General features: G+C 36.5%; 55 protein-coding genes (1 of these 55 running past the window's edge). 26 read left to right on the forward strand and 29 right to left on the reverse strand.

Going from position 1 to position 57,671, the window contains the following annotated elements; translation table 11 throughout:
• On the reverse strand, positions 1-2,964 hold a 2,964-nt coding region (locus tag LBD46_00675), incomplete at its 3' end, for a hypothetical protein (protein ID MDR2425692.1).
• Entirely contained in the window at positions 2,961-3,581 is a 621-nt protein-coding gene (locus LBD46_00680) for a hypothetical protein (protein ID MDR2425693.1), read from the reverse strand. The genes LBD46_00680 and LBD46_00675, both read right to left, overlap by 4 nt.
• Before the next feature lie 676 nt (positions 3,582-4,257).
• On the opposite strand from LBD46_00680, the gene LBD46_00685 reads away from it, so the two are divergent.
• Together LBD46_00685 and LBD46_00690 are read left to right on the forward strand one after the other, a co-directional pair.
• Positions 4,258-4,806 carry a hypothetical protein gene (locus tag LBD46_00685; GenBank protein MDR2425694.1) on the forward strand — a complete coding sequence of 183 codons (549 nt, stop codon included), beginning with the start codon at positions 4,258-4,260 and terminating at the stop codon, positions 4,804-4,806.
• Positions 4,807-4,815: 9 nt separating this feature from the next.
• Entirely contained in the window at positions 4,816-5,079 is a 264-nt protein-coding gene (locus tag LBD46_00690) for an STAS-like domain-containing protein (protein MDR2425695.1), read from the forward strand.
• Positions 5,080-5,188: 109 nt separating this feature from the next.
• Here the strand turns inward: LBD46_00690 and pgeF are convergent, their stop codons facing one another.
• Genes pgeF through queF form a run of 8 tightly spaced genes read right to left on the reverse strand, consistent with a single transcriptional unit; the run spans position 5,189 to position 12,601 of the window.
• Positions 5,189-5,863, reverse strand: coding sequence for a peptidoglycan editing factor PgeF (gene pgeF, locus LBD46_00695; protein ID MDR2425696.1), 675 nt, complete (start codon positions 5,861-5,863; stop codon positions 5,189-5,191).
• A gap of 6 nt (positions 5,864-5,869) precedes the next feature.
• Entirely contained in the window at positions 5,870-6,961 is a 1,092-nt protein-coding gene (gene ftsZ / locus LBD46_00700) for a cell division protein FtsZ (GenBank protein MDR2425697.1), read from the reverse strand.
• Positions 6,962-8,203, reverse strand: a complete 1,242-nt coding sequence (gene ftsA, locus LBD46_00705; protein MDR2425698.1) for a cell division protein FtsA — start codon at positions 8,201-8,203, stop codon at positions 6,962-6,964.
• Positions 8,204-8,215: 12 nt separating this feature from the next.
• Positions 8,216-9,055, reverse strand: coding sequence for an FtsQ-type POTRA domain-containing protein (locus LBD46_00710; protein MDR2425699.1), 840 nt, complete (start codon positions 9,053-9,055; stop codon positions 8,216-8,218).
• Between the two features lies 1 nt (position 9,056).
• Positions 9,057-9,968, reverse strand: a complete 912-nt coding sequence (locus tag LBD46_00715) for a D-alanine--D-alanine ligase (GenBank protein ID MDR2425700.1) — start codon at positions 9,966-9,968, stop codon at positions 9,057-9,059.
• A 9-nt stretch (positions 9,969-9,977) separates the two neighbouring features.
• Positions 9,978-10,895: a UDP-N-acetylmuramate dehydrogenase gene (gene murB / locus LBD46_00720; GenBank protein MDR2425701.1), complete on the reverse strand. Its 918-nt coding sequence runs from the start codon at positions 10,893-10,895 to the stop codon at positions 9,978-9,980.
• The gene (gene murC, locus LBD46_00725; protein MDR2425702.1) at positions 10,859-12,211 is read right to left on the reverse strand and encodes a UDP-N-acetylmuramate--L-alanine ligase; all 1,353 of its coding nucleotides are present in this window, start codon (positions 12,209-12,211) and stop codon (positions 10,859-10,861) included. Before murC ends, murB begins: the two co-directional genes overlap by 37 nt.
• Positions 12,212-12,601: a preQ(1) synthase gene (gene queF, locus LBD46_00730; protein ID MDR2425703.1), complete on the reverse strand. Its 390-nt coding sequence runs from the start codon at positions 12,599-12,601 to the stop codon at positions 12,212-12,214.
• 243 nt (positions 12,602-12,844) lie between these two features.
• On the opposite strand from queF, the gene LBD46_00735 reads away from it, so the two are divergent.
• Positions 12,845-14,116 carry a hypothetical protein gene (locus LBD46_00735; protein ID MDR2425704.1) on the forward strand — a complete coding sequence of 424 codons (1,272 nt, stop codon included), beginning with the start codon at positions 12,845-12,847 and terminating at the stop codon, positions 14,114-14,116.
• A 164-nt stretch (positions 14,117-14,280) separates the two neighbouring features.
• Here the strand turns inward: LBD46_00735 and LBD46_00740 are convergent, their stop codons facing one another.
• The 11 genes from LBD46_00740 to LBD46_00790 all read right to left on the reverse strand — a co-directional run bounded on the left by LBD46_00740 (position 14,281) and on the right by LBD46_00790 (position 27,153).
• Complete coding sequence (locus tag LBD46_00740) at positions 14,281-15,531, reverse strand: serine hydroxymethyltransferase (protein ID MDR2425705.1); 1,251 nt, start codon at positions 15,529-15,531, stop codon at positions 14,281-14,283.
• 13 nt (positions 15,532-15,544) lie between these two features.
• On the reverse strand, positions 15,545-17,176 hold the full coding sequence (locus tag LBD46_00745) for an ATP-binding protein (GenBank protein MDR2425706.1): 1,632 nt from the start codon (positions 17,174-17,176) through the stop codon (positions 15,545-15,547).
• 3 nt (positions 17,177-17,179) lie between these two features.
• Positions 17,180-18,160: a restriction endonuclease subunit S gene (locus LBD46_00750; GenBank protein ID MDR2425707.1), complete on the reverse strand. Its 981-nt coding sequence runs from the start codon at positions 18,158-18,160 to the stop codon at positions 17,180-17,182.
• Positions 18,157-20,121: an SAM-dependent methyltransferase gene (locus LBD46_00755; GenBank protein ID MDR2425708.1), complete on the reverse strand. Its 1,965-nt coding sequence runs from the start codon at positions 20,119-20,121 to the stop codon at positions 18,157-18,159. The genes LBD46_00750 and LBD46_00755 overlap by 4 nt, the downstream gene beginning before the upstream one ends.
• An 88-nt stretch (positions 20,122-20,209) precedes the next feature.
• Positions 20,210-20,830 (reverse strand): threonylcarbamoyl-AMP synthase, encoded by a 621-nt coding sequence (locus tag LBD46_00760; GenBank protein ID MDR2425709.1) that lies wholly within the window; start codon positions 20,828-20,830, stop codon positions 20,210-20,212.
• Positions 20,831-20,848: 18 nt separating this feature from the next.
• Positions 20,849-22,045, reverse strand: coding sequence for a bifunctional glutamate N-acetyltransferase/amino-acid acetyltransferase ArgJ (argJ, locus tag LBD46_00765; protein MDR2425710.1), 1,197 nt, complete (start codon positions 22,043-22,045; stop codon positions 20,849-20,851).
• Between the two features lie 43 nt (positions 22,046-22,088).
• Complete coding sequence (locus LBD46_00770) at positions 22,089-22,775, reverse strand: hypothetical protein (GenBank protein ID MDR2425711.1); 687 nt, start codon at positions 22,773-22,775, stop codon at positions 22,089-22,091.
• Between the two features lie 82 nt (positions 22,776-22,857).
• Positions 22,858-23,880 (reverse strand): N-acetyl-gamma-glutamyl-phosphate reductase, encoded by a 1,023-nt coding sequence (gene argC / locus LBD46_00775; protein ID MDR2425712.1) that lies wholly within the window; start codon positions 23,878-23,880, stop codon positions 22,858-22,860.
• Positions 23,873-24,592 (reverse strand): 16S rRNA (cytidine(1402)-2'-O)-methyltransferase, encoded by a 720-nt coding sequence (rsmI, locus tag LBD46_00780; protein ID MDR2425713.1) that lies wholly within the window; start codon positions 24,590-24,592, stop codon positions 23,873-23,875. Before rsmI ends, argC begins: the two co-directional genes overlap by 8 nt.
• A gap of 71 nt (positions 24,593-24,663) precedes the next feature.
• On the reverse strand, positions 24,664-26,250 hold the full coding sequence (locus LBD46_00785) for a DUF1957 domain-containing protein (GenBank protein MDR2425714.1): 1,587 nt from the start codon (positions 26,248-26,250) through the stop codon (positions 24,664-24,666).
• 240 nt (positions 26,251-26,490) lie between these two features.
• Complete coding sequence (locus LBD46_00790) at positions 26,491-27,153, reverse strand: DUF4912 domain-containing protein (protein ID MDR2425715.1); 663 nt, start codon at positions 27,151-27,153, stop codon at positions 26,491-26,493.
• Positions 27,154-27,280: 127 nt separating this feature from the next.
• On the opposite strand from LBD46_00790, the gene dprA reads away from it, so the two are divergent.
• From dprA to LBD46_00810, 4 genes are read left to right on the forward strand one after another with little or no spacing between them, the layout of a single operon-like run.
• Positions 27,281-28,387 carry a DNA-processing protein DprA gene (gene dprA, locus LBD46_00795; GenBank protein ID MDR2425716.1) on the forward strand — a complete coding sequence of 369 codons (1,107 nt, stop codon included), beginning with the start codon at positions 27,281-27,283 and terminating at the stop codon, positions 28,385-28,387.
• Between the two features lie 16 nt (positions 28,388-28,403).
• Complete coding sequence (topA, locus tag LBD46_00800; protein ID MDR2425717.1) at positions 28,404-30,641, forward strand: type I DNA topoisomerase; 2,238 nt, start codon at positions 28,404-28,406, stop codon at positions 30,639-30,641.
• Positions 30,539-31,501, forward strand: coding sequence for a tyrosine-type recombinase/integrase (locus LBD46_00805; protein MDR2425718.1), 963 nt, complete (start codon positions 30,539-30,541; stop codon positions 31,499-31,501). Before topA ends, LBD46_00805 begins: the two co-directional genes overlap by 103 nt.
• Before the next feature lie 6 nt (positions 31,502-31,507).
• Entirely contained in the window at positions 31,508-32,407 is a 900-nt protein-coding gene (locus LBD46_00810) for a hypothetical protein (GenBank protein ID MDR2425719.1), read from the forward strand.
• Between the two features lie 92 nt (positions 32,408-32,499).
• Here the strand turns inward: LBD46_00810 and LBD46_00815 are convergent, their stop codons facing one another.
• From LBD46_00815 to LBD46_00825, 3 genes are all read right to left on the reverse strand, one after another.
• The gene (locus tag LBD46_00815; GenBank protein MDR2425720.1) at positions 32,500-33,129 is read right to left on the reverse strand and encodes a flavodoxin family protein; all 630 of its coding nucleotides are present in this window, start codon (positions 33,127-33,129) and stop codon (positions 32,500-32,502) included.
• Between the two features lie 150 nt (positions 33,130-33,279).
• Positions 33,280-33,663, reverse strand: a complete 384-nt coding sequence (locus LBD46_00820) for a hypothetical protein (GenBank protein MDR2425721.1) — start codon at positions 33,661-33,663, stop codon at positions 33,280-33,282.
• A 160-nt stretch (positions 33,664-33,823) separates the two neighbouring features.
• Entirely contained in the window at positions 33,824-35,350 is a 1,527-nt protein-coding gene (locus LBD46_00825; GenBank protein MDR2425722.1) for a YifB family Mg chelatase-like AAA ATPase, read from the reverse strand.
• 95 nt (positions 35,351-35,445) lie between these two features.
• Between LBD46_00825 and LBD46_00830 the strand changes: the two genes are divergently transcribed.
• Complete coding sequence (locus LBD46_00830; GenBank protein MDR2425723.1) at positions 35,446-36,024, forward strand: hypothetical protein; 579 nt, start codon at positions 35,446-35,448, stop codon at positions 36,022-36,024.
• Positions 36,025-36,073: 49 nt separating this feature from the next.
• On the opposite strand, the gene LBD46_00835 is transcribed toward LBD46_00830, so the two are convergent.
• From LBD46_00835 to LBD46_00845, 3 genes are all read right to left on the reverse strand, one after another.
• Positions 36,074-37,936 carry a S8 family serine peptidase gene (locus LBD46_00835; protein MDR2425724.1) on the reverse strand — a complete coding sequence of 621 codons (1,863 nt, stop codon included), beginning with the start codon at positions 37,934-37,936 and terminating at the stop codon, positions 36,074-36,076.
• 7 nt (positions 37,937-37,943) lie between these two features.
• Positions 37,944-38,738 (reverse strand): hypothetical protein, encoded by a 795-nt coding sequence (locus tag LBD46_00840; GenBank protein MDR2425725.1) that lies wholly within the window; start codon positions 38,736-38,738, stop codon positions 37,944-37,946.
• A 659-nt stretch (positions 38,739-39,397) separates the two neighbouring features.
• Positions 39,398-40,255 carry a methylenetetrahydrofolate reductase gene (locus tag LBD46_00845; GenBank protein MDR2425726.1) on the reverse strand — a complete coding sequence of 286 codons (858 nt, stop codon included), beginning with the start codon at positions 40,253-40,255 and terminating at the stop codon, positions 39,398-39,400.
• A gap of 137 nt (positions 40,256-40,392) precedes the next feature.
• On the opposite strand from LBD46_00845, the gene LBD46_00850 reads away from it, so the two are divergent.
• Both LBD46_00850 and LBD46_00855 read left to right on the forward strand, forming a co-directional pair.
• The gene (locus tag LBD46_00850; protein ID MDR2425727.1) at positions 40,393-41,259 is read left to right on the forward strand and encodes a DNA adenine methylase; all 867 of its coding nucleotides are present in this window, start codon (positions 40,393-40,395) and stop codon (positions 41,257-41,259) included.
• Positions 41,256-42,152 (forward strand): HaeIII family restriction endonuclease, encoded by an 897-nt coding sequence (locus LBD46_00855; GenBank protein ID MDR2425728.1) that lies wholly within the window; start codon positions 41,256-41,258, stop codon positions 42,150-42,152. Before LBD46_00850 ends, LBD46_00855 begins: the two co-directional genes overlap by 4 nt.
• 223 nt (positions 42,153-42,375) lie before the next feature.
• Here the strand turns inward: LBD46_00855 and LBD46_00860 are convergent, their stop codons facing one another.
• Positions 42,376-42,579, reverse strand: coding sequence for a cold-shock protein (locus tag LBD46_00860; GenBank protein MDR2425729.1), 204 nt, complete (start codon positions 42,577-42,579; stop codon positions 42,376-42,378).
• A gap of 177 nt (positions 42,580-42,756) precedes the next feature.
• Between LBD46_00860 and LBD46_00865 the strand changes: the two genes are divergently transcribed.
• The 15 genes from LBD46_00865 to thrB all read left to right on the forward strand — a co-directional run bounded on the left by LBD46_00865 (position 42,757) and on the right by thrB (position 54,683).
• A complete protein-coding gene (locus LBD46_00865; protein ID MDR2425730.1) occupies positions 42,757-43,809 on the forward strand; it encodes an aminopeptidase P family protein in 1,053 nt (350 codons plus the stop codon).
• 25 nt (positions 43,810-43,834) lie between these two features.
• Entirely contained in the window at positions 43,835-44,392 is a 558-nt protein-coding gene (gene efp, locus LBD46_00870) for an elongation factor P (protein ID MDR2425731.1), read from the forward strand.
• A gap of 28 nt (positions 44,393-44,420) precedes the next feature.
• Complete coding sequence (locus LBD46_00875; GenBank protein ID MDR2425732.1) at positions 44,421-44,852, forward strand: hypothetical protein; 432 nt, start codon at positions 44,421-44,423, stop codon at positions 44,850-44,852.
• Between the two features lie 39 nt (positions 44,853-44,891).
• Positions 44,892-46,241: an acetyl-CoA carboxylase biotin carboxylase subunit gene (gene accC, locus LBD46_00880; GenBank protein MDR2425733.1), complete on the forward strand. Its 1,350-nt coding sequence runs from the start codon at positions 44,892-44,894 to the stop codon at positions 46,239-46,241.
• Between the two features lie 95 nt (positions 46,242-46,336).
• Positions 46,337-46,924 carry an SIS domain-containing protein gene (locus LBD46_00885; protein MDR2425734.1) on the forward strand — a complete coding sequence of 196 codons (588 nt, stop codon included), beginning with the start codon at positions 46,337-46,339 and terminating at the stop codon, positions 46,922-46,924.
• Between the two features lie 8 nt (positions 46,925-46,932).
• Positions 46,933-47,433, forward strand: coding sequence for an adenylyltransferase/cytidyltransferase family protein (locus LBD46_00890; GenBank protein MDR2425735.1), 501 nt, complete (start codon positions 46,933-46,935; stop codon positions 47,431-47,433).
• 213 nt (positions 47,434-47,646) lie between these two features.
• On the forward strand, positions 47,647-48,066 hold the full coding sequence (locus LBD46_00895; GenBank protein MDR2425736.1) for a hypothetical protein: 420 nt from the start codon (positions 47,647-47,649) through the stop codon (positions 48,064-48,066).
• 110 nt (positions 48,067-48,176) lie between these two features.
• On the forward strand, positions 48,177-48,524 hold the full coding sequence (locus LBD46_00900; protein ID MDR2425737.1) for a hypothetical protein: 348 nt from the start codon (positions 48,177-48,179) through the stop codon (positions 48,522-48,524).
• A 79-nt stretch (positions 48,525-48,603) separates the two neighbouring features.
• Positions 48,604-49,560, forward strand: coding sequence for a metal ABC transporter substrate-binding protein (locus LBD46_00905; protein ID MDR2425738.1), 957 nt, complete (start codon positions 48,604-48,606; stop codon positions 49,558-49,560).
• A 1-nt stretch (position 49,561) separates the two neighbouring features.
• Positions 49,562-50,305 carry an ABC transporter ATP-binding protein gene (locus tag LBD46_00910; protein ID MDR2425739.1) on the forward strand — a complete coding sequence of 248 codons (744 nt, stop codon included), beginning with the start codon at positions 49,562-49,564 and terminating at the stop codon, positions 50,303-50,305.
• On the forward strand, positions 50,298-51,152 hold the full coding sequence (locus LBD46_00915) for a metal ABC transporter permease (GenBank protein MDR2425740.1): 855 nt from the start codon (positions 50,298-50,300) through the stop codon (positions 51,150-51,152). Before LBD46_00910 ends, LBD46_00915 begins: the two co-directional genes overlap by 8 nt.
• Positions 51,149-51,592, forward strand: a complete 444-nt coding sequence (locus LBD46_00920; GenBank protein ID MDR2425741.1) for a hypothetical protein — start codon at positions 51,149-51,151, stop codon at positions 51,590-51,592. Before LBD46_00915 ends, LBD46_00920 begins: the two co-directional genes overlap by 4 nt.
• Positions 51,593-51,919: 327 nt before the next feature.
• Complete coding sequence (gene thiC, locus LBD46_00925; GenBank protein ID MDR2425742.1) at positions 51,920-53,185, forward strand: phosphomethylpyrimidine synthase ThiC; 1,266 nt, start codon at positions 51,920-51,922, stop codon at positions 53,183-53,185.
• Between the two features lie 49 nt (positions 53,186-53,234).
• Positions 53,235-53,711 carry a hypothetical protein gene (locus tag LBD46_00930; protein ID MDR2425743.1) on the forward strand — a complete coding sequence of 159 codons (477 nt, stop codon included), beginning with the start codon at positions 53,235-53,237 and terminating at the stop codon, positions 53,709-53,711.
• Positions 53,712-53,768: 57 nt separating this feature from the next.
• On the forward strand, positions 53,769-54,683 hold the full coding sequence (thrB, locus tag LBD46_00935) for a homoserine kinase (protein ID MDR2425744.1): 915 nt from the start codon (positions 53,769-53,771) through the stop codon (positions 54,681-54,683).
• 112 nt (positions 54,684-54,795) lie between these two features.
• Here thrB and LBD46_00940 read toward each other — a convergent pair whose 3' ends face one another.
• A complete protein-coding gene (locus LBD46_00940) occupies positions 54,796-56,187 on the reverse strand; it encodes a hypothetical protein (GenBank protein MDR2425745.1) in 1,392 nt (463 codons plus the stop codon).
• A 608-nt stretch (positions 56,188-56,795) separates the two neighbouring features.
• Between LBD46_00940 and LBD46_00945 the strand changes: the two genes are divergently transcribed.
• A protein-coding gene (locus LBD46_00945; protein MDR2425746.1) for an aspartate kinase crosses the window boundary here: on the forward strand, positions 56,796-57,671 show its 5' portion. It continues 354 nt past the right edge of the window; 876 of the gene's 1,230 nt are visible here — the first part of the coding sequence; it begins with the start codon at positions 56,796-56,798; its stop codon lies beyond the right edge, outside the window.

A 57,671-nucleotide genomic window follows, 5' to 3' on the forward strand; every position in this document is an offset into this window, starting at 1 on the left:
TCCCGCATCTTTAATGCCATCTTTCTCATAAAACTCATCCAAATACTTCCTGAATCCCTCTTCCAAATCAGAGTCTATACTATTCGGAGCTCTCCTAAACTTAGACACAAAAGACAAGGCCGAACTAATAAACATATTATTTTTAATTGATGCAAACAATTTTGACGACATAATGGAAATAAAGCTTGGAAAATCTCCAAGTGAAACCACCAATTCCTCAAGCCAGTCTATTTTATTACGCTTTACAAATGACTGGAAAGAACCTTTTTTTTCAGCATCTTCAGCAAATTTCACATGCCTCAATTCGTGTCTTATAAATACTTCCAAAAGATTAATATTTTGGATTTGCCCGTTGTCGTTAAAAAACAAAACCGATAAAAGCTGATAATTGAGATGTATTGTCCCATCAAAAAACATGGCAATCGTGTTATCAGAGACGCTTTCGGAAAGTCTGGCCGAAAGCGAAGCTTCTAATTTGTAAAGTTCTTTTTCCAACGCATCTTTTTCCTCTTTTTTACGATTCCTTTCAGCGTTTCTTTTAGCGTTAAGCACCTTTCTTTTTTGCTTGCTGGCTTTTATTTTTACATCTTTGCTAAGTAAACCCAATTCGTCATCAATTCTTTTTATATCCGCATAAAGTTTTTCCACTGCTGATATATCTGCTAATATATCTTCTATTATCTTTTCTTCGGCCAGCGGCTGCCCATCTTTAAACATTTTTGATATGAGTTTTTTCTGCAAATCCGGGGAGATAGATGCAAGAATTTTCTGTAAAATTCTGAAATCTTTTCTGCCGCTTCCCGTTTCAGTCATCTTTGCTTTAGCCAACTCGTAGGAGGATTTAATTTTAGACTGTATTCCCCGCTCAAAACCAAATACTAATAAAGATACCAATCCGGAAATTATCGCCACAATTGGAATATATAAAAATCCTCCAGTCAATGTTGTAATTAAGGCAACTGCCGAAGCGGCAACAGAAGCAACAGCAGAAAAAACTAAAATAGGATTTCTGCTTTCAACCGACATCTGTTTAGAATCTTGACTTTCAATCGGATTTACAAATTGTTTTCCATCATATGAATAAACAGTTCTTTTACCGTTGTAATAGATATCAAGTTTTATGTCATCATCGGAATTATATTTGATGTTAGCTGCTGCAGTTTCCCCATGTTCTTTTTTCATCATATCGGAAATGAACTCATTAACTCTATTTATTATTGTTTCTCTGTCTGCTTTTTGGGAACCAGTTATCATCGCATTGACTAGTTCTGCGGCGCTTTCAGGTGAGTTTTTGAACTGTGTCAAAGGTAGAGTAGCCAAAGTCTGAAACAAAACTTTACTTTGTTCTTTTGCTATTTTATAGTATGTTTCTTCAGCGGCTTTTACGCCGTCAGTTACATTAGGTGTTATGGTAATGGTTGAAATGCCTTTTTCAGCAAGGTATTGCGAAACTCCCTGAGTATGAAATCCTCCTGTAACTATCACATAAATATTTCTGGCATTTTTTAGAGAACTTACCACTTTTTCCGTATCGTTTTCAGAAATATTATCTTCAGAAAGCTTAACAGTATTTTGCAAACCGTCTATATTGTCAAAGAAATATTTATTCCTGTCTATATTAACCTTATAAAACTCTTCTGCAATTTTGCGGTATTCGTCTAGAAGCTCTAACTTTGTGTTATCAATATATTTCACCCATAAAGTTTGAAATTCTTTTTTATTGGCTTCATAATATTTATAATCGTCCGAAGTTATTTTACTGGACATAAAATCGCGCAAATATTTCTGGAAAGAAACAATAGACACCACATTGCGTTCTTCAGTATTTGATGAGAAGTTTTCATTTATTTCATCTACAAGTTTGCTTTCTTCTTTTATGAGTTCCAGCGGGTTGATTTTCTGGCTGAGTTCGACATAATTTAAAAATTTGCTGAGAGCGGAAAAATTGATTTCAAGATTTATTCCATATTCTTTGGAAAACCTTATAAGATATACATATAATTTGTCTATTTCCGAAAAATTTTCTGTATTGTCAACAATCATCTTATATGCTTGATAAGGCAGAATTTCTTTGAGTTTTATGATAAGCATGCTAAGCTCAGCTGAAATTCTCTTATAATCCAAATCTCTTTCTTGGTCCAGAAGAGATTTATAAGTGTTTATATTTTCATATTTGTAAATGTCGATTCCAAGTTTTTCCGTATGTTTGTACAAAAGCGTAAAATATTTCTTAGCGGCAATCTTCCCCTGTACATATTGCTGTGACAATTCATCGAGTTTCTTTTGTTGTCTTGTGTAATACTGCTTTTTTAAAGTATTAATATCTTCGGATATACTGTTTAAAATTATTGATATTTCATCTTGGGCTTCAAGAATCGTTCCAAATCTCCGAAGGTTTTCAAGATACTCTTTTTCGTTTTCAAGCCCTTTTATGATATTTGGACGACCGCTGACAACCGAATAGTATTCTGCTCCCGTAAGCCTGCCACTGTCAATAAGTGATTCCAATACCCATTCTCTCAGATTCTTGTCATCTGAAGAAGACAGCCATGAAGTATCAAGCTGTCCGTACGCACCTTCAAGATATATATCTTTTACGCCATACTTTTTGTCAAAAACATCTATTATTTTGCTTATATTTTTCTGAACGCGGGGATGCGAATGCAAATCCTGAATATTAATTACGACCGTATCGCTTCCTGCAAAATTCGAAGAAGTAATTTTACCGTAAGAATATGGAAGCGTAAAATCATCAAAAACCTGTTTAAATTTTTCGACAGCTCTTGCATTATCTGTTATCGCAGCTACGGCCTCACCATATACCGATGTAAGAAGAAAGCAATTAACGACTATCAAAGCCGTAATTTTTAGAGCGTTTAGCTCCATAAACCAATTTAAAGTCAGCATCGTGGACTTCTTTAATTGATACAGTGTCCTTGTGATAAAATTATTGATTGTTTTCATCTTAAAGCTCCCTTGCATTCTGTTATGAAATGAAAAATCCCGTATTTATTGAAAATAAATATGGGAAATGTAAATTTTATATTTATAAAGTTGTTAATTTTTACAGGAATTCCCCTAGGGAAAGCAGCCATAATGATAAGCAGCAACAAAAAGCATTTGACAATGCCATTTCGCACAAGAAAATCCGATAAAAAAATATTACTTCGAACTATCCCTGTGATATTTATATTGTTTTTCAAAAATATTTTATTTCCGCTGATGAAATTAGGAATAAAAGGAACAAAAACATTAGCCAATTTTTTCACCTGTTTAATCAAAACAAATAAGGCAAAAGTATCATTGTTCTTATTTTTATCATCATTTTTGCCAGTGTTGGACATAGTTTTATCTTTTTTAAACAAGTCGTTTACTATTTTTATAGGAAGATTTGTCATATTATATATTCCTGCCAATTCCGATTCTGCTAAATTAACGGAAAAACCGCCGTCTTCGTATTTTGCAGAGATACCCACTCCTAAATTTATCATATTCACAAACATCAAAAAAATGATAACAGATGTTATTTTGCACTGACATTTTTTAATTATATCATAATATTTTATTTTTGCTTTTTTCATAATAGTAGTTTAACACTTATTCGTTTATTTTTCAAATGCTTTATGGTTATTTAATTTATATCAAATTTAAAAATTCTTTATATTTGTAATCTTTATGTCTAAAAAAACACATGAAAAAAATAGATTTTCATTTTTTAATATAAATTTCTAAAAATCGCATCCTAATAAACATACAATTAAAAAAATGTAAACAATATTACCATTATTATTAATTCTATATATTTTTTCTTTTTTTACCAATATCAAATTGTAAAATATTATTGAATTTATTTTGTAATTCTTTAAATTTTTTTATTATTTACATTTTATCCATTTTGATAATATAATCGTTAATAATGAATATCAATAACCCTCAATCTTATAAAAATCTGTTTATTCGTTTGCTTTCTATAAATGCCTTTCTGTCATATTGATTACATCTACATCCTTTTTTATGCTTATTGGCAGCGATTTTGCTTTATGGTAAAACTGTCCCAAATTTGACATATTGAAAGTCTTTCTTCAAAATATCAGATTTAATCTTTCAATAACGGCTTATCTTAACATTCAGGTTTTTATGCCGCACTATTATTTTATCTCTTGCACAATGTCATTCTAACATCGGGCAGCACAATTTTTACGGACGTTTAAAACGCCTGCATTTATGCAAGAGAATAAATTTTGTATAATATTTATTATGGATAAATTAATTGATGATTTGAAAATTTGGCTTTCAAAAGACAGCGTTAGCAATATCTTTGAAAACAATAAAAACCTGCATTGTCAATTTAGAAATATATTTCAGTTTCAACAATATCAGTTTCTTAAACTAGTCAACGATCCTTTGCTTGCAGCAGTTGTCGGAGAGATAGGGAATAACTCTTTTGACCATAATTTTGCTAAGTGGAAAGATATATTCGGAGTTGTTTTTGTATATGATATAGAAAAAAGAATTGTAATTATTGCAGATAGAGGGCAAGGCATTAAAACAACTCTTTTAAATGTTAAACCAAATATACAAAATGATGAAGAAGCAGTTAAAATGGCTTTTATGCAAGTAATCTCAGGCAGAGCACCGGAGCAACGCGGCAATGGTTTAAAATTTTCGGCAAGTGTGGCTAAAGCTAGAGGTTGGAATTTGTTTTTGCAGTCAGGCAACGGCTGTGCAATAATAGATCTCGGTAAAATGGAATTTAAGTCCAACGCATCTATTGTCAAAGGCTGTTTAACTATTATTAAATATTGAGGGGGAGTTATGAAAATCAAAATAGGGAATTTTGGAAATAATTTAGTTTCAAGACCTGAAGGCAGAGAAGCATTTTTATCTGCGCGCGCTTATATAATAAAAAAAGACGAAAAAGAATTTATTTTAGATTTTTCAGGCGTTGAAGTTTTAACGCCTTCTTGGATAGACGAATTTATTTTAAATTTAAAAAAAGAATTCAATACAGCCGCCGTATCATATGAAAATACCAATAACCCGTCAGTAAAAGAATCTCTAAAATGGCTAAGTAAATAATTTTTATTTTCAAATAAAAAAAATGCCCATCCATATTGACAATTAAAAGATATTGGTAAGATTACAGATGACAAAGAAAAAGCAAAAGAACTTTTATATAGATTCGCTCCTAAAGCACAATTGTAATCATTCTGTCGGCCGTTTTGTCCCTTCTGTAAGAAAAAAACAAATCGCTTTCACAGCAGGTGCAGTGCGGGCTTACATAAATTCCGTTCACGCCCTCTTTTTCTAAAATTTTACACGCAACCGCGGCCAAATTAAGTCTGCAGTTTTTAAGTTTGGTTTCAAATATATCTCCGAAATCTGCGCTGACTTCATAGCAGCATTCTTTTATGTGAGGAGCAATATAAACGGCAAGAGTTTCTGGATTTACTCCGAAGCCTTCTTTAAAAATTTTTACAGTGTTTATAAGTATTCCGCTTGCAAGCCCTTTCCAGCCAGCATGAACGACCGCTTTTGCCGATTTTGACTTATCTTTCGAAACCATTAAAACCGGCATACAATCAGCCGTAAAAACGCCGAGCATAATATCTTTGTCGGCCGTTATAAGTCCATCACAATCGTTAATAAAACTGCCTTTATGTTTTTTTGTGACTATTGCGACGTTATTTCCGTGCGGCTGTTTTGCCAAAACTAAATTGTCGACATCTAAGCCTAAAGAATGTAACAAAACGTTTCTTGCCGCTTCGTCTTTCATGTCTGCACACAATTTTATGGTGGTAAAATGTCTGCTTGGGAAGTTATTTTCTTCGATAAGTTTTTCTTTCATTGGCGTTAATGACAAGTGATCTCATTTAAGCTTTTTACCTTTCCAATAAGTGTAAGCCGGTTTTGTAAAATCAATAGACAGAGGTTTGCCATCATTGGCGGTCATGTCAAAAAGGCTGGACTGTCCGACTTCTTTTTTTAGCGGCATATCGCTTTTAAAACCGGTGGCTATAACAGTTATTTTAATTTTATCGTCAAGCCTGTTGTCTATGGCATGGCCGTAAAAAATATGACCTTTCATTTCATAACTTTTTATTACCTCGCCTATCTCTTTCAATTTTAAAGCAGAAAAATTTGAATTTGTAGTGATATTGACCAGCATCTTTTCGGCCTGAGCTATATCGTAATTGTCAAGCAGAGGACTTGAAATGGCTTTTGCTATCGCTTCTTTTACGTTGTCCGAGCTTGCGCTTTCGCCTATGCCTATCAAAGCCGTTCCTGAATTGGCCACTATGTTTCTAACATCCGCAAAATCCATATTAATTTCACCTGGAACCGTTATTACATCGGTAATCGCCTGCACGCTTTGTCTTAAAACATCATCGATTATCTGATATAAAGCTTTCGCTGACATTCTTTCATCGACAACATTAAAAACCCTTTCGTTCGGTATTATTATAAGAGTATCCGTATAATTTTTTAAATTATTGATTCCTTCTTCGGCTTGCGACATTCTCACCTGCCCTTCAAAACTAAAAGGTTTTGTCACGACACCAACGGTAAGAATACCTTCAGATTTGGCAATCTGCGCTACTATCGGAGCAGCTCCAGTACCCGTTCCGCCGCCCATTCCCGCGGTAATAAAAACCATATTGGCACCTTTTATCGTTTCGCGGATAATATCCATACTTTCTTCTGCGGCCTTTTGACCGACAACGGGATTTCCTCCAACCCCTAGCCCTTTTGAAATTCTCTCTCCTATCTGTAAACGTACAGGAGCTGTCGATTCTCTTAAAACCTGCACGTCCGTATTTATCGCTATAAATTCAACACCACTGACATTGGCGGCAATCATTCTGTTTACTGCGTTCGAACCGCCTCCGCCTACGCCGGCTACTTTTATTATGGCCGGCTGAGCAACGCCAGAATTTTCAGCAGGTAAAATTATCTTCATTTAAAATGTTTCCTCAAACCATTTTCCAATTCTAGAAAAAATGCCGTTTCCCGAAGATTTTGGGGCATATACCGCATATGCATTTGTCATAGTGGAAGAAACCGCGCCTATTGCAGCCGTATAAACGGGATTTAAAACTATTTCATGCGGACCGACGACCTTATCCGAATTAGGCGCACCGACTCTTACCGAACAGCCGAAATATTTTTCAAACGCTTCCGACAGCGCTTCGAGCTGACTTCCTCCACCGGTAAGAACGATTCCTCCGGACAAAAACTGCGAACCATACGAACTTTTTTTCATCATATCTTCAATCACAAACAGAACTTGTTCCACTCTCGGCTGTATTATCTCAACAAGATGGTTCCTTTCATATTTTTTCACACTTCTCCCGTCGGCCGCCTTATATTCAAACTCTGAATTTTTCAGTCCGGAATAAGTAAAAGCTGCACCGTACATCTCTTTTACTTCTTTCGAAACGGCAAAAGACGCTCTCAATTTATGCATTATGTCCCGCGTAATATAGTCCGACCCGACCTGCGCTTCGTCAGTATATCTTACTATTCCATCGGCATAATGAACAAGTCCCGTCGTAAGTCCGCCGAAATCAACGACAAGACAGCCCAGCTCTTTTTCTTCTTTAGTAACTAAAATATCGCCGGCAGCAAGATAACCGTAAACCTTGTCATCGCAATTTATATCCACGGAATTCATCGCTTTAATAATATTTCCTATATTGCTGCTGGCAGCGACAAGAGCGTGGACATCCACTTCTATAAAAGTTCCTTCCATCCCTATGGGATTCTGTATTCCGTGCTGCTGGTTTAAAATAAATTCTCTGGGAACTATCTGCAAAATCTCGTGTTCGCTATCGATTTTTATCATTTTTCTGGCGCTGTCTAAAGCGTTTGCAACGGTATCTTCCGTGATTTCTCTGTTGGAATGATTTATATTTGCTACGCCTTTTGAATTTTTAGCCTCGACAAAACTGCCTCTTATTGCGACAACAACGCTTCTTATATAGCTTCCGGCGGCTTTTTCCGTCTCCTCAAAAGCCCTAGCCATAGACATTGCGGCTTCTTGGATGTTTATTACCGCTCCCGCTTTGATTCCATCGCTGCAGGGAACGCAGGCACATCCTAAAATTTTTACAAGACGCGCATCTTCATCTCTTGCTCCGGCGACGCAGCACACCTGGCTGCTTCCGATATCAAGTCCCGCTACAAGCTCTTGTTTGGCCATTGTTTATTTCCTTTAATTTATGTTTTGTGCGGCAGCCAAAGGTTCTTGTGCCTTAGGTTTTACAACCGCCTTTCCCATTTCGTAAAAACTCATATCTATAAGCTCTATATGTTCGTATTTTACGTCTGCATCCGCATAAATTCTACGGAGTTTGTCGTATTTATGATCCATATGTTCCGGCCTTTCTTCTCCCCAATAAATAACTGTTCCGTCATAAGTTTTAAAAACTATATCATGTGAATTCGAATATTCAATTTTGGCTATATTGTCAAAAAAATTGTCGCATACCGGTTTAAATATTTTTATGAATTTCAAAATTTCCGACCTTTCTGCGTCAGTTTTATAAATTATCGTCGGTATTTTCATGCCGCTCATAAAACCGCGTAAAGGAAAAGGTTTGTCTTCAAAATCTATTCCGAGAACATCATTTCCGAAAACTATAAAGGCTTCGGGGGTTCTCTCGTAAAGTTTAATCTTCACTTTCTGCCATCTTCTTTTGATGGAAATGTCTTTGAGTTCGGGCTTAACTTCCATTATTTTGCTTTCGGCTTCGGACACATTTATTTTTAAAATATTATCTCCGATTTTAAAAGGAAGCAGTGCTTTAATTTCTGTTTTTGTCACATTTTTGCAGCCTGTCACATCTATCTCTTTAATTGTCATGCTTTCCGAAGCGTACACATATCCGACGAGTTTTTTTCCTCCGGCATAAGCAAGAAAACATATTAAAACAAAAATACAGATATAAACAAATAATTTCCCGAGCTTTCTTCCTTTTTTTGAAGAACGCGTATAATTGGGCATTATAACGACTCTGCGCTGATAAGAATATTTTTTTCTTTTTGCGGACATTTTACAATGAACACTCTATGATTTTAAGAATAAGTTCTTCAAACTTTATCCCCGACACTTTTGCTTCGTCCGGCAGAAGAGAAGTTTCGGTCATCCCAGGTATGGTATTGTTTTCCAATACCCATATTTTCTCATCGCGGTCTATTATCATGTCCACCCTGCACACGGCCTTGCATTTAAACAATTTGTAAACTTTTTCAGCGGCACGAGCTGCAAGGTTATGCATTTCTTTGCTTATGCGCGCGGGAATGATGTGTTTCGAGCCACCTTTGGCGTATTTTGATTTATAATCGTAAAATTTTCCTTTAGGCATTATTTCTACGGCAGGAAGCGACTTTCCATCTAGAACGCCGACTGTAATCTCTTTGCCTTTTATAAACTGTTCGACGATAACTTCATTGCCGTATTTAAAAGCAGTTTTGGCGGCTGCTGCAAATTCCGAAGCCTTTTTCACTATCGATATTCCTATGGCTGACCCCTGATTTGCGGGCTTTACCACAACAGGATATGTTTTTATTTCATTAATCCGTTCGTATTTTCTTAAAACAAACCAATCGGGAGTCAAAATTCCAGCACAATTAAAAAGAAGTTTCGATATGTTTTTATCCATCGAGGCCGAGCTTGCAAACACGCCACACCCCGTATAAGGTATGCCCATAACTTCAAGCATTCCCTGTATTGTTCCATCTTCGCCGTGCTGTCCGTGAAGAGCGACATAAGCTATGTCTATTTTTTCTTTTTTTATCTTTTCGGCGGCATTTTTGTCTACATCGATGGCAGCGACTTTAAATTTCATTTTTTTAAGCGCGTTAATAACGGCTTTGCCGGATTTCAAAGATATTTCTCTTTCGCTTGAAGTTCCGCCGTACAAAACACCGATTTTTTTATTTTTAAGCTTTTCCGCTGTCATCATTGATTTCTTTTATGCTTTGATAACTTTTATTTCAAGTTCAAGATCTATGTTAAATTTGTCTTTTACGGTTTTTCTTACGGTATAAATCAAATCAAGTACATCATCCGCTGTAGCATTGGCCACGTTTATTATGAAATTCGCATGAATTTCCGATACTTTTGCTCCTCTTTTTTTTCTCCCTTTGAGACCAGCATCTTCTATAAGTTTTCCGGCGCTTAATCCTAAAGGATTTCTAAATATGCAGCCCGCACTTGGAAACGGCAACGGCTGAGTTTTTGCGCGATTTTTGATTTTGTCCGAAACAACTTTTAAAATACCATTTCCTGTTTCTTTTTTCAAGGTAAAATTAACTTTGGAAATTATAAAATTTTCAAGCCCGCTTTTTCTGTAGTCAAAATCTATTTTTTCCTTGTTTATAAGTTCTTTTTCTCCGTTTCTATTATAAACTTCAACACTTTCGATTGTATCGCTTATCCAGTTTTGCCCACTCCCCGCATTTCCTAATACAGCGCCGCCTACGGTTCCCGGAATTCCGGCGCAGCATTCAAGACCGGAAAGATTTTCGCAGATGCTTTTTTTTACAAGAGATGGCAAAAAAACAGCGCCGCCACACGTGATTTTAACGCCGTCAATGCTTATATTTTTAAAATCCCCCATCAATTTAATCACGCAGCCGCTGAAACCTTTATCACTGAAAAGAACGTTTGTGCCGCCGCCTAAAATAAAAAATCGAAAATTTTCGACTGAAGCCGTTTTTAAAAAGAATGACAAAGCAGGTTCATGAGGAATTTCAATAAAATAATTCACATTTCCACCTATTTTGAAAGAACAAACTTCCGACAGCTTCCTATTTTCAAAAACTTTACATCCCGCGGCAGCTAATTTGTTTACTATATCAATGTTAATAGCTCTTCTCCTTTTTTCCATACGTCCCCCGCACCCAAGGTCAATACTATATCGCCCGGCCGCAATTCTTTGGAAAAATTTTTCAAATTCGTAAAAATTTCCACACTGCAATTGTTTTCTTTAAGACTGTCAAGAATAAGCTGCGAACTTACTCCTTCTATAGCTTTTTCGCCGGCAGCATATATCTCTAACACTTTCACAAAATCTGCGTCTTTAAAGCTTTTACCAAACTCACCAAAAAGGTTCTGCGTGCGCGTATATCTGTGCGGCTGAAATAATACCCAGAGCTTTCTTTCTGGCCAGAAATGTTTTATCGCTTTAATAGTCGCGTCAACTTCAGTCGGATGATGTCCATAGTCGTCAATTACGGTTATGCCATTTTTTTCTCCTTTTATTTCAAGCCTTCTGCCGACGCCGTCAAACTTATTTATGGCGCTGGCTATATGATTAAAAGGTATCGCGAGATATAATCCCACTCCTATAGAAGCAAGAGCATTTAAGATATTGTGTTTACCCGGTATTCTGATGCAGACATTGCCTGCTTTCTTTCCTTCGTATATGACATCAAAACTTGTGCACTGCGGCAAAACTTTTATATTTTCGGCTTTGATGTCGGGATTTCCAGAAAGTCCATAAGTCACATATTTTCTGTTTATTTGCGGAATAATTTCTTTTACGATTTTATCATCCGAACATATTATCGCCGCTCCGTAAAAAGGAACGCTGTTTATATGATTTATGAAAGCATTTTTAAGATTTTCCATATTCCCGTAATAGTCGAGATGATCGTTATCAATATTTGTCACTACAGTTATCGCGGGAGAAAGTTTAAGAAAAGAGCCGTCTGACTCATCGGCTTCTGCGACGATATATTCGCCTCTGCCCAGACGTGCGCTTGTGTTGAGATTTTTCAGCCTTCCGCCGATAACTATCGTCGGATCAAACCCGCCTTCATCCAAAACCAAAGCCGTCAGAGAAGTAGTTGTAGTTTTACCGTGCGTGCCGGCAATCGTTACCGAATATTTAAGCCTTGCAAGTTCCGCAAGCATTTCAACACGCGGTATTACGGGAATTTTATTTTTAAGAGCGGCCATTACTTCTGGATTCGATTTACTTACCGCTGTTGAAGTAATGACAACTTCGGTATTTTTAATATTTTTTTCATCGTGGCCGATGTAAATTTTCGCGCCGATTGCCGCGAGATGTTCAGTAACGTCAGTTTTTTTCAAGTCCGAACCTGAAACATTATGACCCAGATTTATTAAAACTTCGGCAATGCCAGACATACCAGATCCGCCAATTCCGACAAAATGCATATTGCGATGTTTTCTAAACATTTATTTTCCTTTCATATTTTTAGAAGAATATTGTGCGCTGACTGTGGTAGTTATTCCGCCGCGTATTCTGAATTCAAGTTTGACCGTCATATTCTTTGGTTTTAAAGTCTCAACCAAATCTTTCATTATTCTGTTGACTACACTCTCGTGAACCATTCCAACCATCCTGAAACTTTGAATGTACATTTTTAAAGATTTAAGCTCAACAACGGTTTTTGAAGGCGTATAATTAATAGCGAGGTAAGCATAATCCGGCAGTCCCGTCCATGGACACAGGCAGGTAAACTCTTCCGTTTCAATGCATACGTTTATATCTTTTCCGGCATACTGATAAGGCATCACTTCAAGAAGTGAAGTCGTTATTTTATCAAATACTGGCATATTTTTCATATAAAACCCCGTTTATTTTTTGTTGCTATTATACCATTTTTAGCGAATAGTTTGAATGCGGATAAAAATAATTTAAAAACATATTTAAAGCTGATAAAGATAAGGTTTCTTGTTTTTTTTACTTTCATAGCAAAAGCAATTATGCAAAAAGCAAAATGCCCTATCAAATAAAGTCCAGAAAAATATGAAAAACCGATAAAAAACTTGTATAATATGTATTAGCAAATATATCGGAGAGACATTATGGAATGGAAAACTGTAGCCGAACATACACTTAAACTGAAAAATCTTGCAAACAACGAAGAAATAAAAAGCAAGCTTGAAGGCTTGTCATTGTACAACTGCCAGCTTAAACAAATATTGGACGGCGAAGAAGCCGGAACCGATATAACGGCTTTAGTGCTTAAAGAAAATGAACTTAAAAACAATACTTTAGCGAAAATTTATGAACTTCAAAAAGAAACCGAGCAGGCGCAAACGACTGAAGAAGAAGCTTCAAAAGTTATAGAATGTTTTCTGTACATAGACAATTATTTAAGTCTCTATTCAGAGCCGGAACTGTTTTTTATAAAAGATTACGACAAACTACAGCTTTGCGATTCTGTTGAACTTCTAAACTCAAAAAAGAAGTTTGGCGATATAGTGCAAAGCATGTTTTTTTTCCAAGAACTTAATGAAAAAGCACATATATCGATTCATACTTTATGCAGTTTCCTCAGGGAAAGCGTAACCAATGTTTCAGAATTTATAATAGATAAAACCGATTATGTAATGGATAGGCTCGATATTCTTAACCGCACTGTGCTTGAAGGAAAAAGTCCCGATATCTTTCTGAGACAATTATATCCTTTTATTTTAATTATTAATTTCACGGCACAAAAACTTATGCTTCACCGCTTTACAAGTATCTATCCTTCAAATGTCAATAAAAAAGTTTTTCAGGAAGCTTTGAAGCAAAAAGAATATGCTCTTGACAGGCTCAAAGCTAAAATTATAAAAAGAGCGGCAATAATAAAACAATTAAAAGAAAGAATTAACTCTCCAATGAACCAGGAATTCTGGTTTGACACAAGATGTATTGAAATATACGACGAGGGAATCGTAGTAAAAAGAAAAGAACTGTATTATGAAGACGGGGTCGATTGCGTAATCATAACTGCCGACAGGATAAATAAATGCTGTATGACTGCATACTGGACTGCATTTTTAGCAGCAAATGATAAAAAACTCGCACAGGACGAAAGAAATGCAGAAGCCGATGAATGGCTCAATCTTTATCTTGCGGAATCAAAAAATGATAAATATGCGGTAGTTTATTCTCTGCACAAATTTCTTATAAAAAATGAAATTTCAAATTCATACTCTTTTAACAATATAAAAATTAAACCTGTAAAAAAATCCGATACGGCATTTCAAAAAGTGATGCCTTTATGGCTTGTAGGAGTAATTTCGGTAATTCTTGCCGCGGTTTTTATCCTTTTAATTATTTATTCAACCAAATCAATAGTTCACTAATATTGGAAGCAGGGAAAGGAAAAAAGGCAGAAACTGCCATCACATATTTGAAAATAAAAATCTGCAGGCTTATTTCGTATATAAGCTTGCAGATTTTTATTAACTATTTATATTTTTTAGTATATATTTCTAAAATATTACTAATTTTCAATATTTTTTTGTTTTTAATATTTTAAATTACTATAAATTGGAAATGCTTTGCAAAGTGCTGTCATTGCAGATTTTATTTCAGCGATAACTTTTTTATCATCTATATTTTTAAGCACTTTTACTATAGCTTCGCCTATTTTTGCCATTTCAGGTTCTTTCATACCTCTTGTTGTTATTGACGGTGCGCCTATTCTTATGCCGGAAGTAATTGTAGGTTTTTCTGGATCATAAGGTATGCCATTTTTATTTAAAGTGATTCCTGCTTTTTCCAAAATTTCCTGAGCATCTTTGCCTTTGACATTTAAAGGTCTTAAATCTACCAAAAACATATGCGAGTCCGTGCCTCTGGAAACTATACGCAAACCGCCTTTTTCAAGAGTTTCAGCTATCTTTTTGGTATTTGCCAAAACCTGTTTTTGATATTCTCTAAACTCCGGCTTTAAAGCTTCTCCAAAAGCTACCGCTTTAGCGGCTATAACATGCATTAAAGGTCCACCCTGCTCTCCAGGAAAAACTGCCGAATTAAATTTTTTTGACAGTTCTTCACTGTTTGTGAGAATCATTCCGCCGCGCGGGCCGCGCAAAGTTTTATGAGTAGTTGTCGTTATGACATCCGCATATTCTACAGGAGAAGGATAAACTCCGGCTGCAATCAAACCTGCATAGTGAGCCATATCGCACATATGGTATGCCCCGACATTTTTTGCTGTTTCGTCTATTCTTTTCCAATCCCAAATTCTCGAATATGCACTTGCTCCGCTTATAATGAGTTTAGGCTTATGCTCTTTTGCAAGTTTTTCCATTTCTTTATAATCTATATATTCGGTTTCTTCATTGACATTATATGCTACTATATTGAACCATTTTCCCGAAACATTGAAAGGGTTACCGTGAGTTAAATGTCCCCCGTGAGATAAATTTAATCCCATTATAGTATCGCCCGGCTTTAAAAGCGCAAGAAGCACCGCAAAGTTTGCCTGCGCACCAGAGTGCGGCTGAACATTTACAAATTTCACATTGAAAAGTTTTTTTGCTCTTTCAATGGCAATGGTTTCGGCCATATCTACGATTTCACAGCCTCCATAATATCTTTTTGCAGGATACCCTTCGGCATATTTGTTTGTAAGACATGACCCCTGAGCTTCCATGACAGCTTGTGAAACAATATTTTCTGAAGCGATAAGCTCTATCGTGTCTTTCTGTCTTTCAAGTTCTTTAGTCAAAATAGAATGAATTTCGCCATCGGTTTTTTTCAAGTTTTCCATTTTCCTACTCCTATTATAAGATTTTGTTTAAACGCGGCGTATTGTACACCGGAGGACAGTCCGGCTTGTCGATTTTTAAAAGCAAAGGCATAGGAAAATCAACGCCCACAAGCAAAACTTCTCCTTCTCCTAAAGCAGGCAGAAATGATAACATATTTTTTCCGGCTGAGGAAGCAGCATTTTCAACGACTTTTTTGTCGCGCTCATTTATAATCCTGTGAACTATAAAAGAACCTATCTGACTTAATGTACCTTCGGGAATATCTCTCGGCATCTGAGTCGCAAGACATAAAAATAGGCCGTACTTTCTGCACTCTTTTGCGATTAAATCGAAAGCATCAAGAGTCAGGCTTTCAAAATGTTCATCCGTAATGTTTTTGTTGAGAAACTGATGAGCTTCGTCAACTACAAGTAAAACAGGAGAATCTCTAAAAGTTTTATTTCTCGCTTTATCAAGCAGATAAGAACCTATCGCATTTGCAGTAATTTCTTTGGCAGAAAACAAAGATGAAACATTTTCGAGATTAATTCTCAATATCTTTTCCCCACCATAAGAGCTGCCGGTGAAATTTTCTATAGCATCTATAATCGAGATATTATTTTGCACAGCGTTTTTAAATCCAAAAAGCTTATTAAAAACATCTGTATTTATCAAATTTACTATTTTGTTTACCATAGAAGCCTGCTGATCGTAAAGTTTTGTATCAACGGCCCCCCATCCTTCCGGAAAATACGAAACACTCTCTTCTTTTATCTGCGGCACAAGATAGTTTATGTCAAAATTGCACGTATTGTCCTCTATTTCGGTAACAAATTTTTTGTAAAATGCATTATACTCTTTTCTCTGATGGTAAGCTTTTTTAAAAGTTCCCGTTTTTTCAGACAAACGCATGATTTTAAGAGAACGCACAGCTTCAAGCAAAATCGATTTTTGCGATTCTCCGTTAGGCCTTAAAAGAATAAACAAATCCGAGACGGAAAGTTTTTGATAAGGAAAATAAGAATCTTCTCCTAGAATCAGCGTTTTTGATTTCAGCATACCGTATTCGCCCGTTGCGTCAAAAAGTATTATTCCGTTATTAGTTTTGGAAATTACCGACTCAATAAGTTTTGAAACCGTCCAACTTTTTCCCGAACCCGTCGTTCCTATAACAGCACAATGTCTAGCAAACAGCGAATTTAAAGAAATATTGCAACGAGCGTTCGATGAAACCAGCGTTCCTAAAGGCGCGTACAAATCGCCGTCGGTTTTGCCTGCAAATCTTTGTATATATTTTTCAATTTGTTCTTCTGGACAATAATAAACTTTTGCGCCGGCCGAGGGATATGCAAAAACAGTTTTTTCGGCTTTATCCGGATCAGACAGTTTAAAAGTAAGAAGAAATTCAGCTTTGCCTAAAATCCGCAAGTCTTCATGCGAAGATCTCAGCGTTTTATTGTGGCTGTCATGCATTCCTGTTTCGGTAAGTCTTGCCAAAAAACCACGCTCTTTTCCTTCAATAATGATAAAATCGCCCACATTTACGCCGGATTTGCCGCCGTATTCTTTTGACAAATCCGATAAAGAAGGAAAATATATGCCTGCATATTGAGGATTTATTTCATAAACATAACCTAAAAATTCTTTTTCATTAAATAAGTTCATTGTTTAAATTTTATCACTGTATGGTAAAGACTTAATATAATTTTCCATATATTGCCAATCTGGATTATTATCTTTATCTACAGGAAGCTTAATTGATTCATTTTCAAATTTATTCCAAAATGCTTTCCGTCCAAATTTAAATTTATATTGGTTTTGCTTCATTATAGTTGTTATAAATAATGCATTATATTTATTTAATTTGGAATTATAAAAAGCATATATCTCATCTGATGCTGTAAACTCTTTCTCAACCCAAAAAGCAGTTCCAAAAGTCGAATAAATAATACAATTTTCTTCAGTAAATAAAGGGTTGGATATTCTATCTGTCATACCGTTATTGTTTTGTGACGCAGAGTAATATGGTATTTCGCCTGCTGCTCTGTCAGACTCTATTAACCTTTGTCCATGAGTTATTCTTTCCCAGAGTCTTTTATCAGTAAATTTAAACTCTTTCCATTCTTTCATATTAAGTTTATCAGGCTTTGTAGATATTGTCGTTTTTATAGATTCAAATTTGACACAGCTTTCCAAAGACTTAATATAATTTTCCATATATTGCCAATCTGGATGATTTTTTTTTGCAGGCAGAAGCAGATAAGTTGTTTTTATATTTTTTATTGCCGCAGGCCTTCCATAAGAATATTTATAGGCATTCTTTCTCCAGACAGTTTTAATAAATAATGCCGTATATTTATTTAAAACAAACCCCTTAGGTTTCAGTACGGCTATATGATCACCTGTAGAAAACTCATAATCATGATAAAAACAAAGTCCGGAAAGCGTTGTTTCTATGGTCAATACAGATGAACTATTATTTTTACAGTTATAGAATCCGGACAAGCCATTATTTTTTTCAGTTCTGGTAATATACGGATAATCTCTGCATCCATATATTGAATTAAGTTCCTCAATAGAAACAGCAGGAGACCCTGCAACATCAAATAAAATGCCGATTTCAAATTCTTTCCATTTGGAAGTATTCATTTGTCATCCTTACTAAAATAAGAACTCAACACTGCCAGCAATTCTGCTTCAGATAAATCATCTTTAAATAAAATCCCAATATCCTTTTTTGCTTCAAAAATCATATAATCTGATATTGACTTAACAAAATCAGCTTCGGAGAGAGAAGAGTAGTCGGTTTTTGAATGGGCATATATGGTCCACTCATCATTTTTTTTAATTTTTGTCTTAACTAATGTTATATCATCAGCTATGGAAAGAGTGGTCAAGGAATTAAGTAAATCCTGCTCTGCCTTGCTCCATTTGTTATAAATATCAGTTCTTCCTTTATTTTTTGATAACACAAATCCGTCATCCCTTAAATCGTAAAAAGTAACTTCATCCTTTTCATAATCAAATGACCTGTTTGTCTCAAAGACGGCAATAGCTGTATGAGTTGAAGCATTAGGCTGAAATAGATCAACCGGCATATTTATAACAGTTTTAAGAGTATGCTTTTTTAAAATTGATTCGCGAATATCATTATCTTTAAAATAAGTTGAAAGAGGAGCAATAATAACACCATACCTTGAGCAGTTGTCAAGCAATTTTATTAAAAATGTAATTTCTTTTGGTGTCGGATCAGACTTATTTTCCTTGCCGCTGTATGGAGGATTAATAAAACCAACTGTTGCCTTAAATTTATCTAATTCATCTTGAGCTTTCGGATTATTAATTGAATCATAGTTATGTATTGAAGATTTCCCATCCCCTCTAAACAACATATTTGATACGGCACAAATATACATTGTCGGATTTATTTCAAAACCCAATAGCTGTTTTTCTTTTACATTATCTATTGCTTTCATTTTATCTGTTCTGCCGCTTTTATTGATTTTTTTAATCAAAGCATTCATGCCGGCAATTAGAAAAGCTCCGGTTCCACAGCATAAATCTACAATTCTATCATCATCTTTTAAAGGAATTATTTTTGTAAACAATGCGGCAATATGTCTTGGCGTTAGAACTATTCCTTTTTTTACGTTTGATACACCTGCATATTTTAAAAATTCTTCATAAAATTTTCCTAGAATATCATAATTAGAATTCGTGGAAAAGCGTTTACTAAATAAAGGTATTACATTGGTTTCAAGTTCAATCAGAATATTTTTAAGAATATCACTGTTTCTTAAAATTTGATCTGTTTTCAAAAATGCAAGCTCTGTAAACAAAGTTTCCAGTTTTTCAGAAAGAATCCCTTCTACATCAAGAACACTGTTAACAGTATCAAAAATATTAGTAATAATGGTTTGTGCTGAATATGTCTTATAATGATCAGGAAAATCATTGAGATAATTAGATTTATTCTTTTTTACTTTATGTAAACAAATCATTAAAGCAGAAAGCAAAACAGGTCTCTTTTGTGAATCAATAGAACGAAGCAAATTATTTATTTTTACACTTGACGCACTGACAGAACTTACTGCTTTTTCTTCATCAATAGAATTAAACAATGCCAAAAATTGTTCTTCCGTCATAAAATTTGAAACTTGCGGCAGCAAGAGTATCTTTTCACTTTTACAATCGACTGTATAACAGCTGAATTTATGCTGATAATCCAATGATAAGTCTCCGCTGGCTGCTATTCCTAAAATTTTCCAGTTATCAAAATAATGCTTTAATTTTTGGGGCAGTTGAGAATTAGTAAACCGTTCCAAATACCACTTTATACCACTTACAGCTCCTTTCTTCTTGTCGGGATTATCATGATCTTTTATTGACCTCTTTTCTTCAACTAATATGAGAAGTTTTTCATGAGTGTTAATATATATGCGGTCTGGATATCCAGTTTTTCCATTGCCTTGTTTTGATGCAGTCGATAAAACAGTTTTTATTTCCTCTTTGATTTTTGAAGATGAATCATCCCAATCTGCAACACTATATCCAAGATTCTGTAATTTTTCAGTAACACTCGGACTTATGTTTTTATCTTTTCTAGGCACCATTAATCTCCAAAAATTATTCTTTTTGCAAAGATTACATAATTTATTGTATTCCAAGTCAATAATATCTACTTATTAATTGATTTTTCTATATGTATTTTAAAATCTCATTCGTGTCAAGACAGCCTTTGCGCACTATAACGTAAGGGAATTTTACCATATCTATTACAGTAGACTCAAAAGAAAAATTACATTTTCCACCGTCCACTATAATGTCGACTGTTCCGTCAAACCACAGCGCTTCTTCAAAAGTTTTAGCGCTTTTTTTATTTGAAATGTTTGCCGAAGTGGTCATAACAGGACTGCCGGTTTCTTTTAAAAATTTTAGCATGAAGTCATCATCCGGTATTCTGATACCGAGATTGTCTCTCCCTCCGGAAAGAATTTTGCCCGCCTGCGTCGTAGAAAAAATCAAAGTAAGCCTTCCAGGCCAAAACTTTTCAGCTATTGTTAAAGCTTTGTCAGGTATTTCGACAAGAATTTTTGCACTTTCAATATCCGTAGTCATCGCCACCAAAGGCTTTCTAAAACTTCTGCCTTTGATTTTATATATCATTTTCTGCGCTTCAATATTAAAAGCGTCAACGGCAAAACCATAAACAGTTTCCGTAGGCACAATGGCAATGCCGCCAGTTTTTATAATTTCTGCTGCTTTTTTATGCGCTTTTTTGTTTTTTGCAGGTATTTTTATTGTATTTTTATTATTCATGCTTTTTTCCGCAAGAGATCAACTGCGGTAATCGCCGTTAATCTTTACATAATCGTACGAAAAGTCGCATGTATAATATTTCGAACTTTCTTTTCCCGCTTTTAAATCTATTACTATTTTAATCTCTTTTTTGAGCAATGCTTTTTTTGCTTTACTTTCAGAAAAATTTACTGCCATTCCGTTTTTTGAAGTTAAAATCCCGCACATATAAATATCCATTTTTTGGGGATTAAAATTCACTCCTGATCTTCCGACTGCCGCCGCGACTCTTCCCCAGTTTGCATCTGCACCGAAAATTGCTGTTTTGAACAGAGGAGAAATAGCTACCGTCGAAGCTATCGCTTTGGCATTATTTTTGGTTTTAGCATTGCACACTTCTATCTCGATAAATTTTGTCGCCCCTTCGCCGTCTTTTGCAATCTGTTTTGCAAGCGATAAAGTTACCGCGTCTAAAGCTGTGGAAAATTCTTTTAAATCTGCACGCGACAGTTTTTTCGTTTTGCTTTGGCCGTTTGCAAGAATTATCAAAGTATCGTTCGTAGAAGTATCGCCGTCAACACTGACGCAGTTATACGATTTATCCGCTGAAGATTCCAAAAGCTTTTGCAGAGTTTCTGCCTCTATCTCGGCATCGGTAAGTATAAAAGAAAGCATTGTGGCATGAAGTCCCCGCATGTTCGGATGAATCATTCCAGCGCCTTTTGCACAACCCCATACCGAAATTTCTCCGCCGGCAGTTTTGACTTTTTTGAATGCCGTTTTTATGAAAGTATCTGTTGTCATTATCGCTGAAACTGAATCATCCTTGTTTTTCTTTGAAGTTCCGACGGCATTTTTAAGCTTTTTTATGCCGCTTCTGAAAGCGTCCATATTTAAATGCTGTCCGATAACGCCGGTTGAAGCACACAACACAGAATTTTTTGAAAGATTAAACTCTTTTTCAATTTCAGAACAAACAGTCAAGGCATCAGTTCTGCCTTTAATTCCCGTGCATGCATTCGCACAACCAGAATTTACGATAATTGCAGAAATTCTGCCGCCTTTTTTCATTTTCTCGATATCGACAATAACTGGAGCGGCTTTCGTAACGCTTTTGGTAAACATTCCCGCAGCGGACGCAGGTACGCAAGAAATAAATAAAGCCAAATCTTTTTTGCCTTCTTTTTTATGCAGCCCACAACGGACGCCGCCGGCTTTAAACCCTTTTGGAAACATCTTTCTTTTCTCCCGCAAACATAGTTTCGAATATTGCTCCTTTTTATTTTAATCCAAAAAAATGGAGTATTTTTTCTTTATAACTTAGCACAGTTTGTTTTACTACGTTGAATACTTTTCTTTCCGCGGCAATTCTTTCGGCTTCGGCGGCTTTCTCGGCTGCAAGTCTTGCAGCTTCTGCTGCGGCTTTTGCTTCTGCTGCGGCTTTTGCTTCGGCGGCCAATTTCGCCACTTCGGCCTCAGCCGCTTCTTTTGCTTTTCTTTCGGCATCAGCGGCAGCTTGCTTTTTAGCCGCGGCGGCGGACTTTCTCTTAGCATCGGCCGCTTTTACCTGTTCAATAAGTTTTTGTTTTGCCGAAGCGATTAGTTCATCGACTTTTGCGCCTTTATATGTCGTTTCTTTCGAGGCTTCAAACCATTTTATCGATTTCTCATAATCGCGTTTAATTTTATCGTTTCCATTATAATAAAGATTTCCGAGAGTATACTGTGCCCTGCCATAACCGTTTTCGGCGGATTTGTTGAGCCATTTTAAAGCGTTTTCCGTATCTTTTTTATAGGTATAAACCATGCTGAGCTCATATTGCGCACCCCTGTCACCTCTTTCGGCATCGGCTTTCAAATCGGCAACGTCTTCTGGCGAGTTAGGATTTACCGCTTTTTTTTGTGCAAAAGTAAAACTTGAAAACAACAAACAAAGAATAATTGCAGTGAAAAAATTTTTTTTCATTTTTTTTCCTTTTATTTTTTTAACTTGTCTTTTGTCTTTGCTAAACTTCCAAGATTGCTGCCTTCTAATCTTCTGCTGTTAGTTACACCAACCCTTCTGTTTCTGATAAATTGAACATTATATTCATGTTCTGCACCGCTTGTCCGCTTGCGCCTTTAACAAGGTTGTCTATTACGGAAATTATTATAAGAGTGCCGGTTCTTTCATCGATTTTTAACGATATTTCGCAGAGATTTGTATTTTCTACATCTTTTATGCCTGGCATTTTACCTTCATCAAAAATTTTAACAAAAGGCTTTCCTTCATAAAATTTTTTGTATGCGCCAATGATCTCTGTAGTTTTAGTATCTTTTTTAAGTCTTACATAAATCGTCGAAAGCATTCCTCTTTCTACGGGAATAATATGCGGAGTGAAAATAAGCGTTATGTTTTCTCCGGACAACTTTGCAAGTTCCTGCTCTATTTCAGGTATATGCCTGTGGCTTCCAGCTATTTTATAAGCTCTAAAATTTGGATGTTCATTTGCAAAATATTCCTGCGAAGCTTTTCTCCCTGCTCCAGAAATTCCGCTTTTAGCATCGACAATCATTCCTTTTAAATCAACAAAACCGTTTTTTACCGCAGGCGCACAACCTAAAAGAATGCTGGTAGGGTAACATCCGGGATTGGCGACGATGGACGCATTTTTTATACGAGCTTCATTCAGCTCCGACAGTCCATAAACAGCTTTTGCAATATAATCTTTTGCCGTATGAGCCACTTTATACCATTTTTCATAAACCACAGCATCGTTTATCCTGAAATCCGCAGACAAATCTATGACTTTGATTCCCGCATCCGCAAGTTTAGGCACAATTTCAAAAGCTACGGCATGAGGCAATGCAAGAAATACCACATCGCTGCCATCTTTAATTTTATTTATATCTAAAGCTTCGACTTTCAAATTTAGACCTGCAAAATGCGGATAAACATCTTTTAAATCTCTCGCTGCAGAAGAATTCCTACCATAAAGACCGCATATGCTAGCATGTGGATGCTTTGAAAGGATTTTTAAAAGTTCTTCTCCTGTATAACCCGTTATCCCTACAATTGAAACTCTAATCATATTTCTTCTCCGCTTTGAATTCTTTATTATTTGAATTTTCCGGATAAATCAGTACGGTAAATTCACCCCGCAGACTTTGTCTGTTTTTTATGTTTTCGAACACTTCTTTAATACTTCCTCTTATAAACTCTTCAAACTTTTTTGTCAGCTCCCTTGCAAGACACATATCGGCTTTTTCACCAAAAAGTTCAAGACAGTTCTCAACGGTTTTCAAAATTCTGTGAGGAGATTCGTAAAAAACTATAGTTTTGCCAAGCGAAGAACACAGCGCAAGTTCCTTTTTTATCTTACCTGCCTTTCTTTTTAAAAACCCGCAAAAAACGAATCCATCTGAAGGCAGACCGGAGCCTACCAAAGCTGTTATCACGGCACTTGCTCCGGGCAGAACTTCGATTTTTATATTTTTGTCTAATGCTTCTTTTATGAGCATATAACCCGGGTCAGAAACTGCAGGTGTTCCGCCATCAGAAACAAGAGCTACGTTTTTCCCGTTGATAAGCTTATCCGCAATTTGTGGCAGGCGGCAATGCTGATTATAGGAATAAAAACTTATAAGTGGTTTTGATATTTCAAAATGCGTAAGAAGTTTCAAACTCTGTCTGGTATCTTCACAGGCAATTAAATCACATTCTTTAAGAACTCTTAAAGCTCTTAATGTTATATCTTCAAGATTTCCTATAGGTGTTGGAACTATATACAGAGTACCGCTCATAATTATTAAAAACCGGCAATCCATCTTTAAAAAAATGGATTTGCTTATTATATTAAAATTCTCTCTTGCCGCTACTTATATATCCTACGGTAATTTATGTGCGGGAAAATATTGTTTTTGTTTTCTAGATCGTTAAGATAAAATTCGTCAATCGAATTGCCAGTTATCTGCCCATAAAGATTTGTGAAATTCACGATATGATCTCTGGTGCGTTTTTGCGCATATTCAACCATCGTTCCAGTGGTCATGATAAAAGCCCAGTCCGAAGATTGAGCAAGAAGAAGTTCCCTTGCCGACTGATTTAAAGCCCTTTCAAGAACATCTGAAGCATTCGGAAATCTTTCTGTAAGTTCGACCATTCTTTCCGCGGCTTTATGTAGATGTCTGTAAATATAATCGTTGGATTCATTCAGCCAGACCTCATAATAGCCTTTGTCACCCCAAGACGAAGCAGCAGGCGTAAGAATCTGGTTAACCGGAAACTTTTCTAAATATTCAATCGGAGTAATCGGTTTTATTATATTTTGATCATAATGCATTTTTCTGAAAAGAAAATTTATAAAGTCAGGACCTTCAAACCACCAATGGCCGAAAAGTTCTGCATCATACATTGAAGTGACAAGCGGCGGCCTTCCCAAAATTTCCGCAAGATATTCAGCCTGTTTTATTCTATTAAAAAGAAAATTTCCGGCATGTTCTGCCGCCTTATTTTTTGCCTGTTGCGGATTATAAGGCTGCTTGTCGCTGAGCGAAACTTTGCCGGTAATTCTGTGATATTTTATGCCTATATTTCTTCTTATTCCATCTGAATGTAGATAAGGTTTTATGTATTCATATTCCAAATCGTAACCCAAATCCCTGTAAAATTCTCTGTAATCCGGATCTCCTGGATAACCGGATTCGGCGCTCCATACCTGATGAGCTGTTTCCATATCTCTTGAAAACGCCGCTACGCCGCTCGGACAATAAGCAGGAGCAAAAACTCCGAATTTTGGACGCGGCGTTCCGTAAAGTATTCCGTGAGCTTCAAGAAAAAAGAATTTTATGTCTTCTTCTTTCAAAATTTTGTCTATTCCAGGATAGTAAGCACATTCGGCGAGCCAAATTCCACGCGGAACGCGGCCGAAATGCCTTGCATAATCGTCAACAGCAACTCTTATCTGCGCCCTTTGAGCTTTTTCATTATCCATAAGCGGAATAAAACCATGCGTCGCACAGCAAGTTATGATTTCTATCTTTCCCATATCCTGCATATTTTTAAAACCCGTCAGAATATTGCCGTTATATTTTTCCCAAAGCCTTCTGCATTCTTTAAAATGTGCGTCATACATCAGCGCCACAGGATGAAATTCTGGCAAAGCTTTTGTGCGATGCAATTCTTTTTCTGCAAACTCTATATGTTTATTTAACCTTTCATAATATCTGGACTGAAGCAAAGAATCCGCAAGCATGTTGGCAAGAGGAGGAGTGATTGTCATTGTAAGACGGAAGTCAATGCCATCCTCGACAAGCTTTTCAAAAACCGACAATAAAGGGAGATAAGTTTCCGAAACGGCTTCGTAAAACCAGTCTTCTTCTAAAAAATCGGGATATTCCGGATGTCTGACATATGGAAGGTGAGCATGCAACTGTAAGCACCAATATCCTCTAGGATCCATCACATACCCCCCCCGTATCGCAATCTATTTGGTTTTTTTACACATTTTAAACGTAATATGATTTTTCATTGTCCCAGATGAAGATATTGCTTCTATAGGGCAGCCTTGCTATCCATCAGGAAGATAAAATCTTAAAGAAAACAAACCGTCGACAGCAAGAGGTACATTTTTCCCTGAACAATAAGAGAAGCATCGGGTTACACAGCTCCATAAATATCATCTCTCGCTATCGGTTTTAAGTTAGAAGTTTTTTTCTTTTACATCCACGGTTTTTACAAAAGGGAACTCTCCACTTTTAAAAGAAGAACTGGCTCCTTCAGGCATTCCGCTTGCGGAAAGTTTCGTAAGTTCTTCCCAGCGTTCTCTCATAAGTTTTACTAAATCATATGAACTTTGTCCGATATGTCTCGCTCCGGAAATTTTGAGAAGTCTTTCAAATTCAACATGTAAAAGCGCCCACTGTTCATCAGTAACGCTTGAAATACCATGTCTTGGCATAGCTGTCGAATTTGTTCTCGCAACGGTGATAAATTCACCGTTTTTAAGAATATACCCTACATCTGCACACCATGAACAGTTAAACTCTCCGACGTTTACATACCAACTCAAAGCATTTGGATTAACTGAAATATCAAACGATTTATTAGCATTTCTCCCGTCAAAGTTTACATTAGTGACATCATATACTCTTATTGTAAGGTTGGAAGGATCGAAGTTTTGTCCGTATTTATTTTTGATTTCTTCTATTGTATTAGCACTGATTTCCCAATAAATATATATCCATATCGCATCCCTAGGAAGCATAACCGCCTTCGTGTCTCCGTAATTGGAAGGAAGTCCCGATTTATTTACCCTGCTGCTTTTGTCTATGCCTTGTATTTTAGAGCTTAAATTTTCGCTCATGGTATATTTCTCCAATCTTTTATATTTACTAATAATGCTGAAATTTCGTATTGATTTTATATTTTTTAATAGTTTAAGTCAATTCTTTTTTTTGACAAATTTTTTAAAATTTAGTTACAATTAGTTCATGAATGAAGAAAATCTGTCAATTCTAAAATTATTTTTGGCGGCAGATATAGGAACTGTTCGCCTTTTTAAACTCTTAGAAAAATTTGGCAAAGCAGAAAACGTTTTTAAAGCAAAAAAAGACGATATTATCAACATTGCCGGCATAGGCGAAAAGACTGCGGAGTCGATTATTGAAATAAAAAATTCCGGAAGAGCCGAAAAAGAGCTTGCAATGGCAAGAAGCAATAACATTGATATGGTAATATTTACCGAAGAAAATTATCCCGAACCGCTGAAACATTATGCGGATATGCCTTTAATATTATATGTTAAAGGCGATATTATCAATAAAGATTATGTTTCGCTTTCCATAGTAGGTTCAAGAAAGGTTACAAATTATGGCAGAACAGTAACAGCAGATTTTGCTGGTTATTTTGCCAGAAAAGGCATTACCATAGTTTCAGGACTTGCAAGGGGAATCGATACTTGCGCGCATATGGCGGCAATTCAAAACAAAGGAAGAACCATAGCCGTTTTAGGTAATGGACTTATGGTAAATTATCCGCCAGAAAATATGATTTTGCAGGCTAAAATACCAGAAAATGGAGCCGTTATAAGCGAATATCCACTTACAAAACAGCCCGACAAAAGTACTTTTCCAAGAAGAAATAGAATAGTGGCAGCTTTTTCAAAAGCAACGCTTGTAGTAGAAGCGGGCATGCAGAGCGGGGCTCTTATCACGGCAAGATGTTGCGCAGAGTATGGCAAAGACGTTTTTGCAGTACCCGGCAGCATTTACTGCGATTTTTCTAAAGGAACACATATGCTGATAAAAGAGGGCGCCGCATTAGTTTTAAGCCCCGAAGATATGTCTGAGCAAACGACTTATTTCAACATAATATCTGAAGAATGCGCGGAACGTCGTCCAGAATTTTCCGATATGCTCAATGAAGCCGAACAGACGGTTTTGGATTTAATATCAAAAAACGACGCAGGGCTACATATGGATGAAATTTCACAGAATCTGAGTATTGAAATTTCAAACGTAGCACCCATAATTTTAAAACTTGAAATTAACGGTTTGATAAAATCAATGCCGGGACAGTTATACGTTAAAATAAGATAAAAAGGATTATCAAAAAATGACAAAGTATCTTGTTATAGTCGAATCTCCAGCTAAAGAAAAAACCATATCAAAAATATTGGGCAGAGATTTTATTGTGAAAAGTTCTTATGGGCATATAAGAGATTTGCCGAAAAGTAAATTCGGCATAGACATAGAACGCGATTTTGAACCCACATATACCAATATGGCAAAAGCAAAAAAGATTATCGCAGACTTAAAGAAGAGTGCTGAAAATTCGGATAAAATTTATCTTGCAACCGATTTCGACAGAGAAGGTGAAGCCATTGCATGGCATTTAAAAGAAGCTTTGGGTTTGAAAGATTCAAAAACTGCCAGAATAACTTTTCACGAAATCACTCCAGAAGCTATAAAAGAATCACTAAAAAAGCCAAGAATCATCGACATGGGACTTGTGGACAGCCAGCAGGCGAGAAGAATACTCGACAGGCTTGTAGGTTATAAACTTTCCCCTCTTTTATGGAAAAAAATAAAAATCGGACTTTCCGCGGGAAGAGTTCAGTCCGTGGCAGTTATGATTATTTGCGACAGAGAAGAAGAAATCAAAAATTTTGTCCCTATAGAATATTGGAGTATTGAAGCCGAACTTGCAAAAAAAGAAAAAGACTTATCGGCTTTTAAGGCTTCTCTCATCTCGAAAAACGGCATAAAATTCGAAAAGTTTTCAATAAAAGACAAAACTCAGTCTGATGACATTTTAAAAGAGCTTGAAGGTGCTGTGTATGTTGTACAAACCACGGAGACAAAACAGCGCAGACGTTGCCCATACGCTCCTTATATGACTTCAACCATGCAACAGGATGCTTCGAGAAGGCTCGGCTTTTCCGCTTCGAAAACTATGATGATAGCACAGAAATTGTATGAAGGCATCAACGTTGGAGATTCTTCTTCTTCGGGTTTGATAACCTATATGAGAACCGATTCTCTAAACGTAGCAAAAAGTGTTCAACAGCAGACGCTTAAATTTCTGGCTGAACAATATGGAGCAGATTTCGTTCCACAAACTCCAAGATTTTACAAAACGAAATCAAAAGGAGCACAGGAAGCTCACGAAGCGATAAGACCGACTTCTCCGCACAAAATTCCACAATCGATAAAACAATATTTGTCTAATGACGAGTTCAAACTTTACGACTTGATATGGAAAAGATTTGCCGCCAGCCAAATGGCCGACGCCGTTTATAATACGGTAAGTGCAGATATATCGGCAAAAGATTATATTTTTAGAGCGTCAGGCAGCACTCTTATTTTTGAGGGTTTTTTGAAAGTTTACAATATAGATGATACGGAAAAAGACGCGAAACTTCCGCAGTTAAACGATGGTGAAATTTTGGATTTAAAAGCGCTTATTCCGCAACAGCATTTCACGGAACCGCCACCGCGCTACAATGAAGCCAGTCTGATAAAAGCGCTGGAAGAACACGGAATAGGAAGGCCTTCGACATATGCGCCGACAATTAAAACTATTTTAGACAGATTATATGTGCGTTTTGAAGGCAAAAAGTTTGTGCCAACGAATTTAGGCATAGTCGTAAATAATGTGTTGAAAAAACATTTTGGAAACATAGTAAACGTCGAATTTACTGCTGAAGTCGAAGAAAAATTTGATGCTATAGCATCCGACAAAACTCAATGGCGCAACGTAATAAGAGATTTTTACAAACCGTTTGAAATGGATTTGGTACAGGCGGAAAAAAATCTTGAAAGGCAAAAAATCGAGCCTCAAAAATCCGATGAAATATGTCCGAACTGTGGCAAACCTATGGTTATAAGAGACTCTAAAAACGGACAGTTTTTAGGCTGTTCCGGTTATCCTGAATGTAAAACTGCGATGCCGCTTGGGAAAGACGGAAAAACCGCTGCAGAACCCGAAGAAACAGATATGACATGCGACAAATGTGGAAGCATTTTGATTAAGAAAACGGGCTTCAGAGGAAAATCGTATTTGACATGCAAAAATCGGGAATGCAAATCTATATACTATATAGACAAAAACGGGAATAAAATTTTAAAGCCCGAACCGGAAAAAACCGATATTAAATGCGAAAAGTGCGGTTCAATAATGCTTAAGAGAGTAGGAAAAAGAGGACCGTTTCTTACGTGTTCGGCGTTCCCAAAGTGCAGGAACTTACAATGGATAAAACAAGAAAAACCTGTGAAAACAGCCAAGAAGAAAATGAAAAAAGTTATGAAAACGGCGACAAAAACTTCGGCTGGCAAAAGCAAGAGCATATAATTTCGTTCAAAAAGTATCTCAAAGCGGAAAGAAATTTTTCGGCACATACTTTAAGAGCTTATATAACAGACATTTTGGATTTTGCATCTTATTGTCGGGATAAATCGCTGGAATTTGCTCAAACGGACAAATATTCAATGCGCGAATATCTTGGGCTGCTTAATCAAAAAAAATTGAGCAAAGCCACTCTCATGAGGAAATTTGCTGTATTGCGCACCTTTTACAAATTTTTGATAATAAACAATGCTATAGAAAAAAATCCTCTTGAAGATATGTCCGGACCAAAAAAAGAGAAGAAAGTTCCTGAATTTCTTACCGAAGAAGAAATGCACAGCCTTTTTAGTTTGCCCGGCATGAAACTGCGCGACAAAACGATGATAGAAATGCTCTATTCATGCGGACTGAGAATTGAAGAGCTTATGAGCCTTGACATAAAAAACATAGATTTTTTCGGTAATACCGTAACTGTGCGCGGAAAAGGCAACAAAGAAAGAGTTGTTCCTGCTGGGGACAAATGTCTTGCCAGTATGTCGGATTATATTAAAGAGCGGCAGGCTTTGGGACTTGCTTGCGGCATACATTCCCCTGCTTTTCTCGGATACGGAGGAAAAAGACTTGGACAAAGAAGTGCAAGAAGAGCGCTTCACAGATGGTTTATGTTCGCGGGACTTAAAAAAAAAGTAAGTCCTCATACTTTAAGACATACTTTTGCGACGCATATTTTAGACAGAGGCTGCGACCTGCGCAGCGTTCAGAAAATGCTGGGACACAAAAATCTTTCGACAACGCAGGTTTATACGCATGTAACAATAGAAAGTTTAAGAAAGGTTTACGAAAAATCTCATCCGCGAGCAAAATAAATTCAAATGAAAGACAAAGATAATGTAATGCTTTTGATGGAAGAAACGGGCTGCGATCAGGGAGAAGCAGAACTCGCGCTGATACTTTCTGATAACGATTTGGAGAAATCAATAACAAAAATCAGTATTCTTCTTAAATTCATTACCGCTTTTAAAATCAAATTAATCTTCCCTCAGGATAATATTTATGGGCTTATGCACGTTGCCGTAAACATGAAAAACGCTGAAATTCTTCGTTTCAGTATGGTCGTTTCATATAATCCATCAGTTTACGAAAATTCGGCTTCGATGGATTGGTTTTCTTTTGAAAAAGCGATTTTTTCATGCCGTCTCGACGCCGGCGCGATGGAAGATTATACCCAAAGAGTAGAAGAAAAACTAAAAAATCACATAGCCAAAGAATTAAAACAAGTTCCCGTAATTTCAAAAGATGAAATTTCAAAAATCATATCTTTATTTTTTAATCCTATAATAGTCAAAATTGAAATTATAAGCGAGGAGTTAAACCTATCACAATTTAAAAAGCTGCCAGATTACAATAAAATACAAAATGAAACCTCTTTTACAGGCTATGATTTGGGATTTGTACGGCTCGATGTTGAAATACTAAAAGATTTAAACGGCAAACCCGCAGAAAAGCTGTCCAAAGGTGACGTTGTTTTGTCAATGATAACCGATGAAAGAGACATAGCGCATTATCTTGCGCACCTAATCGGAGGAAGAAAAGACGGAAACATGATTCCTCTTCCTGCAACGATAAAAAAAATTACGGTAAAAAATGAAGATTTTGAAATATATTTGAGTTATGCACCTTCAATAACAGGCGTAGCGAAAATAAACGGTAAAACGCTTCTGAAAGTCCTTACAAAAAATCGTTCTCTTTGGAGAAGAATAATACCGTGGTAAGCGCATTTGTAAAAAAATCTAAAAGCTGAGTAACAGTGGAAGTGTCAGAAGCTTAGATTCAGAAGTTTTTTGCATTTTTAACTTATCGTCCGTTAGGAACGGATAAAGTTTGTGCGCTCGCGTTTAGGTTCAGGTGGTGGGATTTTTATTCCAGCTTTTTTACCGGCTTCAAAACATTTTAACATCCATGCCATATTTCTTCCCAAAACGCGCATTACCTGCATTCCTTCCAAATCTTTTAAAACGTCTGACGGCGCATTACCGTGCACCATGTTCCAATATTGAGAAGAAACAACTGGCATTGAAGATATGGCAAAATATTTATTAAGCTGGTCTAAAGTTGCAGTAGTTCCAGCGCGTCTTGCACAAACTATAGAAGCACCTGGCTTATACGCAAACGCTCCGGAAGAAGCGTAAAACATTCTGTCTAAAAAAGAACTTATCGTTCCCGAAGCCGAAGCATAATGCACTGGAGAACCAATGATAAGCCCGTCAATTTCATCAGCCTTTTTAAGAACTTCATTTACACCGTCATTAAAAATGCAACGTCTTGAACCGTCTAAACATTTTCCGCATGCCGTACAGCCCTGCACTGCTTTATTTCCTATATGAAAAATTTCGGTTTCTATTGCTTCTACATTTAAAGTTTTGGCAATTTCGGCAAGAGCAGTGTATGTGCAGCCCTTTTCTCTGGGACTTCCGTTAATAAGCAGTACCTTCATTTTATCCCCCCGGATAAGTCTTTGCAGACGTCAAATTAAAGCGACAAAACACAGTTAGCTCACGCCGAAAACCTGCGCTTGTCGACTACAATCTTCAAAGGCAGGCATGCTTTAGAATCGCCTCTGTCTGTCTTTATAACATGTCAGCCGCTAGGCCTTTTCTTTGGCTTTAATTTTTTTCCATATGATTTCTATGTCTTTTGTAGTTTTTACTTTATAATTTCCGAACACATGAGGGTGCCTGCGTATTAGTTTTTTGTTGAGTGTGCTTATCACACTTGCAATGTCAAACTGTTTGTTTTCTTTTCCTATCTGCGCATGAAAAACCACCTGAAGTAAAACGTCGCCTATTTCTTCTTCAAGATTTTTCATATCTTTTTTCTTTACGGCATTTTTCAATTCTTTTGATTCTTCAATAAAATATTTAACTAAAGATTCGTGCGTCTGTTGCCTGTCCCACAAACAGCCTGTCGGAGAACGCAGTTTTTCCATAATATTTACAAGCTTTTCAAACTCTTTCAGATACTTTTTCATGTTTTATCCTTTTAATGCACTATGGGTTTTGAAAATATGTTCATTATCAAAACTCCGATAAGTATAAACACGATTCCTATCAAAGATGGCAAAAGAAAATAAAACAAAACGCCGTAAAAAATAAAAAAGCTAGTTTTTCGTTTTCCCTCTTTAAGATTTTTCAGTAACTCCTGTCAAAAGAACGATACTGTACAGCTTCGGCTATATGCGCAGTTTTAATGTTCGGACTTTCTTCCAAATCGGCAATTGTTCTGGCGACTTTTAAAATTCTGTCATACGCTCTTGCCGACAAGCCCAGTTTTTCTATGGCATTTTTTAAAATATTTTTGGTTCCACCATCAAGAATACAGTGTTTTTTTATCTCTTTTACACCCATCTGTGAATTCGAATGTATTTTTGTATTCTTAAATCTTTCAAACTGTATTTTTCTTGCTTTACAGACGCGCTCTTTTATTTTTGCGGAACTCTCTGAAGCAATCGACGGCTCGGTAAGTTCCGAAACTTTTAAAGACGGAACTTCAATATGAATGTCTATTCTGTCCATCAAAGGACCAGAAATTTTATTTTTATATTTTTGTATCTGATAGGGATTGCAAATACATTGTTTTTCTTTATGTCCGAGATTTCCGCACGGGCATGGATTCATTGCAGCAACAAGCATAAAGGACGCGGGAAAAATTATGCTATTTTTTGCGCGCGATACCGTCACGCATTTATCTTCCAAAGGCTGTCTTAAAACTTCCAGAGCGTCCCTTCTGAATTCTGCAAATTCATCTAAAAATAAAATTCCGTTATGCGCAAGGCTTACTTCGCCGGGTTTTGGATAACTTCCTCCGCCCGCAAGAGCTACGGCGGAAACAGTATGATGAGGGCTTCGGAAAGTTCTCCGTTTTATAAGTCCTCCACAAAAAGAGTGACCCGAAGCCGACCATATTTTTGTCGTTTCGATGGATTCCTCAAAAGACATCGGCGGCAAAATGCCGGGTATTCTTTTTGCTATCATAGTTTTTCCAGAACCCGGAGGTCCGGACATTATCATATTATGGCTTCCTGCTGCGGCAATTTCCGCAGCTCTCTTTGCCGCAAACTGTCCCTTTATATCGGAAAAGTCGTATTCCCAAAAAATGCAATCTTCTTCATTCGGATTTGTTTCGCATTTAAATGGATTCGTTTTCAGTTCTCCGTTTAAAAATTTTACAGTCTCTAAAAGAGTTTTAAAAGGATAGACATTTACGGCTGCCGCAACGGCGGCTTCTTCCCTATTTTCGAAAGGAACTATAAAATTTTCTATTTTATGTTTTTTTAAGCTTAAAGAAATCGGCAGGATTCCACTTACACTTCTTATTTTTCCATCAAGAGCGAGCTCTCCTGCTGCACAGAATTTAAGAAGATTTTCTTTTTTGATTTTTCCGATCGAAGCCAGAATGCCAAGTGCTATGGGAAGGTCAAAAGCTCCACCTTCTTTTTTTATGTCGGCAGGCGCAAGATTTACGGTAATTTTTTTAGCGGGAAAATCAAAACCGGAATTTTTTAGCGCGGCAACTACTCTGTCTCTGGACTCTTTTACGGCAGCATCCGGCAATCCGACAATCGAAAAAAACGGCATGCCAGAAGAAATGTAAATTTCAGCTTCGACAATATTTGCGTCTATGCCATTTATTGCAGCCGAATATATAAACGAAATCATTTTTTCCCACTTGTATTTTAATATTATATATTATATAACAATTTCATAACATTTTGCCTGAAAATTTGGGCAAAAAGTGCTAAAGGAGGATTATGATGAAAAAATTATTGACTCTGTTTTGTTTTATGTGCTTATTGTCTGCGACGGTTTTTGCTAAAATAAACGACGATCAAGAATTTATAATAAAAGCCGGCATTCAGCCCCAGTCATCAGCGGCTCTGGGAGGCGAAAGTTATGACACAAATATCGGCATCAGCGCAGGCTTTGAATATTTTAAATATTTCGGCAGCATTGCCGCAGTGGGAATGGGTGCGGTTTACGATTTACCAAGAAACTTTAAAGATGATAATCTTAGCGGAAATATAAGTTTTGTGCCGATGTATGTTGGAGTTAAAGTGCGCACGCCTCTTGAAGGTCTCAACAACAATTTTGCTTTTTTGTCCGGAAGGCTCGGGTACGGAGCCTTTATATATAACGATATAGACATGATAAAATCTTCTTCAGGAGGAATTTATTACGCCGTAGGCTTAGGTGTAAGCATAAGCTATCTTGTTCTTGAAGCGGTATACGGGGTAAGCAATTACAGCTATAAAACAGGACAAGGGGTAACAAGTAAAAATTATGACGACAAGTATTCCACAATTTCGGTTTATATAGGATTTAAATTCGAATAGTTAAACGCGATATTTTAAAAAGCAGAAGATTTCATGTCTTCTGCTTTTTTTATTTTTGTATGGCTATTTTTTGAACTTTCTTTTTAGCTGACGGAATGTCTATGGTTAAAAAATAAATTCCAGGAGCTATTTGCATACCGGATTGATTTTTAAGATTCCACTCTATTGTCATTCGCCCGTTTTTAGATTTTAAATCTTCCACATTGAAAGATTTGACAAATTCCCCAGTTACGGTGTAAACGTTTAAGTTTATCAATGAGGTATTGTACGGAAGATTCGTAATATTTATGCGTCCGTTTTTACTTATGCTTACGGGGTTTGGATAACAAACAATATTTCCTACAGCATCGGTATTTCCACTCGGTATGTCAACCATGTCAAGAACCAGTTTGCCCCTGCCATAAATATTGTCCGGAGACGAAGCTATCTGTCTATAATAAGAAAGAACTTTTTCTTTCAACTGTCCCGCGCTCAATGTTCTGTCAAGAGAAAGCAATAAAGCGGCGGATGCCGCAATATGTGGAGTTGCGGCGGAAGTACCGTCAAACCCGCGTGTTCCATATGTATATGTAGTGACGCGTGTTGGAGCTACAATATCTGGTTTTTGTGCAGGAGGTAAATTTGAGGAGGCCATTGTCGGTCCCCAAGAACTGTAACTTTCTATAGGTCCATTGCTCCAGTTATTTATACCTACCGCTCCAACCGATAAAACTTCTCTTGAATCCGCTGGAGATGAAAGGCTCGATTCCGACCTTTTATCTGACGCGTTTATATATTTTCCGTCAAAATATAATCTTATATATAAATCTTCTTGGACGTTTTCTTTTTTTATTTTAACTCTGACTTTTCTGGAGTTACCAGTATTATTGTAAACATTGACGCTTGGTTCGTCGCCATTATTCCATTTGGAAGAATCCAAAAGCGTCGTTCCTGTATTATTATACATATATAAAGTATATTTTTTATCTTTTGCCGCAAAATCATCCCACATCATACGAACATATTTACCTGCGTCAACGGAAAGTTCAAGATAATCCCTGCCATTTGGAAAAATCATAAAATTTTCCGAATTTCCATTGAATTTCCCAAACCATGACTTTTCGGCTTCGTTTCCCGCGGCAAAAATAGGCAAAATGCCGTTATCATAAGCTTCCGTTGCAATTGCCGCAATGCCTCCTGTTCCATCACACCAAAAATCGTACGAAAAACCTATTGAAGCGCTTACTATTTTTATGCCTTGCGATCTGCAATAATCAAAGGCAAGCTGAAATGACGGAACATCGTACATTTTTAATAAATATATCTGTGATCCAGGAACAAAATCATAAATAATTTCCGCGCAGGCTGTGCCATGAGGCTCGGTTTCATAATTGGAATAAACAGGCGGTTCGCCTGGAGAGGAGAAATTTTTTGTTATAAGATTTTTCGGAAGTTCCCCGATGGACTGTAAATCCTCATAGCCCTTAAACCCAATATCTATTATGGCTATTTTTATACCTGAGCCGTCTATATTATTATATGTGTAAACCGAAGCGTTTACTGCATCGCGGCCTTCGGAAACAATTTCAAGAGCTTTTGCTTTTTTATTCAAACCTATATATTTAACGCCCTTTATTTGGTCTAACTGCTCTATGACATTTACTGGAATTTTCGCACTTAAAAAATTTCTTGACTTAATATATTCTATTGCTCTTGATTTAAAAAAGAAAGTGTCAATTTTATCGGAATTATTGTCTTCGGGGTAAAAAAGAACGTCGATTTTTTCATCTGATGCGGATTTTGTTCTGGAATCGGTTTTTATGCGCGACGCTTCTTTAAAAAGACTTTGGCTTATATGAGGAACACCCTGTGCAAAGAGGATATTCGAAAATAAAAATATTAAAAGAAGAATAAAAGTAAATTTAATTTTCATATTTCACCTAAAAATATATCTGTAAAGATAACATGCTCGTGTTTCCCAGCTCTCCGAAAGGCAGCCATGCGTAATCTACTGAAAAAAAACCGTATTCTACGCCGAATCCCACAGAAAGATTTTTATCGTACCATTCCCCTAAAGAATTGTTGTCATTATTTAAAGGCAGGCTATAACCCAATCTGGCAAAAAACATTTTATTATAATTGAATTCACAGGCGCCTTTTAACCACATTGTTTCATCGGAAAAAGCTCTGAGTTCAAATCCGTACATAAACATGGAGCCTATGTCTTGCGGAGCATCGACAATAGAAATATGTGCACTAGCGGGCATTTTATAGCCGTCAATATCAACCCCTGCATTGTCTATTCCACCGCAGACATACCATGTTTTATCTGGCATGTATATGCCCGAAGCGCTTAATGCTATTGCTTCCATTATACTGCCGTCTATTGTCTCCCATACGTACTTAAAACCTACTCCAACGTATATTTCACTTGTAATTATTGTACCATACGATGCTGCGATAAACGCGTCATTTGCGCCAAAAGTGCCGTCTTTAATATAATCTCCCGAAGAATCTTCGAGATAAGAATCCATTTTACCGTAATCAAAACCGCCATAAGCGATATTTATGCCGTGATATCTGCTTTTGAAAGGTATCGTAATATTTAATGAATTGAAAGAAGTATCCTGAAAATACGCGCTGTAAGAAGCCGAAAGCGACACATTGTCAAAAAAAGGTATCATCGCGGGATTTGAACCAGCGGAAGACACGTTGAAAGCACTCATTGATGCCATTGCGGCTTGGGAAGCGTTAAGCGGTATTTTTAAAAAATTAAAAAGAGTCGTCCCTGCAGTGCCAGCAGCATATAAATTGTTTAACGCAAAGAAGATGCAAAAACTACAGAGAAATACTTTCTTTAATCTTGGTGTCAACATTTGGAATATCAAACATAATTTTTTATAATAAATCAAGAGTTTTTCAAGTGTATTTTGCCGCCAGTTTTATTATTTGCACAAGCATTATTTGTTCATATGTCGATTTTGTCATAACCTTCAATGTTTTATATAGATACGGAATTATCCCTTGACATATTGTTGAGCATTAGTACCATCTGCCAGCCATCAACCCACTTAAAATGTTGATGACATAACAATTAACAACTTTTAGAGACACTCAATCACCGTTTAGTCATTGCCGTCATTACCAGGATGACTGACAGCAGCTACAAAGCAATCCAAAAAGCTAACAGAAACGACATTCTTATTCATATATTGCTTCGGCGATAAAACCGACTCGCAATGACGACTAAACCTGTGTCATAAATGAAGTGAATCAATTACAAAATATAATTAATATTTCAGTAACAATGCTGCCTTGATATGACAGAGCAAGATATCAAGGAATAATTCCGAAAGTTTTTTATAAATTTGACGGCAGGCTGCGTTTCCCGTTTCTATAATGAACTTTTTATTATTTGCGGTATATGTTCTTCCATACCTATTGCCATTATATGCACGCCATCGGCAAAAGAGCGCAGTTCTTTTATAGTTTCTGCGCATATACGTATACCTTCTTCAAGCGGGTCGGAAGCATTATTTATTCTGTTACGAACGTTTTGCGGTATGTTTACTCCCGGCAGTTGCTGCAAAAAGTTCATAAATTTTGGCGACTTGATAAGCATGATTCCCGGCAGTGTTTTTACACCGAAATGTTTGATTTTATCATGAAACTCGCCGTAACTTTTTGCGTCAAATATCGTTTGAGTTTGAAAAAATTCTGCGCCGGATTTAATCTTTTTTTCATACATAAGAATTTGAAGTTCGCTCGGTTCGGCTAAAGGATTTACCGCTGCTCCCAGACAAAACGTCGGACTTCCTGAAAGTTTTTTACCGGCAAGGTCGGTTCCTGTTTCAAGAAGCCTTGCGGCTTTTATCAGCTGCACTGTATCCAAATCGTAAACCGCTTTTGCGCTAGTATATTCGCCGGTATTCGGATGGTCGCCGCTGATAATAAGTATGTTTTCTATGCCTAAAATATCAGCGCTTAGCAATTCGGATTGTAAAGCTATTCTATTTTTATCTCTGCACGCAAGCTGCATAATCGGTTCAATTCCCATATCAAGTAAAATTTTACTCATTGCAAGCGAACCCGCCCGCATTGAAGCGCGCTGGTTGTCCGTAACGTTTACGGCATCAATACCGACAAGGCACGATGCTCTTTTTAAAAAGGCCGAAATGTCAGTGCCTTTTGGCGGATAAAGTTCTGCAGTTATAATAAATTTGCTGGATTTTAATTTTTCTTTGAATTTCATATTTTTATCCTTTTAACAATTTGCAATATTTAACATATATATTACAAAGTTTTCAGCATAATAATAAAGTTTTTAAAAAAAATGGTAAAATAATAAAATTATTTCTTAAGTATTAATCTATAACTTTCGAGGGAAATATGGTAAGCAGCAGATTTAATATGGTCAATAGCTTTGATAAATTAGTGAAGAATATCGAAAAAAAACCTAAAAAGTCCAAAAAATCTGAAAAAGAAATATTAGTGAAATCTCCCCTTCGTTACCCAGGTGGAAAAAGCCGGGCAGTACCGCAAATAATCGATGAATATATCCCAAAAGGTTTACCTGCGCTTTGCTCGCCTTTTATTGGCGGCGGTTCTATTGAATTAGCATTAGCGAGCCGGGGAACTAGAGTATATGGTTATGATGCTTTTGAGCCTTTGGTTCGTTTTTGGCAGGTGCTTTTAAAGGATGCTCCTCATTTAGCAGAAGTTGTACGTAAATATAAAATAATGACACCAGCCATGTTTTACAATTTACAAAAAACTTTCTTTAACTTAAAAGATCGTGTAGAGATAGCAGCTGCATTCTTCGCATTAAATCGTTCTTCTTTTAGCGGAACGACTTTATCGGGTGGTATGTCGCCGGGACACCCCCGTTTTACCCCGAGCATTATTGAACAGTTAGAAAAATTTTCAATTAAAAATCTTACTGTAAATTTAATGGATTTCAAAAAAAGCATTCCAAAACATGCTAATGATTTTCTGTATTGCGATCCTCCTTATCTAACAGAACAAAAGCTATATGGTAATAGAGGTGACCAACACGTAGGTTTTGACCATAAGGGACTTGCTGAGCTATTAATTTCTCGTGACGGCTGGATTTTATCGTATAATAACTGCGAACAAATAAGGAATATGTACAAAGGACATCGAATCATTACGACTAAATGGACTTATGGCATGGGCAATTCTAAAAAATCAAATGAAGTGTTAATATTGAGCAAAGATTTTAAGAAGGCTGTATGAACAATACATCTCATGGCAAAGCATTTGAATACGCTTTAGCGGCTGCGTTTAGTCAGATTACTAAAGTAAATATTTTAGAAAACCAAGCTTTAGAAACTGCAAAAAAATGCTATGAATTATTAGATTTATCTCATAGAAATTTATTACAAAAATCTTCAGATGAAGCAGCTTTATTTTTGTCTGCTCACGATACTAAAATTCAAAAAGCCCGCTCTATCATGCTTCAAAATGATGCCATAGGAATACAAGGAGATGTGAGAGACATTGTCATTGAAGTTCCTATAAGTCAGCAAGTGGGAATTTCTGCAAAGCATAATCATAATGCTGTAAAGCATTCCAGATTATCCGATAAAATAGACTTTGGTAAAGAATGGGCAGATTATCCTTGCAGCGAAAAGTATTTCAAAGCTGTTAATCCTATTTTTTCACAATTGCGTGAAATGAAAGCTCAAAAAATGTTTTTCAAGGAAATACAGGGTAAAGAAGGAAGAATTTATTTACCTGTACTCATTGCCTTTGAAGATGAGCTAAAACGTTTATGTGAAAATTTTAGAAGCATTTTTGTTGAAAGATTCTTCAGGTATTTGTTAGGTCGTCATGATTTTTACAAAGTCATTCTAAACAATAAAGATAAATCAAAAGAAGTTGTTATTCAATCGGTAAACATCGGTGGCACACTTGATTATGGTAAAAAGTGGAAAATACCAAATCGTATACATTCAATAAATAGGAAACGATACTCTTCCAGCACTATTGAAGTAATATTTGACGGCGGATGGAATATTTCTTTTAGGCTTCACAATGCTAGCAGTAAAGTTGAGCCTTCATTAAAGTTTGATATTCAATTTATCGGTCTTCCTAATTCCGTTTCTTCACATCAAATTAAAATTTAAGATACTAGAGACTGTTCACTCTAATGGTCTAGATATTCCACTATGGCAAGTTGCCATGTAACTGCGCAAGGCAGACTTCATCACGCAGCTTCACGGCAGTGGAAATTCCACGGGAATGATTAAAAATTTGAGATTTACGCTGAAAACAACGTCCCAATGCCGACTCCAAAATAAAAAAACCCTTGGGAATTTTTATCTCAAGGGTTTTGGGCATTTGGTTAGATTAGATTTTCTTTATGTTCGCCGCTTTAGGACCTTTGTCTGAATTTACAACCTCAAATTCAACGCTATCGCCTTCTGCCAACGATTTAAAACCTTCGGACTGAATAGCTGAATAGTGTGCAAATACATCACCTGATCCATCATTGTTGGAAATAAATCCATAACCTTTCTGGTCGTTAAACCACTTAACTTTGCCTTGTGCCATTTGCTGCAACTCCTTGTTTTTTCCTATCCGGTTTGTCCCGGATAACTTTATTTTTAGATTACATATTTGTAATCGTTTTGTTATTTAATAAAATAATTATATAATTGTCAAGTAGAAAATATATTTTTTATTTTGCACGTTTACAAAATAAATTACGTTTGGACATGGAAGTATATAATGTTTGAAAAAGTAAAAATACTAAAAAAACAATTTTATAAGAAATCGCTGCTTTTTACGAATACACTGGAAACTTTTTATCTTACTGGTGCAAATTTTGGAGGTTTTTGGATTTTGACGCTGAAAGGCAAAATATGTCTAATCGCTTCAAAAATGATTGAAAATCAAGTAAGAGAGTTTTTTACCGGACAAAATATACATATATATATATGTGTTCCTTTCGCACAAAAAGCTGCGGAAATAATTAAAGAGCATAAAGAGAATTTAGTTTTGACTGACTCCAGATACATCAGCACATCCGGGTATTTAACTTTAAAGACAGACTTTTCTAAAAACGATATAAGAATTGAAATAAAATCCGGTATTCTAGATAAATTGCGCGCGGTTAAATCTGAAAATGAAATAAAAAATTTGAAAGAGGCTTGCCGTATAGTTTCACAAGTGTGCGAAACTGTAAAAAGCAAACTTAAACCCGGCATTATGGAGCTTGACGTACATTATAAAATATTGGAATTGTTTGCTAAAAATAAAGTTAAAGAAAGTTTTACACCGATTGTGGCGGCGGGTAAAAATTCGGCAAATCCGCATCATGCAAGTTCTAATTATAAAATTAAGAAAAATGATACAATAATGCTGGATATAGGCTGCATGTATAACGGGTATTGTTCCGATTTGACACGTACTTACTATTTAGGTAAAATTAACGATAAATTCAGAAAGATTTGGGATACGGTAAAACAATCCCAAAGCGCTGTTTTGAAAAAAATAAAAGCAGGACTGCCACTGTCTTGGGCAGATAAAACGGCAAGAGCCGTTATAGATATGGCAGGATATAAAGACAATTTTATTCATATGACCGGACATGGAGTAGGAATAGAGATACATGAGATGCCTTCGCTTTCGTCAGATGCAGAAGGTATTTTTTTACGGAATATGGCCGTTACCATAGAGCCGGGTATATATTTAAATGATGACTTCGGTGTAAGAATAGAAGATACGGTACTTATAACTGATAAAGGCTGCGAAATTTTAACTTCCGCTGCTTATGAATAAAAAATGTAAAATTTAGGGAGATAAAATGATTTCAACATCTGATTTTAGAAACGGACTCAATATTTTGGTTGATGGAGAGCCTTATCAGATTACATGGTTTCAAAATCATAAGCCCGGAAAAGGCGGCGCCGTAATGCGCGTAAAGCTCAGACATCTTAAAAAAGGCGGCACAATAGAACGCACTTTCAAATCCGGCGAAAAGTTTGAATCTTTAAGCGTTACAAGGCAGAAAAAGCAGTTCCTTTATAAAGAAGGCGAAAAGTTTAATTTTATGGACATGAACTCTTACGAACAAGTAAGCGTCGCACCTGAGTTTATCGGAGAAATGGTAAACTATCTTAAAGAAAATCTTGAAGTTGAAGCTGTATATCTTGAAAATGAACTTATCGGCATGGAGCTTCCTTTGATTATAGAAATGACAATTTCTGAAGCGGAACCTGGAATTAAAGGCGATTCGGTTTCCAATATGACAAAGATGGCAAAACTTGAAACTGGCGCGGATATCAGGGTTCCTTTATTTATCAAAGAAGGCGATAAAATTAAAGTGGATACAAGAACCGGAGAATACGTAGAAAGAGTATAAATGAGTAGAGTTCAAATAAGAGGTGGATATGAATCCGAATGAAATTAAAGATTTTTTAAAGTCTATACATGATACAGACATCGAAGAAATGCACTTTGAAAGCGGTGAAAATTCTTTATATTTTAAAAAGAATTATATCGAAGCGATCATGCCGGCGGCTGCTGTAAAAATAAAAGAGGAGCCGCTAAAAGAAAAACCTACTGTGCCGAAATCAACCATAACAGCTATCAAATCGACTATGGTGGGAACTTTTGCAAGTGCTCAAAACAACGACAAACCGCCGTTTGTCATGGAAGGTGACAGCGTAAAGCCGGGACAAAAAATCGGCCAGATTGAAGCGATGAAAATTATAAAAGATGTCAACTCGCACCTAAGCGGGAAAATAGTAAAAATCAGCGTTTTAAATGGTCAGTCGATCGAATACGGGCAGGAATTGTTTCTTATAGATACGAGCAAATAAATTTAGAATTTGGGAAAATTTTTTCTCAGGAGATAATTGATGTTCAAGAAAGTTTTGATAGCGAACAGAGGCGAAATCGCTTGCAGAATAATAAGAGCGTGTAGGGAACTCGGCGTTAAAACGGTAGCGATACATTCTGAAGCAGATAAAGAAAATATGCATGTAAAACTTGCCGACCAGTCCATATGCATAGGGCCCGCCTCTTCATCGGAAAGTTATCTTAATATCCCGAGCATCATTGCCGCTGCGGAAATTTCAGGAGCGGACGCCATACATCCGGGATATGGATTTCTTGCTGAAAATACTTATTTTGCTGAAGTCTGTGAAGCGTGTGGAATAAAATTTGTAGGTCCTAAAAAAGAGTCCATTGAAAAAATGGGCGATAAAATTGCCGCGATTGATCTTATGAAAAAAGCCGGCGTTCCAGTTGTTCCAGGTTCAGGCGTTCCTGTAAATGCAGACGACCCCAAAGTTGCAGCGCTTGCCAAAAAAATAGGTTATCCCGTAATCATAAAAGCGACTGCCGGCGGTGGTGGAAAAGGTATGAGAATAGTCGTCTCAGAAGAAACTTTGAAAAATTCCATAATTATGGCTCAGGAAGAAGCAAAAAGAGCGTTCGGCAATCCCGACGTTTATATGGAAAAATATATTGAAGAGCCTCATCACATAGAATTTCAGATTTTGGGCGATTCTTATGGAAAGGTATGCTATTTGCCGGAAAGAGATTGTTCGATTCAAAGAAGACATCAAAAATTGGTTGAAGAAAGTCCTTCTCCTTTTGTCGATGACGTTTTAAGAAAAAAAATGGGCAAAGCCGCTAAAAATGCAGCCGCTGCCGTCAATTATATTACAGTCGGCACGGTCGAATTTCTTGTAGATAAAAAGAAAAACTTTTATTTTATGGAAATGAATACAAGAATACAGGTTGAACATCCCGTAACAGAAATGATAACCGCAATAGATATTGTCAAAGAGCAGATAAAACTTGCAGCAGGAGAAAAACTTTCTTTCAATTCGGAAAAAGTAAAAATATTGGGGCATGCCATAGAGTGCAGAATAAATGCGGAAGATCCAGATAAAGATTTTATACCTTCTCCCGGTACTATAGGAAGGCTTTATCTTCCTGGCGGTCCCGGAATAAGGTTGGATACGCATGTTTATTCAGGTTATACGATACCTCCATTTTATGACAGTCTTATAGCAAAAATCATAGCACAGGGAGCGGACAGGGAAGAAGCGATTATGAGGATGCAAAGAGCATTGAAAGAAGTTGAAATCGAAGGGATAAAAAATACTTCGACGCTTCATTATAAAATTATGGCAAACGAGAAGTTTCGTAAAGGCGGAGTGGCAACTGATTTTCTGCCGAAATATATTTTTGGCAGGTGAAAAATGGCGGTATGTTTTAATTATTGCATAATTTAAAAAAAGCCCGCTTTGTATGTCAAGAGGGCTTTAATATTTTTTATCGTTGAAAAGAAAAAATGAGAACAAAAGAAATTATTCAAAAACTTATCTCCGAAAGCATTGAAACAAAACAAAAAATGCTCGATTTGAAGCATGTAGATTATATTCGGGCTGTGTCGGATAAAATTGTCGAAGCTTATAAAAACAATAAAAAAACCATAATCTGCGGTAATGGCGGATCAGCTTCAGACGCTCTTCATTTTGCAGCTGAAATGGTGTGCAGGTTTGAAAAAAACAGGGCTGCTATAGCATCAATCGCTTTGTCTGAAAATGTTTCCACTATAACTGCAATCGGAAACGATTTCGGATATGACCAGGTTTTTTCAAGACAGCTTGAAGCTTTCGCTGCACCGGGAGATATTTTTATCGCTATTTCAACCAGCGGAAATTCGCCGAATGTCATAAAAGCCGTAGAGTCGGCAAAAAAAATGAAGATATTTACGATAGGCATGACCAATGAAAACGGTGGAAAGATGAAATCTATGTGCGATTTATGTTACTGTGCGCCATCAAAAGTTACTGCAAGATCTCAGGAATGTCATATACTATTGATACATATAATTGCAAAACTGGTGGAAGAAAAAGTTTTTGTATATAAAAAATAAGGTTGAAAATGAAAAAAAAAGCAAAAATTATAAAACGCGCACATACAGTAGAAGAAATTCGAAAAGAAGCTGCAGAACTTAAAAAACAGGGTAAAAAAATCGTTTTTACAAATGGCTGTTTCGATTTGGTGCATTTGGGACATACAAGTCTTTTTGAAAAAGCTAAAACTTTGGGAGACGTTTTAATTGTCGCTATAAATTCCGACAAATCTCTTGCAAAACTTAAAGGATCTAAAAGGCCGCTGGTATGCGAAAAAGACAGAGCAAAACTGCTGCTTGCGTTAAAGCCGGTAGATTATGTAGTAGTTTTCAGCGAAGACACTCCGAAAGAAATTTTGAACAAACTTAAGCCTGACATTTTGGTAAAAGGCGGGGACTATAAACTTGAAAATATTGCAGGCAGAGAGTACGCTAAAAAAGTGTACCGTTACCCTCTTGTCAAAGGTAAATCAACTACAAATTTAATTAATTTAATAGTGAAAAGGTATGGAGGCAAGCCGCAAGATTAAAAGATGAAACTTATCATAACGGCAGAAAATTGGCAAAGTAAAAGTCGTAAAAGCAGAAATTGGGCAAATGCAGAGAACCTGCAAGTGACCGACTTACATCGGGAGTTCGTTTTTGCAGGATGACATATTTGGGAAAATTTTTTTTGATATGCTTGCTTAAGCGATTTCAGGTTCTATGCCGTTTCTCAACTTCTAAGTTTCCGCTTTAAAAAAATGAAAAAAGAACAGAATTCTTCTTTAAGAATAATTGATGCAAATTTGAATCGCTGCCGTGAGGGGTTAAGAGTTGTTGAAGATACTTTGCGGTATGCATTAAACGACGCGGTTTTATATAAAAAAATACGACTAATACGCCATAATGCCGATAAAATTTTAAGAAATGATTACGGCGGTTTGATAATTGAACGCGACACAATTACGGATTACGGAAGAGTTATGCCCGAAACTGTTAAAAAAAAACTGTCCGCAATAATAATCGCAAATTTTAAAAGAGCGCAGGAATCTTTAAGAGTGCTTGAAGAGTATTCAAAAACGATATTTCCCGAAGCGTCCCATTTATTTAAAAGACAAAGATATGCCATATACGACTGTGAAAAATCTGTTTATTTAAAATATAAAAAATTTTTTGGATAAAATTTCATAATAAACAAAAAACTGCCATATACGATTTCCTGCACAGTGTCAAATGTCAGGAAAGTTGAATCAGAATCTTATTATAGAGCAGAATTTGTTAAGGTGAAAAAATGTTTAATGGAATCTTTTTAAAAATGTCGGATAAACCGCGGACACAGGCTGGTATATTTGCGGCTTTTTTCGGCATCTTTTTATTTGTTTTTTTCATATTTTCGACAGCCTTTATCGTAATTCATTCCAATCATGAACATGACACTGACGGACATAACGGCAGCTGTGCCGCATGCGAATATATTTTGACCGCGACGGCAAATGTTTTTAAACAGTTTCACCAGCCTTCAGTCATTTGTGCATTTATTTTTGCCTGCCTATTTTTTGCTCCATACATTTTAAAACACATTTCTTTTCAACAAATCTTTCATACTCCTGTCACTTTAAAAGTCAGATTAAACGATTGAAAAAATCTCCGTAATTTTTGTTTTTTCAAATGGTATTTTTATGCCGTTTACAAATTTTTATTTTAATACGGAGATAATCATGAAATATTTTATACTTTTTTGTGCCGTACTTTTTATGCTTGGCACAGGTTTGTTCAGCTGTAAAAAGAATTCTGATAAAAATGTCAATTCTGACAAAATCAATGTCACAACGGTTATTTTTGCTCCTTATGATTTTGCGCGTCAAATAGCGGGCGATAAAGCAAACGTAAGTATGCTTTTGCCGCCGGCCTCCGAAAGCCATTCTTTTGAGCCTTCTCCTAAAGATATTATCAAAATTCAAAACAGCAGCGTTTTTATATATGTCGGCGGTGAATCAGACGAATGGGTCAGCGGAATTTTAGAGTCCATAGATACAAGCAAAATGAAAATCATCACGCTTATTGACTGCGTAGATAAGTTTGAAGAAGAAATAGTCGAAGGCATGCAGGAAGAGGAAGAAAAAGAAGAAGGCGGAGAAGAAGAAGCTGAATATGATGAACACGTGTGGACTTCCCCAAAAAACGTGAAACTCATAGTTCAAAAAATAGCAAGTGCACTTTCTGAAGCAGATCCAGCAAACGCCGCTTACTACAATCAAAACGCTGAAAAATATATCAGTGAACTGGATTTACTTGACGGCGAATTCCAAAATGTCGTAAATAAAGCAAAACGTAAAACAATAGTTTTTGCCGATAGATTTCCTTTCAGATATTTCACAGAGGCTTATGGGCTTCAATATTTTGCAGCTTTTCCGGGATGTTCAACTGAAACTGAAGCAAGTGCGGCTACTATAAAATTTCTTATAGATAAAATAAAAGCTGAAAAGATCCCCGTAGTATTTCACATAGAACTTTCAAACGAGAAAATGGCAAATGCCATTTTAGAAGCGACTGGAGCAAAAAGTATGCTTTTGCACAGCGCACACAATATTTCAAAAGTGGATTTTGAAAAAGGAACGACATATCTAGATTTGATGAAACAAAATGTTTTAAATCTCAAGGAGGCGCTGGAATAAAATGTCTCTTATAGTTTGTAAAAATGTTTCTTTCGGATATGAAGGAAATAGCATAGTCGGCGGAATTAATTTTGAAGTAAACGCCGGCGATTATTTGTGCATCATTGGCAAAAATGGTTCTGGAAAAAGTACACTTATCAAAGGACTGCTCGGACTTAAAAAAGCTGACATCGGCAGTGTGTCGTTTTCAAAAGAGCTTTACCGAAACCAGACGGGCTATCTGCCGCAACAGATGGCAGCGCAAAAAGATTTCCCGGCCAGCGCATATGAAGTCGTAGTTTCAGGACGGCTTGGATTGTGCGGGTTTTTGCCATTTTATTCGCATAAAGATAAAGAAGTGGCACTGGAAAATATGAAACGGCTGGATATTTTTGATTTGCGTGATAAATGTTATGCACAACTGTCAGGGGGCCAGCAGCGCAGAGTACTGCTGGCCCGTGCGCTGTGTACCGACGGCAAACTTTTATTGCTAGATGAACCGGCTTGCGGACTTGATGCTGTTGTCACTCAGGAAATGTACGATTTAATAAAAATGTTGAACCGCAGCAGAAAAATCGCAATCATAATGGTATCGCATGATATAAGCGAGGTGCTAAAATATGCGAGCCATATTCTACATTTAAAAAAATGTCAGGCTTTACAAAATTTAAACTGTCAAAATGTTCAGGCTTTTTTTGGGAAAATTCAGGAATATGTAAAATCGCCGGCCGCGGCGGATTTTATTGGAGGAAAAATATATGATTGATATTTTAAGTGAAATGTTTTCATATGCTTTTCTTGTCCGCGCAATGATAGTCGGGCTGCTTATTTCGCTTTGTTCTTCGTTACTTGGAGTAAGCCTTGTTTTGAAACGATACTCTATGATAGGCGACGGGCTTTCACATGTAGGTTTCGGAGCACTTGCTGTTGCGGCCGCATTAAACGCCGCTCCGTTAAGCATTGCGATTCCTGCAGTGGTGGCTGCGGCTTTTATTTTGCTGTACATAAGTGAAAATGCAAAAATTAAAGGAGATGCCGCAATTGCGCTTATTTCTACAAGTTCTCTTGCAATCGGCGTGGCGGTAGTTTCACTGACTACGGGAATGAATACCGATGTTTGCAATTACATGTTCGGCAGCATTCTTGCCATGAGCAAAAGCGACGTGAATTTAAGCGTGGCTTTGTCTGTCTGTTCACTTGTTTTATTTATCGCATTCTACAATAAAATATTTGCCGTGACTTTTGACGAAACTTTCGCACGTGCCATCGGCGTTAAGGCGGGCATTTACAATATGTTAATAGCTTTTCTGACGGCAATTACCATTGCACTCGGCATGAGAATGATGGGAGCGCTTCTGATTTCAAGTCTTATTATTTTTCCATCTCTTACCGCTATGCGCGTATTTAAAACGTTTAAAAGTGTGACAATATGTTCAGCTTTTACTTCTGTTATATGTTTCATTGCCGGAATTATATGCTCATATCTTTATGCAACGCCTGCTGGAGCAAGCGTTGTCATAATAAATATTGTGGCTTTTATATTGTTTTCTTTTATAGGTTTTGCCCGCGGCAGTGCAAGATTGAAAGTATTTTTTAAAAGAGGAAAAATATGAAAATTTTGACACTTTTTACGGTATTTTTTGCCGCAGCTTTTTTTTATAGTTCTTCAGTTAATATGGCAATTGCCGGCAAAGAAGTAATAATAGAGATAAAAGAAAGATTTTTCATAGCTCAGACAAACGAAATATATTTAAACGCGCAAGATTATATAGGTAAGACCGTTAAGTACGAGGGAATTTTTAACGTATATGAATCCGATATAAATGGCAAAAAACGTTATTTTGTCATAAGATATGGACCAGGTTGCTGTATCTTTGACGCAACCGCCGGTTTTGAAGTGTATTGGAATAAACAGTATCCTAACCAAAACGATTGGGTTGAAGTCGTAGGAGTTGTGGAAGAGTATGATGAAAAAGGCATAAAATATTTGCGGTTGGCTTTAAATTCTCTTACCGTACTTCAAAAACGTGGTAAAGAAACGGTTACCCGCTGATAACATATAATATAAGTAATTTTTATTTTTCCCCCTTTGTTTTCAATTTTTTAACTGCATTTCTACCTCATGGTAATGTTTAATAAATTTTCGCAAAATGCTATTATTTTAACGTTCAAAAGTCCGTATAATAATCAAAAAACTATGAAGTTTGTACCGAACATTTGACAGATCTTTTTTTATATGGAATAAACTGAAATAATAAAATTAATGGAAGTTATAACAAAAATATTTAGGCTTATATAATAAAGACGGCAAACTGTTGAGCGCAATTCCAGATAAACCTAAAAGTAAATATCAAAAATACGCTGCAAGAGGACATAAAAAATGACATTAATGATTGACGCTCAAAACAAAAAAACTAATAATTTGATAAAAGAGGCCGCTAAAGCGGAATGTCTGAGCGAAGAATTTATAGCTGAAGGCGCCGCAAACGGCACGATAGTTATTCCAAAAAACGCTAACAGAAAACTTAAAAGAATCGTTGCCATAGGAAAAGGGTTAAAAACAAAAGTTAACGCCAATCTCGGCACGTCGCCCGACCATATATCTCTTGATGAGGAATTGGAAAAGCTCAATGTTGCAATCGCGGCGGGCGTGGACGCAGTTATGGATTTGTCTACCGGAGGCGACCTCACAAAAATAAGGAAAGAAATTCTTAACGCCTCACCTGTTCAAGTCGGTACGGTTCCGATTTACGAAGCAGCTTGCAGAACGGTAGCAAAAGGTAGAAAAATATCGGAAATTGACGGCGGTGAACTTTTTGAAGTCATAGAAGAACAATGTGAACAAGGTGTAGATTTTATTACTGTTCACTGCGGAATAACTAAATCCATAGTTGAAATTCTAAACAGGCAGGGACGTCTTGCCGGAGTTGTCAGCCGCGGCGGCTCTTTTTTGGTTAAAGGCATAAACGCTACTGGAAAAGAAAATCCGCTCTACGAGCGTTATGACAAACTTCTGGAAATAGCAAAAAAATATGATGTTACTTTATCGTTAGGAGACGGTTTTCGTCCGGGTGCAATGTTCGACGCTTCCGATGCCGTACAGCTTGGCGAACTTGCCGTTTTAGGCGATCTTGTCTTAAAGGCGAGAAAAGCTGGAGTTCAGGCAATGATAGAAGGTCCCGGCCATGTTCCGATAGACCAGATAGAAGCAAACGTGCGGCTTGCAAAAAGGCTTGGGCATGATGCCCCTTTATATTTTTTGGGACCTCTTGTAACAGACATAGCGCCGGGATACGATCATATAACTTCCGCTATAGGCGGAGCTTTAGCTGCTTCTTACGGAGTCGATTTCATATGTTATGTTACGCCTGCTGAACATATAAGGCTGCCTGACGTTTCGGACGTTCGCGAGGGCGTTATGGCCGCAAGAATAGCCGGACATGCCGCTGATATAGTAAAAGGTGTAAAAGGTGCCAAAGAACAAGATAACGAAATGTCAAAATGGCGTAAAGCAAGAGATTGGAATAAACAAAAAGAGTTCTGTATAGATCCACAAAAACTTGCAAGCGAAAGAGCAAAACTTCCTCCACAGCAGGAAGACGTCTGCACGATGTGCGGAGAATTTTGTGCCATGAGGGACGAATAAATCAAAATTACGCTCAGCGCGTAATAAATTTAATACAGGGAGAGCAGAGATGAGAATTTTATTTGCAGTTTTATTTTTTTTGATTTCGGCGCTGCATCTTTATGCAGCTGACAAACTTGTTTTTGACAATTACGGTTTTTCAATAGACAAACTTACATTTTCTGAAAAAGAAACACCTGAAAATTTTCAGGCCATTATCATGTTTTTGCCGGGCGACGTGACTTTTACGCCTAACGTCAACGTACAAAAGCAAAGATTTGCCGCTACAGCAGACGAATATGTGAAGCTGTCCATTGAGCAGTTTGAAGATTTCGGTATGAGGCTTATAGAAAAAAAACAAAACGAAAAATTTGCAACTTTTGAGTACACTGCATCGATGGGTGGAAAAGATTTGCATTTTTATGCTAAAGCCATTTTTTCAAAAGGTTACGTATATCTCGTAACAGGCACGGCCCTCGTATCGCAATGGGATAAAGTCGGAAAAATTTTAAAGAAAAATGTTGATTCACTGGAAGTATTAAAATAAAACCTTTTATCCAAATTGATATAATTTTACACAAAATAGAGTTAAGGAATAAAAAAAATGAAAGTAAAAATGCGCGTGCCTGCTACTACGGCAAATTTAGGTCCGGGTTTTGACATTTTCGGAGCCGCTTTATCTTTGTACAACGAGTTTGAAGCAGAATATGTTCCCAATGCCAATAGGACAAAATTTGAACTGAAAGGAGACGGGAAAAAGGTTCTTCCAAAAGGTGATAAAAATCTTCTCTGGAAAGCTATGTCGGAAACCTTTAAATTTCTCAAATGCGATAAATATAATTTGAGAAATTTAAATATCGCCATAAAAACCAGCATACCGCTCAGCGGTGGGCTGGGTTCAAGCGCATCGGCAATAATAGGCGGTATTGCCTTGGCAAACGTTTTGTGCGGAGATAAACTCGATAAACTACAAATTGCACGGCTTGGCATGAAAATAGAAGGACATCCCGATAATATAGCTCCGGCCGTTTACGGTGGTCTTTGTGTCTGCTACAAAAACGAAGAAGGACTCAGCGATGTTATGGCTCTTCCCATACCAAAAGCAAAGGTCGTATTATGCGTACCTTCCTTTGAGCTTAGAACAAAACGTTCAAGACAGATTTTGCCTAAACAGATAGATTTGCAAGATGTGGTTTTCAATGCGTCAAGAGTGGCAATGCTTACTGCCGCTTTTTGCACAGGAAATTATAAGCTGCTGCGCATCGGCATGCAGGACAAACTGCATCAGCCTTACAGAGGAAAAATGATTCCTGCAATGAACGCAGTCATAAAATCGGCAATGGATAGCGGCGCATACGGGGCATTTTTGTCGGGATCAGGACCTTCAATAGCAGCTTTTTGCGGCGGAAAAGACTGCGGGAAAATAGAAAAAACCATGATAAAAGTCTGGAAAAAAGAAAGCGTGGCGGTAAAGTCGTACATATTGGATTTTGACATAAAAGGCGTTACAAAAATATAAAGCCCGTTAAAGCAACAGCTTATATGTACGTAAGCTGCCAATTTTTGCCAAGACATGCCTAAACAATAAAATTTTCGTTTAAAAATGTTTGAAAAAAAGCAGATTCAAGCTGCTAATGCGCTGGCTGCTTGTCCATCTTAACTATGCCTTTCTGCACATACACTTTTTCTTGCGTATAATACCAGCTATTAGTAAGTTCCTGCGTTCTATATTTTGACAAATCCACTTTTTCTTCTATAGCTCTTTCCACTAAAACATAAAACTCCGAATACTTTTGTGGAATATTATCTATATTATGCGTAAAAAAATATTTCTGCTCATCTAAAAAGTGTGGAATAATCTCTTCGGCTTTCCAAGTTTTCTCTAAAATTATTACAACTGGAATTTGTGCCTCTTTTAAAAACTCAAATTTTGCAGCCTTGCCTTTAAAAAGGGCGTCTATTTTATCAGCATTAACTGAATTGAGGCTAAAAGCCAAACATATTGCCGCAATGCCGGCATAAAAAATTTTCTTATTTTGTATGTTTACTATAAACGCGGCGATAATTATTGAAAAAAGCGGAAAGACAGACATAATGTAACGCACTGTTTTATACGGTGCATACAGTAATACCCCGAGAAATAAAAAAGCGCAAAGAGAAACAGCCATTTGATTTGGCGAAACAATTATTTTTGTTCCGAGTTTTAAGAAATAAACGCTTATTATAGATAATAAAACTATTATGACAGATGTGGAAAAATAATATTCATGCAAAATTTCACAAGTTTTATTAAAAACAAAACCAATATTTGAAAGGAAATTAGCATTGCCGGCTGCTGCAATCATCTCTTTGCCTCGATATGAAGAAAAGCCTTGAAAATACTGAAGATAAAACAATTTTAAAAAAATTAAAGACAACAGTATAATCCCGAAATATACAATTAAATTTCTGCCTAAATGAAGTTTATAATTGCAGCAAATAAAATATATTAAGAGCAGCGTGACAAATATAATTGAGTAATAGTGGGTAAGCAAAGTCAATGCAAGAATTAAACTTGCTGCAAAGCAGAATTTAACATCTTTAAAGATATTGCCACTTTTAAACAATAATCTCGGGTTATGCAAAAATCTAAAAACACAGAAAGCAAAAATGATAAAAAATGTTTCTTGCAATTGGTACGGACGGATAAAAATAGTATTTGAAATTGTTCCACTTGAAATAAACGCCAGAAAACATGCGGCATAAGACAATGCCTTATTTCTGCCAAATAAAAGCATTGCCAGAAAATAAAACGCTAAAAACGATATTGAAAATAAAATAAGATTTAAAATTGCCGACCGGGCAATTATCGTTTTCATATCATATGTTTTAAGTCCTGTAAAAGCAATTCTTAACAAAGAATAATAAAAATTAGTGTGGGGGCTGTCTGTATTTTTAAGCCATAAGTTTTTTATGTCATTTAAAACGTCTTTTAGCGTATCGTCGTCAAAAAAGCATCTTTCTTTTATTTCTTTTCCAGACATTTCTCTATCTTTTGGCAGTAACTCATTAATACGAGAGTTATGATTGCAGACTGTAATACTTGCAACTTCATCAACATGCAGAGATTCTTTTTGGCAAAACCAATAGACCCTAAACGAAAGCAGTGTCAAGTAAATTATAAATAATATTATCAGGCTTAAAGTATTGCTTTTAATGAAAGCTTTCTTAGGCTGTTGGCTGTTGGCTGTTGGAGAAAATCATTTTTTATCTATCTCAATTTAATATTAGACGGCTAAAAAACAGGTTGAAATTACATAAGTCGCATAAATCTTATTTTTATTATCATTTTAAAAAGCTTTTGTCTACCAAAAATATAATGTTATTTTAACTTTGTTACGTCTCCATTTGAAAACATCTTAGAATTTTCCAGCTCAACACATCAATGCAACAGTAGAATTAAAGACCTCCTGTGATGTAAGATAGTTAAAGTATTTCCTTGGTCTGTTGTTAAGCCAAAATTCTACTGCTGGATTAACTTCTTTCTTTTGCTTCGTTTAGCATGTTGAACTTGGTAACGGAAAATTTGTTGTCTAAACTTAAAAAAGTTTTATATAATGTTTAAATATTATCTATTTAAAGGAGAAGCGAGATGGGAGTGGTTGTGATGAAGTTTGGCGGTTCGTCGGTTGCCGACGCCGATAAAATGAAACTCGTTGCCAGAAAAATCATTGCTAAGAAAAAAGCAGGAAATAAAGTTGTGGCAGTCGTTTCTGCCCCCGGAGACACCACGGATGACCTTCTTGAAATGGCGGATAAAATTACGTCAAATCCTCCGGCGAGAGAAATGGATATGCTTCTTGCCACAGGAGAAATGGTTTCGATTTCGCTTCTTGCCATGTCCGTGGATTCCATGGGCGAAAATGTTATTTCTATGACAGGACCTCAGGCTGGGATTTCCGCCGATGCGGATCATTCACGCGCGCGAATAAAAAAAATTAACTCTAAAAAAGTTAAAATACATCTTGCCAAAAACAATATAGTAATCGTTGCTGGTTTTCAGGCTATAAACCCAAAAGGCGACATAACAACTTTAGGAAGAGGCGGTTCAGATTTGACCGCAGTGGCTCTGGCAGCAGCCTTGAATGCCGACTTGTGCGAGATATATTCCGACGTTGAAGGCGTGTTTACCGCTGATCCGAGAGTTGTCAAAAATGCTAGAAAAATAGATTTTATCTCTTATGAAGAAATGCTTGAAATGGCGGGAGCCGGAGCTCAGGTTCTCCAGAGCAGAAGCATTGAAGTGGCAAAAAAGTTCAGCGTTGAAATTCATTCCAGAAGCACATTCAGCGACAATATAGGAACAATAATAACAAGCGAAGAAAAAATCGGGAGGAAAAAGATGGAAGCATTGCTCGTTTCCGGAGTAACATTTGATAAAAATCAGGTAAAATTTACGATAATCGATTTGCCAGATATGCCAGGTGTCGCTGCAAAAATTTTTGGACGTCTTGCAAAAATCGGTGTA

The sequence above is a fragment of the Candidatus Endomicrobium procryptotermitis genome, from assembly GCA_031279415.1.
In the GTDB taxonomy this organism is placed as follows: domain Bacteria; phylum Elusimicrobiota; class Endomicrobiia; order Endomicrobiales; family Endomicrobiaceae; genus Endomicrobium_B; species Endomicrobium_B procryptotermitis.

Coding starts and splice junctions, on each gene's coding strand:
- LBD46_00930 (MDR2425743.1), top strand. CDS start 53,235: ATGAGAATTTTATTTGCAGTTTTATTTTTTTTGATTTCGGCGCTGCAT.
- LBD46_00735 (MDR2425704.1), top strand. CDS start 12,845: ATGGAATGGAAAACTGTAGCCGAACATACACTTAAACTGAAAAATCTT.
- dprA (MDR2425716.1), top strand. CDS start 27,281: ATGAATGAAGAAAATCTGTCAATTCTAAAATTATTTTTGGCGGCAGAT.
- murB (MDR2425701.1), bottom strand. CDS start 10,895: ATGGAAAAAAGGAGAAGAGCTATTAACATTGATATAGTAAACAAATTA.
- LBD46_00785 (MDR2425714.1), bottom strand. CDS start 26,250: ATGGATCCTAGAGGATATTGGTGCTTACAGTTGCATGCTCACCTTCCA.
- LBD46_00740 (MDR2425705.1), bottom strand. CDS start 15,531: ATGGAAAACTTGAAAAAAACCGATGGCGAAATTCATTCTATTTTGACT.
- LBD46_00710 (MDR2425699.1), bottom strand. CDS start 9,055: ATGTCCGCAAAAAGAAAAAAATATTCTTATCAGCGCAGAGTCGTTATA.
- LBD46_00920 (MDR2425741.1), top strand. CDS start 51,149: ATGAAAATTTTGACACTTTTTACGGTATTTTTTGCCGCAGCTTTTTTT.
- LBD46_00905 (MDR2425738.1), top strand. CDS start 48,604: ATGAAATATTTTATACTTTTTTGTGCCGTACTTTTTATGCTTGGCACA.
- LBD46_00895 (MDR2425736.1), top strand. CDS start 47,647: ATGAAAAAAGAACAGAATTCTTCTTTAAGAATAATTGATGCAAATTTG.
- argJ (MDR2425710.1), bottom strand. CDS start 22,045: ATGTTTCCAAAAGGGTTTAAAGCCGGCGGCGTCCGTTGTGGGCTGCAT.
- LBD46_00805 (MDR2425718.1), top strand. CDS start 30,539: ATGGATAAAACAAGAAAAACCTGTGAAAACAGCCAAGAAGAAAATGAA.
- LBD46_00835 (MDR2425724.1), bottom strand. CDS start 37,936: ATGAAAATTAAATTTACTTTTATTCTTCTTTTAATATTTTTATTTTCG.
- LBD46_00760 (MDR2425709.1), bottom strand. CDS start 20,830: ATGAATAATAAAAATACAATAAAAATACCTGCAAAAAACAAAAAAGCG.
- LBD46_00890 (MDR2425735.1), top strand. CDS start 46,933: ATGAAAAAAAAAGCAAAAATTATAAAACGCGCACATACAGTAGAAGAA.
- ftsZ (MDR2425697.1), bottom strand. CDS start 6,961: ATGAAGATAATTTTACCTGCTGAAAATTCTGGCGTTGCTCAGCCGGCC.
- LBD46_00715 (MDR2425700.1), bottom strand. CDS start 9,968: ATGATGACAGCGGAAAAGCTTAAAAATAAAAAAATCGGTGTTTTGTAC.
- ftsA (MDR2425698.1), bottom strand. CDS start 8,203: ATGGCCAAACAAGAGCTTGTAGCGGGACTTGATATCGGAAGCAGCCAG.
- LBD46_00875 (MDR2425732.1), top strand. CDS start 44,421: ATGAATCCGAATGAAATTAAAGATTTTTTAAAGTCTATACATGATACA.
- LBD46_00750 (MDR2425707.1), bottom strand. CDS start 18,160: ATGAATACTTCCAAATGGAAAGAATTTGAAATCGGCATTTTATTTGAT.
- thrB (MDR2425744.1), top strand. CDS start 53,769: ATGAAAGTAAAAATGCGCGTGCCTGCTACTACGGCAAATTTAGGTCCG.
- thiC (MDR2425742.1), top strand. CDS start 51,920: ATGACATTAATGATTGACGCTCAAAACAAAAAAACTAATAATTTGATA.
- LBD46_00915 (MDR2425740.1), top strand. CDS start 50,298: ATGATTGATATTTTAAGTGAAATGTTTTCATATGCTTTTCTTGTCCGC.
- topA (MDR2425717.1), top strand. CDS start 28,404: ATGACAAAGTATCTTGTTATAGTCGAATCTCCAGCTAAAGAAAAAACC.
- LBD46_00825 (MDR2425722.1), bottom strand. CDS start 35,350: ATGATTTCGTTTATATATTCGGCTGCAATAAATGGCATAGACGCAAAT.
- accC (MDR2425733.1), top strand. CDS start 44,892: ATGTTCAAGAAAGTTTTGATAGCGAACAGAGGCGAAATCGCTTGCAGA.
- LBD46_00840 (MDR2425725.1), bottom strand. CDS start 38,738: ATGGCATCAATGAGTGCTTTCAACGTGTCTTCCGCTGGTTCAAATCCC.
- queF (MDR2425703.1), bottom strand. CDS start 12,601: ATGAAAAATATGCCAGTATTTGATAAAATAACGACTTCACTTCTTGAA.
- LBD46_00855 (MDR2425728.1), top strand. CDS start 41,256: ATGAACAATACATCTCATGGCAAAGCATTTGAATACGCTTTAGCGGCT.
- LBD46_00940 (MDR2425745.1), bottom strand. CDS start 56,187: ATGTCTGGAAAAGAAATAAAAGAAAGATGCTTTTTTGACGACGATACG.
- murC (MDR2425702.1), bottom strand. CDS start 12,211: ATGTTTAGAAAACATCGCAATATGCATTTTGTCGGAATTGGCGGATCT.
- LBD46_00900 (MDR2425737.1), top strand. CDS start 48,177: ATGTTTAATGGAATCTTTTTAAAAATGTCGGATAAACCGCGGACACAG.
- LBD46_00885 (MDR2425734.1), top strand. CDS start 46,337: ATGAGAACAAAAGAAATTATTCAAAAACTTATCTCCGAAAGCATTGAA.
- LBD46_00830 (MDR2425723.1), top strand. CDS start 35,446: ATGAAAAAATTATTGACTCTGTTTTGTTTTATGTGCTTATTGTCTGCG.
- rsmI (MDR2425713.1), bottom strand. CDS start 24,592: ATGAGCGGTACTCTGTATATAGTTCCAACACCTATAGGAAATCTTGAA.
- LBD46_00810 (MDR2425719.1), top strand. CDS start 31,508: ATGAAAGACAAAGATAATGTAATGCTTTTGATGGAAGAAACGGGCTGC.
- LBD46_00850 (MDR2425727.1), top strand. CDS start 40,393: ATGGTAAGCAGCAGATTTAATATGGTCAATAGCTTTGATAAATTAGTG.
- LBD46_00845 (MDR2425726.1), bottom strand. CDS start 40,255: ATGAAATTCAAAGAAAAATTAAAATCCAGCAAATTTATTATAACTGCA.
- LBD46_00690 (MDR2425695.1), top strand. CDS start 4,816: ATGAAAATCAAAATAGGGAATTTTGGAAATAATTTAGTTTCAAGACCT.
- LBD46_00770 (MDR2425711.1), bottom strand. CDS start 22,775: ATGAAAAAAAATTTTTTCACTGCAATTATTCTTTGTTTGTTGTTTTCA.
- LBD46_00790 (MDR2425715.1), bottom strand. CDS start 27,153: ATGAGCGAAAATTTAAGCTCTAAAATACAAGGCATAGACAAAAGCAGC.
- LBD46_00820 (MDR2425721.1), bottom strand. CDS start 33,663: ATGAAAAAGTATCTGAAAGAGTTTGAAAAGCTTGTAAATATTATGGAA.
- LBD46_00860 (MDR2425729.1), bottom strand. CDS start 42,579: ATGGCACAAGGCAAAGTTAAGTGGTTTAACGACCAGAAAGGTTATGGA.
- efp (MDR2425731.1), top strand. CDS start 43,835: ATGATTTCAACATCTGATTTTAGAAACGGACTCAATATTTTGGTTGAT.
- argC (MDR2425712.1), bottom strand. CDS start 23,880: ATGATTAGAGTTTCAATTGTAGGGATAACGGGTTATACAGGAGAAGAA.
- LBD46_00745 (MDR2425706.1), bottom strand. CDS start 17,176: ATGAACTTATTTAATGAAAAAGAATTTTTAGGTTATGTTTATGAAATA.
- LBD46_00680 (MDR2425693.1), bottom strand. CDS start 3,581: ATGAAAAAAGCAAAAATAAAATATTATGATATAATTAAAAAATGTCAG.
- LBD46_00685 (MDR2425694.1), top strand. CDS start 4,258: ATGGATAAATTAATTGATGATTTGAAAATTTGGCTTTCAAAAGACAGC.
- LBD46_00815 (MDR2425720.1), bottom strand. CDS start 33,129: ATGAAGGTACTGCTTATTAACGGAAGTCCCAGAGAAAAGGGCTGCACA.
- LBD46_00910 (MDR2425739.1), top strand. CDS start 49,562: ATGTCTCTTATAGTTTGTAAAAATGTTTCTTTCGGATATGAAGGAAAT.
- LBD46_00865 (MDR2425730.1), top strand. CDS start 42,757: ATGTTTGAAAAAGTAAAAATACTAAAAAAACAATTTTATAAGAAATCG.